At 28.9% G+C, this 56,580-nt stretch carries 59 protein-coding genes and 3 pseudogenes; 23 read left to right on the forward strand and 39 right to left on the reverse strand.

Going from position 1 to position 56,580, the window contains the following annotated elements:
- Positions 1 to 149 precede the first annotated feature (149 nt).
- Positions 150 to 1,007, reverse strand: a complete 858-nt coding sequence (locus ACYUEW_RS15575) for a hypothetical protein (RefSeq protein WP_460277200.1) — start codon at positions 1,005 to 1,007, stop codon at positions 150 to 152.
- A 261-nt stretch (positions 1,008 to 1,268) separates the two neighbouring features.
- Between ACYUEW_RS15575 and ACYUEW_RS15580 the strand changes: the two are divergent.
- A pseudogene (locus tag ACYUEW_RS15580) lies at positions 1,269 to 1,565 on the forward strand (GNAT family N-acetyltransferase); the annotation flags it as partial.
- A gap of 131 nt (positions 1,566 to 1,696) precedes the next feature.
- Here ACYUEW_RS15580 and ACYUEW_RS15585 read toward each other — a convergent pair.
- Positions 1,697 to 2,101 (reverse strand): hypothetical protein, encoded by a 405-nt coding sequence (locus ACYUEW_RS15585; protein ID WP_460277202.1) that lies wholly within the window; start codon positions 2,099 to 2,101, stop codon positions 1,697 to 1,699.
- A gap of 210 nt (positions 2,102 to 2,311) precedes the next feature.
- Between ACYUEW_RS15585 and ACYUEW_RS15590 the strand changes: the two genes are divergently transcribed.
- The 3 genes from ACYUEW_RS15590 (at position 2,312) to ACYUEW_RS15600 (ending at position 3,927) form a co-directional block, all read left to right on the forward strand.
- Positions 2,312 to 2,650 (forward strand): YmaF family protein, encoded by a 339-nt coding sequence (locus tag ACYUEW_RS15590; protein ID WP_265203118.1) that lies wholly within the window; start codon positions 2,312 to 2,314, stop codon positions 2,648 to 2,650.
- Positions 2,651 to 2,877: 227 nt separating this feature from the next.
- Positions 2,878 to 3,222 carry a hypothetical protein gene (locus ACYUEW_RS15595; protein ID WP_460277204.1) on the forward strand — a complete coding sequence of 115 codons (345 nt, stop codon included), beginning with the start codon at positions 2,878 to 2,880 and terminating at the stop codon, positions 3,220 to 3,222.
- 327 nt (positions 3,223 to 3,549) lie between these two features.
- Positions 3,550 to 3,927, forward strand: coding sequence for a L,D-transpeptidase (locus ACYUEW_RS15600; protein WP_460277206.1), 378 nt, complete (start codon positions 3,550 to 3,552; stop codon positions 3,925 to 3,927).
- Positions 3,928 to 4,007: 80 nt separating this feature from the next.
- On the opposite strand, the gene ACYUEW_RS15605 is transcribed toward ACYUEW_RS15600, so the two are convergent.
- Entirely contained in the window at positions 4,008 to 4,595 is a 588-nt protein-coding gene (locus tag ACYUEW_RS15605; protein ID WP_460277208.1) for a GrpB family protein, read from the reverse strand.
- Between the two features lie 246 nt (positions 4,596 to 4,841).
- Between ACYUEW_RS15605 and ACYUEW_RS15610 the strand changes: the two genes are divergently transcribed.
- Complete coding sequence (locus ACYUEW_RS15610) at positions 4,842 to 5,279, forward strand: spore coat protein (protein ID WP_460277210.1); 438 nt, start codon at positions 4,842 to 4,844, stop codon at positions 5,277 to 5,279.
- A 189-nt stretch (positions 5,280 to 5,468) separates the two neighbouring features.
- Here ACYUEW_RS15610 and ACYUEW_RS15615 read toward each other — a convergent pair whose 3' ends face one another.
- Positions 5,469 to 6,329, reverse strand: coding sequence for a MerR family transcriptional regulator (locus ACYUEW_RS15615; protein WP_460277212.1), 861 nt, complete (start codon positions 6,327 to 6,329; stop codon positions 5,469 to 5,471).
- Between the two features lie 47 nt (positions 6,330 to 6,376).
- On the opposite strand from ACYUEW_RS15615, the gene ACYUEW_RS15620 reads away from it, so the two are divergent.
- On the forward strand, positions 6,377 to 7,609 hold the full coding sequence (locus ACYUEW_RS15620; RefSeq protein ID WP_460277214.1) for an agmatine deiminase family protein: 1,233 nt from the start codon (positions 6,377 to 6,379) through the stop codon (positions 7,607 to 7,609).
- Between the two features lie 136 nt (positions 7,610 to 7,745).
- On the opposite strand, the gene ACYUEW_RS15625 is transcribed toward ACYUEW_RS15620, so the two are convergent.
- The 5 genes and pseudogenes from ACYUEW_RS15625 to ACYUEW_RS15645 form a co-directional block, all read right to left on the reverse strand.
- Positions 7,746 to 8,615: an AraC family transcriptional regulator gene (locus tag ACYUEW_RS15625; RefSeq protein WP_460277216.1), complete on the reverse strand. Its 870-nt coding sequence runs from the start codon at positions 8,613 to 8,615 to the stop codon at positions 7,746 to 7,748.
- Positions 8,616 to 8,686: 71 nt separating this feature from the next.
- Positions 8,687 to 9,799 (reverse strand): C45 family autoproteolytic acyltransferase/hydolase, encoded by a 1,113-nt coding sequence (locus tag ACYUEW_RS15630; RefSeq protein ID WP_460277218.1) that lies wholly within the window; start codon positions 9,797 to 9,799, stop codon positions 8,687 to 8,689.
- Between the two features lie 392 nt (positions 9,800 to 10,191).
- Complete coding sequence (gene pduB, locus ACYUEW_RS15635) at positions 10,192 to 10,890, reverse strand: propanediol utilization microcompartment protein PduB (RefSeq protein WP_265203127.1); 699 nt, start codon at positions 10,888 to 10,890, stop codon at positions 10,192 to 10,194.
- A gap of 778 nt (positions 10,891 to 11,668) precedes the next feature.
- Positions 11,669 to 11,848 (reverse strand): aspartyl-phosphate phosphatase Spo0E family protein, encoded by a 180-nt coding sequence (locus tag ACYUEW_RS15640; protein WP_030033929.1) that lies wholly within the window; start codon positions 11,846 to 11,848, stop codon positions 11,669 to 11,671.
- Between the two features lie 92 nt (positions 11,849 to 11,940).
- Positions 11,941 to 12,099, reverse strand: a pseudogene (locus ACYUEW_RS15645) (DUF1259 domain-containing protein); the annotation flags it as partial.
- Between the two features lie 218 nt (positions 12,100 to 12,317).
- Here ACYUEW_RS15645 and ACYUEW_RS15650 point away from each other — a divergent pair.
- On the forward strand, positions 12,318 to 13,490 hold the full coding sequence (locus ACYUEW_RS15650; RefSeq protein ID WP_265203128.1) for a MerR family transcriptional regulator: 1,173 nt from the start codon (positions 12,318 to 12,320) through the stop codon (positions 13,488 to 13,490).
- A gap of 111 nt (positions 13,491 to 13,601) precedes the next feature.
- Positions 13,602 to 14,057, forward strand: coding sequence for a hypothetical protein (locus tag ACYUEW_RS15655; RefSeq protein ID WP_042386317.1), 456 nt, complete (start codon positions 13,602 to 13,604; stop codon positions 14,055 to 14,057).
- Positions 14,058 to 14,305: 248 nt separating this feature from the next.
- Here the strand turns inward: ACYUEW_RS15655 and ACYUEW_RS15660 are convergent, their stop codons facing one another.
- From ACYUEW_RS15660 to ACYUEW_RS15670, 3 genes are all read right to left on the reverse strand, one after another.
- The gene (locus tag ACYUEW_RS15660; protein ID WP_265203129.1) at positions 14,306 to 15,397 is read right to left on the reverse strand and encodes a radical SAM protein; all 1,092 of its coding nucleotides are present in this window, start codon (positions 15,395 to 15,397) and stop codon (positions 14,306 to 14,308) included.
- A 23-nt stretch (positions 15,398 to 15,420) separates the two neighbouring features.
- Positions 15,421 to 15,984, reverse strand: a complete 564-nt coding sequence (locus ACYUEW_RS15665; protein ID WP_003489097.1) for a TetR/AcrR family transcriptional regulator — start codon at positions 15,982 to 15,984, stop codon at positions 15,421 to 15,423.
- A gap of 181 nt (positions 15,985 to 16,165) precedes the next feature.
- On the reverse strand, positions 16,166 to 17,026 hold the full coding sequence (locus tag ACYUEW_RS15670) for a helix-turn-helix domain-containing protein (RefSeq protein WP_003489094.1): 861 nt from the start codon (positions 17,024 to 17,026) through the stop codon (positions 16,166 to 16,168).
- A gap of 427 nt (positions 17,027 to 17,453) precedes the next feature.
- Between ACYUEW_RS15670 and mraY the strand changes: the two genes are divergently transcribed.
- Positions 17,454 to 18,407, forward strand: coding sequence for a phospho-N-acetylmuramoyl-pentapeptide-transferase (gene mraY / locus ACYUEW_RS15675; protein ID WP_460277223.1), 954 nt, complete (start codon positions 17,454 to 17,456; stop codon positions 18,405 to 18,407).
- 188 nt (positions 18,408 to 18,595) lie between these two features.
- Here mraY and ACYUEW_RS15680 read toward each other — a convergent pair whose 3' ends face one another.
- From ACYUEW_RS15680 to ACYUEW_RS15705, 6 genes are all read right to left on the reverse strand, one after another.
- Positions 18,596 to 18,802: a hypothetical protein gene (locus tag ACYUEW_RS15680; protein ID WP_003356234.1), complete on the reverse strand. Its 207-nt coding sequence runs from the start codon at positions 18,800 to 18,802 to the stop codon at positions 18,596 to 18,598.
- A gap of 127 nt (positions 18,803 to 18,929) precedes the next feature.
- Positions 18,930 to 20,351: a 6-phospho-beta-glucosidase gene (locus ACYUEW_RS15685; protein WP_265203132.1), complete on the reverse strand. Its 1,422-nt coding sequence runs from the start codon at positions 20,349 to 20,351 to the stop codon at positions 18,930 to 18,932.
- Positions 20,352 to 20,678: 327 nt separating this feature from the next.
- A complete protein-coding gene (locus tag ACYUEW_RS15690; protein WP_460277225.1) occupies positions 20,679 to 22,556 on the reverse strand; it encodes a beta-glucoside-specific PTS transporter subunit IIABC in 1,878 nt (625 codons plus the stop codon).
- Between the two features lie 124 nt (positions 22,557 to 22,680).
- Complete coding sequence (licT, locus tag ACYUEW_RS15695) at positions 22,681 to 23,514, reverse strand: BglG family transcription antiterminator LicT (protein ID WP_257411821.1); 834 nt, start codon at positions 23,512 to 23,514, stop codon at positions 22,681 to 22,683.
- A gap of 718 nt (positions 23,515 to 24,232) precedes the next feature.
- Positions 24,233 to 24,415 carry a hypothetical protein gene (locus ACYUEW_RS15700; RefSeq protein ID WP_265203214.1) on the reverse strand — a complete coding sequence of 61 codons (183 nt, stop codon included), beginning with the start codon at positions 24,413 to 24,415 and terminating at the stop codon, positions 24,233 to 24,235.
- Between the two features lie 79 nt (positions 24,416 to 24,494).
- Entirely contained in the window at positions 24,495 to 24,680 is a 186-nt protein-coding gene (locus tag ACYUEW_RS15705; RefSeq protein WP_265203134.1) for a hypothetical protein, read from the reverse strand.
- A 684-nt stretch (positions 24,681 to 25,364) separates the two neighbouring features.
- Here ACYUEW_RS15705 and ACYUEW_RS15710 point away from each other — a divergent pair.
- Complete coding sequence (locus tag ACYUEW_RS15710; RefSeq protein ID WP_003489085.1) at positions 25,365 to 25,883, forward strand: nitroreductase family protein; 519 nt, start codon at positions 25,365 to 25,367, stop codon at positions 25,881 to 25,883.
- Between the two features lie 303 nt (positions 25,884 to 26,186).
- Here the strand turns inward: ACYUEW_RS15710 and pdxR are convergent, their stop codons facing one another.
- Positions 26,187 to 27,623: a MocR-like pyridoxine biosynthesis transcription factor PdxR gene (pdxR, locus tag ACYUEW_RS15715; RefSeq protein WP_003489084.1), complete on the reverse strand. Its 1,437-nt coding sequence runs from the start codon at positions 27,621 to 27,623 to the stop codon at positions 26,187 to 26,189.
- A gap of 234 nt (positions 27,624 to 27,857) precedes the next feature.
- On the opposite strand from pdxR, the gene ACYUEW_RS15720 reads away from it, so the two are divergent.
- The gene (locus tag ACYUEW_RS15720) at positions 27,858 to 28,358 is read left to right on the forward strand and encodes a peptide deformylase (protein ID WP_043031669.1); all 501 of its coding nucleotides are present in this window, start codon (positions 27,858 to 27,860) and stop codon (positions 28,356 to 28,358) included.
- A gap of 353 nt (positions 28,359 to 28,711) precedes the next feature.
- Here the strand turns inward: ACYUEW_RS15720 and ACYUEW_RS15725 are convergent, their stop codons facing one another.
- Positions 28,712 to 29,875, reverse strand: a complete 1,164-nt coding sequence (locus ACYUEW_RS15725) for a MerR family transcriptional regulator (protein ID WP_460277230.1) — start codon at positions 29,873 to 29,875, stop codon at positions 28,712 to 28,714.
- A gap of 363 nt (positions 29,876 to 30,238) precedes the next feature.
- Between ACYUEW_RS15725 and ACYUEW_RS15730 the strand changes: the two genes are divergently transcribed.
- The gene (locus ACYUEW_RS15730) at positions 30,239 to 31,000 is read left to right on the forward strand and encodes a threonine/serine exporter family protein (protein WP_042386314.1); all 762 of its coding nucleotides are present in this window, start codon (positions 30,239 to 30,241) and stop codon (positions 30,998 to 31,000) included.
- Positions 31,000 to 31,470 carry a threonine/serine exporter family protein gene (locus ACYUEW_RS15735; RefSeq protein WP_003489076.1) on the forward strand — a complete coding sequence of 157 codons (471 nt, stop codon included), beginning with the start codon at positions 31,000 to 31,002 and terminating at the stop codon, positions 31,468 to 31,470. Before ACYUEW_RS15730 ends, ACYUEW_RS15735 begins: the two co-directional genes overlap by 1 nt.
- A 254-nt stretch (positions 31,471 to 31,724) precedes the next feature.
- Here the strand turns inward: ACYUEW_RS15735 and ACYUEW_RS15740 are convergent, their stop codons facing one another.
- Positions 31,725 to 32,657, reverse strand: a complete 933-nt coding sequence (locus ACYUEW_RS15740) for a helix-turn-helix transcriptional regulator (RefSeq protein WP_043031664.1) — start codon at positions 32,655 to 32,657, stop codon at positions 31,725 to 31,727.
- Positions 32,658 to 32,779: 122 nt separating this feature from the next.
- On the opposite strand from ACYUEW_RS15740, the gene ACYUEW_RS15745 reads away from it, so the two are divergent.
- Complete coding sequence (locus tag ACYUEW_RS15745; protein ID WP_460277233.1) at positions 32,780 to 33,202, forward strand: pyridoxamine 5'-phosphate oxidase family protein; 423 nt, start codon at positions 32,780 to 32,782, stop codon at positions 33,200 to 33,202.
- Positions 33,203 to 33,411: 209 nt separating this feature from the next.
- Here ACYUEW_RS15745 and ACYUEW_RS15750 read toward each other — a convergent pair whose 3' ends face one another.
- Both ACYUEW_RS15750 and ACYUEW_RS15755 read right to left on the reverse strand, forming a co-directional pair.
- Positions 33,412 to 33,858, reverse strand: a complete 447-nt coding sequence (locus ACYUEW_RS15750; protein ID WP_460277235.1) for a GNAT family N-acetyltransferase — start codon at positions 33,856 to 33,858, stop codon at positions 33,412 to 33,414.
- Between the two features lie 271 nt (positions 33,859 to 34,129).
- Complete coding sequence (locus ACYUEW_RS15755; protein WP_265203147.1) at positions 34,130 to 35,017, reverse strand: LysR family transcriptional regulator; 888 nt, start codon at positions 35,015 to 35,017, stop codon at positions 34,130 to 34,132.
- Between the two features lie 113 nt (positions 35,018 to 35,130).
- On the opposite strand from ACYUEW_RS15755, the gene ACYUEW_RS15760 reads away from it, so the two are divergent.
- Positions 35,131 to 35,586, forward strand: coding sequence for a DMT family transporter (locus ACYUEW_RS15760; protein WP_043031660.1), 456 nt, complete (start codon positions 35,131 to 35,133; stop codon positions 35,584 to 35,586).
- A gap of 57 nt (positions 35,587 to 35,643) precedes the next feature.
- Positions 35,644 to 36,222 carry an LOG family protein gene (locus ACYUEW_RS15765; protein ID WP_265203148.1) on the forward strand — a complete coding sequence of 193 codons (579 nt, stop codon included), beginning with the start codon at positions 35,644 to 35,646 and terminating at the stop codon, positions 36,220 to 36,222.
- Between the two features lie 176 nt (positions 36,223 to 36,398).
- Here the strand turns inward: ACYUEW_RS15765 and ACYUEW_RS15770 are convergent, their stop codons facing one another.
- Positions 36,399 to 37,841, reverse strand: coding sequence for an esterase/lipase family protein (locus ACYUEW_RS15770; RefSeq protein WP_460277239.1), 1,443 nt, complete (start codon positions 37,839 to 37,841; stop codon positions 36,399 to 36,401).
- Positions 37,842 to 38,463: 622 nt separating this feature from the next.
- Positions 38,464 to 39,093, reverse strand: coding sequence for a nitroreductase family protein (locus tag ACYUEW_RS15775; RefSeq protein ID WP_257411780.1), 630 nt, complete (start codon positions 39,091 to 39,093; stop codon positions 38,464 to 38,466).
- 127 nt (positions 39,094 to 39,220) lie between these two features.
- Here ACYUEW_RS15775 and ACYUEW_RS15780 point away from each other — a divergent pair, with 127 nt between their 5' ends.
- Entirely contained in the window at positions 39,221 to 39,529 is a 309-nt protein-coding gene (locus ACYUEW_RS15780) for a winged helix-turn-helix transcriptional regulator (protein ID WP_003489058.1), read from the forward strand.
- Between the two features lie 276 nt (positions 39,530 to 39,805).
- Positions 39,806 to 40,507 (forward strand): pirin family protein, encoded by a 702-nt coding sequence (locus ACYUEW_RS15785; protein ID WP_460277242.1) that lies wholly within the window; start codon positions 39,806 to 39,808, stop codon positions 40,505 to 40,507.
- 262 nt (positions 40,508 to 40,769) lie between these two features.
- On the opposite strand, the pseudogene ACYUEW_RS15790 reads toward ACYUEW_RS15785, so the two are convergent.
- The 4 genes and pseudogenes from ACYUEW_RS15790 to ACYUEW_RS15805 form a co-directional block, all read right to left on the reverse strand.
- Positions 40,770 to 40,892 (reverse strand): annotated as a pseudogene (locus ACYUEW_RS15790) (acetyltransferase); the annotation flags it as partial.
- 3 nt (positions 40,893 to 40,895) lie between these two features.
- Complete coding sequence (locus ACYUEW_RS15795; RefSeq protein WP_265203150.1) at positions 40,896 to 41,423, reverse strand: GNAT family N-acetyltransferase; 528 nt, start codon at positions 41,421 to 41,423, stop codon at positions 40,896 to 40,898.
- Between the two features lie 62 nt (positions 41,424 to 41,485).
- Complete coding sequence (locus tag ACYUEW_RS15800) at positions 41,486 to 42,001, reverse strand: GrpB family protein (RefSeq protein WP_460277244.1); 516 nt, start codon at positions 41,999 to 42,001, stop codon at positions 41,486 to 41,488.
- Positions 42,002 to 42,206: 205 nt separating this feature from the next.
- Positions 42,207 to 42,824, reverse strand: coding sequence for a GNAT family N-acetyltransferase (locus ACYUEW_RS15805; RefSeq protein ID WP_460277246.1), 618 nt, complete (start codon positions 42,822 to 42,824; stop codon positions 42,207 to 42,209).
- 111 nt (positions 42,825 to 42,935) lie between these two features.
- Between ACYUEW_RS15805 and ACYUEW_RS15810 the strand changes: the two genes are divergently transcribed.
- Positions 42,936 to 43,763: a MerR family DNA-binding transcriptional regulator gene (locus ACYUEW_RS15810; protein ID WP_265203153.1), complete on the forward strand. Its 828-nt coding sequence runs from the start codon at positions 42,936 to 42,938 to the stop codon at positions 43,761 to 43,763.
- A 124-nt stretch (positions 43,764 to 43,887) separates the two neighbouring features.
- Here ACYUEW_RS15810 and ACYUEW_RS15815 read toward each other — a convergent pair whose 3' ends face one another.
- The 7 genes from ACYUEW_RS15815 to ACYUEW_RS15845 all read right to left on the reverse strand — a co-directional run bounded on the left by ACYUEW_RS15815 (position 43,888) and on the right by ACYUEW_RS15845 (position 50,168).
- Positions 43,888 to 44,541: a pentapeptide repeat-containing protein gene (locus ACYUEW_RS15815; RefSeq protein ID WP_265203154.1), complete on the reverse strand. Its 654-nt coding sequence runs from the start codon at positions 44,539 to 44,541 to the stop codon at positions 43,888 to 43,890.
- Positions 44,542 to 44,582: 41 nt separating this feature from the next.
- Positions 44,583 to 45,158 carry a GNAT family N-acetyltransferase gene (locus tag ACYUEW_RS15820; RefSeq protein WP_460277249.1) on the reverse strand — a complete coding sequence of 192 codons (576 nt, stop codon included), beginning with the start codon at positions 45,156 to 45,158 and terminating at the stop codon, positions 44,583 to 44,585.
- A 480-nt stretch (positions 45,159 to 45,638) separates the two neighbouring features.
- Positions 45,639 to 46,721 (reverse strand): GerAB/ArcD/ProY family transporter, encoded by a 1,083-nt coding sequence (locus ACYUEW_RS15825; protein WP_265203155.1) that lies wholly within the window; start codon positions 46,719 to 46,721, stop codon positions 45,639 to 45,641.
- Between the two features lie 531 nt (positions 46,722 to 47,252).
- Entirely contained in the window at positions 47,253 to 47,861 is a 609-nt protein-coding gene (locus ACYUEW_RS15830; protein WP_460277251.1) for an HDOD domain-containing protein, read from the reverse strand.
- Positions 47,862 to 48,316: 455 nt separating this feature from the next.
- Entirely contained in the window at positions 48,317 to 48,724 is a 408-nt protein-coding gene (locus ACYUEW_RS15835; RefSeq protein ID WP_460277253.1) for a GNAT family N-acetyltransferase, read from the reverse strand.
- 512 nt (positions 48,725 to 49,236) lie between these two features.
- Positions 49,237 to 49,575, reverse strand: a complete 339-nt coding sequence (locus ACYUEW_RS15840; RefSeq protein ID WP_460277255.1) for a carboxymuconolactone decarboxylase family protein — start codon at positions 49,573 to 49,575, stop codon at positions 49,237 to 49,239.
- Between the two features lie 227 nt (positions 49,576 to 49,802).
- On the reverse strand, positions 49,803 to 50,168 hold the full coding sequence (locus ACYUEW_RS15845) for a hypothetical protein (RefSeq protein WP_265203160.1): 366 nt from the start codon (positions 50,166 to 50,168) through the stop codon (positions 49,803 to 49,805).
- 432 nt (positions 50,169 to 50,600) lie between these two features.
- Between ACYUEW_RS15845 and ACYUEW_RS15850 the strand changes: the two genes are divergently transcribed.
- Genes ACYUEW_RS15850 through ACYUEW_RS15860 form a run of 3 tightly spaced genes read left to right on the forward strand, consistent with a single transcriptional unit; the run spans position 50,601 to position 53,448 of the window.
- A complete protein-coding gene (locus ACYUEW_RS15850) occupies positions 50,601 to 51,758 on the forward strand; it encodes a helix-turn-helix domain-containing protein (protein WP_265203161.1) in 1,158 nt (385 codons plus the stop codon).
- Positions 51,718 to 52,635, forward strand: coding sequence for an ABC transporter ATP-binding protein (locus tag ACYUEW_RS15855; RefSeq protein WP_460277258.1), 918 nt, complete (start codon positions 51,718 to 51,720; stop codon positions 52,633 to 52,635). Before ACYUEW_RS15850 ends, ACYUEW_RS15855 begins: the two co-directional genes overlap by 41 nt.
- Positions 52,636 to 52,653: 18 nt before the next feature.
- Complete coding sequence (locus tag ACYUEW_RS15860; RefSeq protein WP_043031624.1) at positions 52,654 to 53,448, forward strand: ABC transporter permease subunit; 795 nt, start codon at positions 52,654 to 52,656, stop codon at positions 53,446 to 53,448.
- Positions 53,449 to 53,763: 315 nt separating this feature from the next.
- Here ACYUEW_RS15860 and ACYUEW_RS15865 read toward each other — a convergent pair whose 3' ends face one another.
- Both ACYUEW_RS15865 and ACYUEW_RS15870 read right to left on the reverse strand, forming a co-directional pair.
- Positions 53,764 to 54,294: a hypothetical protein gene (locus ACYUEW_RS15865; protein ID WP_265203162.1), complete on the reverse strand. Its 531-nt coding sequence runs from the start codon at positions 54,292 to 54,294 to the stop codon at positions 53,764 to 53,766.
- 529 nt (positions 54,295 to 54,823) lie between these two features.
- Positions 54,824 to 55,159 (reverse strand): SdpI family protein, encoded by a 336-nt coding sequence (locus ACYUEW_RS15870; RefSeq protein ID WP_061319489.1) that lies wholly within the window; start codon positions 55,157 to 55,159, stop codon positions 54,824 to 54,826.
- Positions 55,160 to 55,448: 289 nt separating this feature from the next.
- Here ACYUEW_RS15870 and ACYUEW_RS15875 point away from each other — a divergent pair, with 289 nt between their 5' ends.
- Positions 55,449 to 56,003, forward strand: a complete 555-nt coding sequence (locus tag ACYUEW_RS15875; RefSeq protein WP_265203163.1) for a flavin reductase family protein — start codon at positions 55,449 to 55,451, stop codon at positions 56,001 to 56,003.
- A 329-nt stretch (positions 56,004 to 56,332) separates the two neighbouring features.
- Here ACYUEW_RS15875 and ACYUEW_RS15880 read toward each other — a convergent pair.
- Positions 56,333 to 56,580 (reverse strand): GNAT family N-acetyltransferase (locus ACYUEW_RS15880; RefSeq protein ID WP_460277261.1); only part of this gene is annotated, 248 nt, incomplete at its 5' end.

Raw genomic sequence — 56,580 nt, forward strand, 5'->3', positions numbered from 1 at the left:
ACTTCTATTTGATTTTAATAGCAGGTCTGCATAATTTTTCATATAATTATTTAATCTCATTATTTCGCTCCTTTATTTGTAAATATTCCCCTTACTTATTGTTAAAAAGCTTAGTTATATTTTTTAATTACCTTAAACCTTTTTAATGCTTATTTAGGTAATACAGGATATATATATTTAAATGTAATTTCAGGTGTTAAACTATAATATTCAGTATACTTTGATACATTTCCTTCAAGTTTAAACATCCATTTATTCTTAAGAATTTTATTACTTATAACTGGAATATCTGCATAATAATTATACATTGCTGTAGAAGTCCAGTTACGATCGCTTTCTAACTTGATACTTCTATATTCACTAGTAGCTCTATTTTCCTTTCTTCCACTTATAGAAATATAGTGAACTATTGCTTCATTAGGTATAGAACTTATACTACTAAGATCATATGTTGCTTGTACTGATTTTTTATTTGGAGTTAAAGTACAAGAATTTTTAGCTTTGTAAGTATAATCTCCACGTTTGTAATTTGGACCACCTATAGAAAATCTATACTCTCCAGAGCGTAAAGGTGAAGTTACTTTAATATAATAATTGCCAGTCTTAGGAATTACAACTTTATATGCACTTTCTCCAAACACCATAACGTCTTGGTGATGATTTATACTCTTAATACGATTCATATTTTCATCATAAATATCAAATATACCAGTATCATTAAGTTGTGCACTATAAACTGTAAGTAAAATACTATTATTTTCAGTTAATAACACTTTATACCAATCTTCATCTGATTTATCTGAAATTTTTCCTGCTGCAACAAATTGTCCGGTATAATCTCCCTTAACAACGCCACTTGGATTAACATTATTCTTTTCCACCATCTGAGCTTGTTCCGGTGAATTATTTGGCTCTACTTCATCTAATACAGTACCTGCTGCTGCAACAGCAGTGCTAAAAAATAATATAAAACATAAACTCATAAAGAATGTATTTATTTTTTTCATTCTTAGTCCCCCTATTTCATCTTTTTATAATATAACTAAGCTTCTTGACATTATTTTCGTTATTTTTTTATACAACTTAATGAATTTAATACATATTATTCCTCATATTTAATATTACTCCATATGATTCTACTTTTTAGAAAGGTATTAAAATAAATTATGTTTATAACTTATTTACATGCCACAGGGACCTCTATACAATTAAGTTATTAAACATTATTAATATTTTTTAATCATGAGGAGGTTTTTATTAGAACTCTAAAATTAATTGGTATGATCGATATCCGTCATAAACTAAATGACTGTTTATTTCAATTTGGTGGACACATTAGATATAGTATAAGAAAATCTGAACGAAGAAAAGGATATGCAAAAGAAATGCTTAATTTAGCTTTAGAAAAATGCGAAGATATGAATATGAAAAAAGCACTAATTACTTGTAGCAAAGAAAATATTGCATCAGCAAAAACTATTATCTACAATGGCGATGTTCTTGAAAATGAAATTTCAAAAGGTGAAAGAATTACACAAAGATATTGGATTTCTCTATTTAAATAATAAAAACTAGCTTACTATATAAATATAATAAGTTAGTTTAACATAAAAGCACCATATTATTCAAACTTGAACTTTACAGTGTTTTATAAATTGTTTATTTTTTTCAGTTATTTCGAAAAAAATATGTGCTATTAATAACCATAATATTTATTTGAATTGATTGGACTACCTACATTCTTCATTATTTCTTGTTGATTCTTTCTATATGTGGCTTCCATGTTCATTTGCTGTTTGTACCCAAAGTCCGTATTAGTGTTTTTTGCTGAATTATAGATTAAGGATTTTTTGTTATTAGATTTATTTGAACTTAGTAATCCATTTTGTTCTTCTGCTTCCTCGACAGGAACTTTATTTATTAAAACTTTCTTTCCTTCCTCATCTACCATATAAGTACAATAATAATTTCCTTGTCTTTCTGATACAACTTGTTTCTTCTTTTGTGATTCCTCTGTATCTTTTTCCTTACTTTGATGTTTTGAAATTATAAAAGAATCATGAGGTTTTCTACTACAAGCATTGTTTATATTGCAACTCATTTTTACACCTCTCTAACATGATTATTTAGTATATAATTATCATCGATAAATAATTCAAAGAACTTAACCCATATAAGTAAAATAATACCACTCGCCTCTTCATTGTAATGAATTATTAATTTTAACTTAAATAATATGAAAATATAGTATCAATAATTAATCAATCTACATATTATATTATATACTACTCCAAGATAAGGAGGTGAGTATATGTCTTACTGTGAAGAAAGGCAATTCCACGTTCATGAATTCTTAGGTAGCACTCGATTAGCTGAGGTTGATGATCCAGAAGATGTTCACAATCATCGTTTTGCTGGTGTTAGTGGTGAAGCTATAAAAAGAGGTAACAGTCATGTGCACAATATAAAGACAAATACAGATTTCTTCGATCACTTTCACATGATAGATGTTACTACTGGTCCTGCAATACCTGTAGGCGAAGGTAGACACGTGCACTTTGTATCTGGTGTTACAACTCTTAATGACGGCCATAGGCATGAGTTTATTTTTGCAACACTAATTGAAGCTCCTATATTTGAAGAATGTTAATTTAGTATAATATATGGCAACTTTATATGATTTCATATGAAGTTGCCTTTATAATAATTATATCTATTTGTTTATATTTATATAACGCCCCTTTTTTAAAAAACACTTGGATTAAAACGCCAAGTATTTTTCTGTATTTCTGCTCTACTTAATCTCTTTTCAATTTTGTAACCTTTTTTTTATACATTCATATCATATTAATGTAATTAAAATTTATGGAGGTATATATGTATTACAGAAATGATAATCAAAGTATAAATAAGGATGATGTTGAGTCTTCTAATAAAAATTTTGATGAAAACTTTTATAATGAATCTTATAATTATCCATACATGGACTTTTCTCCAATGATGTATGATCCTTTAATGTGTACTCCTCAAGCTATGCCTACAAATGTAGAATATGATAATGATAATTATGATGATTATAATGAGGAATTTGACGATTATGAATTAGTGCGTTCTCCTCATGCTCACGATGATCACCGTCCTCATCGTCGTCACCACATGCACCATCACATCCATCATCATTTTTTCCATCCTTTCATGTGGCCATGGTGGATGAATAGGTAAACATATGCATATAAATAATGTTATGTGATTAAGAAAATAGATGCTGCTACAATTTTTATAAAATTATATTGTAACTGCATCTATTTTCTAGCTTCACTATTTTTTTGTATCTATAAAATATCTCTATAATCTATCCTCTGTATTTTGCATATAGTTTTTTATCCATTAAATATGCTTATCCTCTTCTTCATTGAATTGTTAGCATATAATCAATTAAAGCCTTTTCTATCTTTTTCAATTTGTAACTCCTATTTATTACGTAATTTTTTCACAAATAATGTAACTACGAATATCATATTTATATAGTTATATTAGGAGACATGATCAATGTTTTATTATCTATATCCATATACTCAATTTTACAGAGCGATCTATCGTATAGTGATAAATACGAAAGCTCACACTCTTACTTTATTTAGAGACAATAATGTTTACAAAACTTATAAAGTTGCCGTTGGAAAGCCCTCTACCCCAACACCTAAAGGGACTTTTAAAATAATTAATCGTGCCATAAACCCAGGTGGTCCTTTTGGTGCAAGATGGTTAGGCTTGAATATACCTTATGGGGACTATGGAGTCCATGGTACAAACAATCCTTCTTCAATTGGGAAAAGCGTTTCTAACGGATGTATAAGAATGTTTAATAATCAAGTTATTGAGTTAAGTAACCTTGTTCCTATAGGTACAACAGTTACAATAGTATAATCTTATGCATTTATAGGTACTAGACACTACCCTCAGTTAACACAAATTAATATAGTTAAATGAGGGTAAATATTTATTTTTTATTTTCTTGGGCTGTATTTATTCTTAAATTCTATTTTTGCAATAGTAGTATATTTTCTAATAAACTCCGTTTTTGCTTCAGTATATCCATCTCTATCATGTTCATATTTATCCTTAAGACTCATTTTTAATTTTCCATACTTTTGAGAAATATCTGTATGTGATTGCAAATAATCTCTAAAATATAATTCATTCCAATCATCTAAATACCTTACATGAAGATGAAATACCTTTTCAGCAAACCCCTTCTCTGTATAACCTTTCATAAACATCATATGTGGCACTGGTTTCTGTGGTTGCTTTTCAAAAATATATCCATTGTGCTCCAACACATTTACTAAAAACTTTAAATCACAGTCCTTTGTTATTTCAAGCAATATATCTATTGTTGGCTTTGCAATCAATCCATTAACAGAAGTACTTCCAATATGATTTATTCGTTCTATATTATCATTTCCAATGCTACCGATAATTAACTTATCTTCTTCTAAATACCACTCTTTCCACATAGGATTATGTTCTTCCAATATTATTGGGAATATAATCCATAATTCTTCAAGTGACATTTCTGATAAACTTTTCTCCATGACCAATTCTCCTTTTGTAAAATATGCTAATCTTTCCGTAAATTATAACATAGAGATACTATATTGCTCCATTTTCAAAATATTAATTTTCAAGCGTAAAAAACCATTAGTTCCAATTAACTTCTAAATATAGTAATTTATAAAAAAAATCTTATTTTTTGCATAAGAAGTAGTAACATTCTTTTTAATATAGAATATTATATATTAGAGATAGGGACATGCCCTCTATCTCTAATATAAAATTGGATGGTGAATATAGTGAATGCACCAGAATATCAAATAATTGATAATGATGAAAGCTGTCAAGAATATCAAAATATAACCGATAATCACAAAAAATGTCACGATGATCCTATTTCAATTGGAGCAGCATGCGTTGCTGAGTTAGCTCCTAATGTTTTTGTATTGCTTGTTGAAATAGAAGTAGAGGTACCTGGTGAAGATATAGAAGAAGTGCTTATAATAAGAATAACACCTGCTCAAGCAGCAGACTTAATAAGATCAGTTGGTCGTTGCGAAATAGTAGGTCCAGATGAAATTCCAACTCCAGCACCTGGAAGAGAAGTAAATCTTATTTGCGCATTTTTATTTGGCCGAAATGTATTTTTAGTATTTGACGTTGAAACTCGCACAACAGATGAACTCGTTTTAGTTAGAGTTCCTTTATGTCCAATTGTTGGATAGAAATAATAAACTGAATTGTATAAATAAACTATAATGCTTGGTAGTGCAAAAACTATAAAAAAGCAAGCATTTTATAGTATCAAATAAAATACCAGTACACTGAGGATAACTCTCAGTGTACTGGCTCTATTTTAATTTTTTCATTGATTAATCTTTATTTTCTTTAGTATTTAGCGTAATAGTAATATTTTATTTTTTTACTGCAACACTAATTTTTGTTACAAAATCCCTACTATTTTGTGTCGCTAATATATTAAGTAAATATTCTTCATAGGCATCACCACATATGGTAAGCCCTTGTTCTTTAATTTTTCTCATAAATCCCTTATAAAAATCTACTATTGATTCATAAGAACCCCTATAATAAGTTACTGCATATAACCCTGCTGGTTTTATGGTAGCATCTGGTTTATCCATGCGAACAAATAACCTGTCAATTCTGCCAAACCTACCTGAAAGCAGATCATTTCTATCAATAACAGAGCCAATAAATGCAGGTCCCTTTAGTTCTGTTTTCTTAAAAAATTCTTCATAATAATCAGACCATTCTTCATTGCTCGTATCACTTTTCAAAGGATTTTTATCGCTGTATAATATAGGTTCTTCTTCAATATCCATAAGTATAATTTTATCTAGAGGGGCATTTAAAGCTTCCTCTGATTGACGGACAATCCTATTAAGAATGGAACGAATTTGTATTAATTTTTCAATTTCCTCATCTACTTTATTAAGCTGATTCTTTGATAATTCAATTAAATCCTGCGGTGATGGTGCCTTGAGATAATTGTCTAATGATTTTAAGGGAAAATTAAGATCTCTTAAAGACTGAATTACCCAAAAAATATCGAACTGTGGTATTGTATAGTAACGGTATCCATTATCATTTATTCCTGCTGGTTTAAATAAACCTATTTTATCATAGTAGAATAGTGTATCTTTTTTAACTCCAAATCTCTTTGCAAATTCACCAGTTGTAAAAGTTCTAAAATTTTTTCTATCTATATAGACCCCCTCCTTGACTATTGAGTAACTCCATACTTTATAATGCATCTTAATTATATAAATTGCAATAATAAAATTACAAAGGAGATGTTGATATGGAAATATATAGAACTGTAGGAGAATTTGAAAAACAAGAATCTGTAATGCTTATATGGCCCCAAAGTGCTTATGCAACTAGCAAGCTAAATAATGATATTGTAAGTGTTCAAATAGTTCAGGCTCTCATTGAAGAAATAAAAGTAATTATTTGTTGCTTTGATATGGATGTACAAAATCGTGCACAAAAAGTACTAACTAATGAAGGCATTGACATAACCTTAATCAAATTTGTAATATTTCCTTCAAGCATCGTATATCCTCGTGATTTTGGTGCTGAAATAATGATAAGTAACAAGGGAAACCGTGCTAGAGTTGATTTTCATTTTGACATGTATGGATATTATTCTGAAGAAGATGAGCTTTCTAAGCTTTTATATGGCTTTAGTAAATTCCACGCAGAAAGTGTTGGAATAAAAAATACAAGATACTCTAATCTAATTAGTGAAGGTGGAGATCATGAGTTTAATGGTCGTGGCGTTATGATGGCTATACAAGAAACTGAGGTGGATAAACGTAATCCTAATAAAACTATTGCTGAAGTAGAAAAAGAGCTAAAAAAAGTATTTAATTTAGACCAAATTATCTGGCTTCCGCAATGCTCCTATGATGATGAATACTCATATTGTGGACCAATCCCATCTTCTGATAATACATTTAATTCTTTTCGTTCAGCCTCTGCTAACGGACACATTGATGAAATTTGTAGGTTTGTTAGCCAGGATACAATTTTAATGGCATATGTTTCTGATGAAGAAGCTTTAAATAGTAAACTTCATGCATTAAACAAAGAACGATTAGACAAAGACTTTGAAGCTGTGAAAGCTGCCAAAAACTCTGATGGAAAGCCTTTCAAAATCCTTAAAATGCCTGTTCCTGAACCAATATATGTTGATCTATATCCAAAGGATGATGCCTATAACCATTGGAGTGAAGCAAAAGAAGATATGAATGGGATATTGCTAAATGGAACACCCTTTCCAGATGATTCTATAAACGTATTACCAGCACTAAGTTATTGCAATTTCTTAATTGCAAATAATGTAGTAATAGCTCAAAAGTATTACGAAGAAGGAATGTCAGAGTTAATCAAAGAAAAAGATGAAAAAGCACTAAATGTTTTAAAAACTGCTTTCCCAAATCATCGCATTGTACAAGTTAATACATTAGCACTTAATCTATATGGTGGAGGAATTCATTGCCATACAAGAAATATTCCAGCAACAAAATAAATAATATAAAAAGGGATGTTTTATTAAACCATCCCCCTTTTTCTTATATCTACATTATTAAAGAGTTATACCTAAAAACATCAAATTTTTTAACCTAATTGCAATCCTTAAAAACTTTGCTCTCAAGTATCATGCTCTATTTTATAGGAATATAAATATCAATCTCTGATAAATGATTATCTGCTCCTTTAAACCTTTCATCATATAATTCAAAATCCTCTCTCATATCAAGCTCTACCTTAGAAAAAGGAATCCAGGTTCCCCAAATATACTCATAAGTTTCCTGTAATTTATCTATACTTCCATTATGAGTAAACACTACATATTTCCCCTGTGGAATAACTTTAGCTATCATTCCTTCTGGTATATATTCAAAAGAGGTACCTTCTATGCCAACAATTTCACTGTATGCTACATTTTCACCGAATTGATTATTAGGCCTATCATTTTCACAAATTCCATAATATTTAAGTGGTTTAGTCTTATTTATTATTTTTGAACTACTCTTATTGAAGGCATTCCATAAATCAGGCAATAGATTATTTTTCAGTGAAGTCTTTCCTTTTATCCCTATAACTTTAACTTCAGGTACATCTTTAATTACTGGCTGAATGGTAATATTATTTAAAATATGCTTTAATCTCTCATTATCTATATATTTCTTATTACCCTTAAGTACATCAATTCTATTTTTTCTATATTCAGTGGGGCTAATATCATATATTTTTTTAAATGCTCTTGCAAATGCTTCTGGTGATTTAAATTGAAAATCTAATGCTATATCTATAATTTTTTTATCTGTATATATTAAATCTTGCGCTGCTTTTGTAATTCTTCTTTTTCGTATATAATTTCCAATAGTTTCACCTAACAATCCTTCAAATAAACGAGTGAAATGATAGTAAGAATAACCAATAGACTTTGCTACATCCTCCGTTTTTAAATCTTCATCCAAATTTTTCTCAATGTACATAATTGCTTTTTCTAATGATTTAATATAATCCATGATACATCACAAAATCCTTTCTTGATTATATACTTCACATCACTGGCTAGCTTAGCCCCCTTTTTAACTTCTTATATTAATTCATAAAAATCTTTTGGTGCTCTATACTTTATAATTTTTGCTGGATACTCTAAATATTTTTTCCCATTGTCTATTTTAAAGGTATGCCAATCATTTAAAGCTGTTGATCCAAAACATACATCTGCAGTTCCATCATTTAAATCAAATACCATCCCCCTTAGTGTGCCAAAAAAATCTTCATAATAATGGCAACACAATCCTTCTGGATACATGGTAGATAACAATGATTTAAGATTGTCCTGTGTAACTATTTCTTTACTATTTAAATATTTATTAATTAAATTATATCGTACTACTGAGTTTTTCATACTCTTAGGGTCATATTTCTTCAATTCCTCAAAATGAATATGATTTGTAGAGCATAGAAATTGTTCTTTTGTATTAGCTGAAATACGTTTAATTGCTTTTTTGCCATCTAAACTTTCAATTAGAGCTGCATTTCCCATTTTATCAGCAACCATAAGATTTATATTATATGCTATTGGTACACTCTGAACATATTTTATAGCTTCATTAACATCCTTACAATTTTCTAATACTGATCTTATAACTGCCCAAAATTGTAATCCCACAATTGCAGGTTTCCTAGCCCCTTCAATATTATTAGCTACTGGTATACCTGTCGATGTTTGACTAACTCCAAGCCCACATTCATTCATCCCATCTCCTCTACCAAATTGAACCATAGATGTACCTATATGAGCATATTTTCCTTTAATTTTAGTAGTACATAAAATAAGTTCTTCCATTTCATCGTTAAATTCATAATTTCTAGCTAATAATACATGATTGTTTTTAGTCTTTTGAGGCAATATAGCCATTTGACTACAGCCTGGTTTAAGAAATGACATTGCATAATATAATGCTTGAAATTTATCAAGTCCCAATACATCTGTAAAACCTTGAATTTCTTCATTAATTCCTGGGCAATATTCATCAAACATTTTTATAATTTGTATTTGTTCCTCTTTTGAGAAAGGATACTTTTGGATTTCTTGCATCTCTAGACACTGTGGCGTAGCTTTCATTTTTTCTCCTAATAATTTACCTACTTCATAATTTGTACCTTCTAATTCATAATAACAAGCTTTTAAGTTTTTCATAAATACTTTTCTCCTTAACTTTATTTTGTAATATAAAGTTATCATTTCTAAAAAATTTATGCCTGATATTTTCTGCTATTTATAGGGTATTTTTTCTATGACGTAAAAGCACCGTAAAATTCAGATTTGAATAATACGGTGCTCAAATAAATTATTGGCTTTTTATCCGATGACTACCCGCTCTAATACTCCCATCTTCTTCAAAGTGGGAGTAAAGAGCAGTTACGTCCCTGGATAACGATTTCCCCTAAAGGATAACGACTTCTAAGGAGTAAAACTCCTAAGAATTCTGTTAATAAGCTTCAGTGGGAGTAAAAACTCCCTCTGAAGCCAAGAACTCTGTTTATAGTTAGATCATTTAATAAGAAAAAAACAGATTAATAAATCATCTGCTAAATATATGGTTTAGTAGCAGATTGAGCCTCTTGCCCCATTGCTTTCAATAAAGACAAACCAATTTTTCTTGCAGCTATTACTGATTCTCTAACAGCATCTGAATCTCCAGTAACTGTTATAATTACTTCGTTTGTGTGTGCTGTTCCTGCATCTGGACTTGCATATGTTACCATCTCAATATTTGCAGTTTTCATTGCTGTATCTGCCATTACTAAACCGATACCAGCTGGAGCACCAGCAATTATCGCAAAAGCTTTTCCAAGTGGAGCACCAAATGCTTTTTCTGATGCCAAGCTTGCTCTTGCAGTATATGAAAGCTCCAAGTGCCCTGAATCACATGTATAAACATCCCCAAAAGTTCTATCTAATTCCTTAAGAACAACTTCTACTGCTCTTCTTGCATCTGTTACGTCTTCTGCTGCCAGAATGATTAAGCAACCATGCCCTGCCCCACCCTTTGTATCTCTTGGCATTTCAATCTTTACTACTTCTGTATTAGTAGCTTTTACAGCCTCATCTGCTGCCATAATATGTGGTCCTGCACCTGTTCTTCCACTAATTATTCCTAGAGACCGATATTTTTTATCTAATCCCATTTTTTCATGAAGAAAACAATCAACATTAGCTATGACTAAGCCAATGGTATCTCCAATTGCCGTTCCTACAAATTCTGTTATTGATGATGATGTATTCATTGCTAGTACCTCTCTTTTCTACTACATTCTTATTTTTACTTACTTGAACAACTTCCTTACTAAGTGTTTTTTCTACTACTGCTTATATAATTTTGTTCAAAATATATAGTTTGGTGGGCATTACTTCTTGGATATATTTTATTTGAATTACTACTTTTACTTTACTAGAGGTAATTATATCATAATTTTTATTAGTAAAGATAATTGCCTTTCTAAATAAATGTGAAGTAATTCTACTTTTTCACACCCTATTATTCAATTCTCAAAGAACATTGTTTGCACCTCTTATTTAAGTACTTATGTCATCTAGTAATCAAATTACGTATTCTTAAGTTCTGTTCTTAGCCACATTAGCAATGATTTAAGAGTTTCAATTTCTAATCTTAAGTTATCTATAGCATCTACCAAGACAATACACCAATATATAGAAAACTCCATATAAAAAGAACCCTATTTATTAGGGTTCTTTTCTTTAAGTAAGGCTATCTATGTTTAACTTATTGGGAAGCCACTATATTAATATTGTGAAAATGTTAAAAAATTCCTTTAAGTATCTAATAATAAAAAAGCCATAACGTGTAAACTTGCAAGAGGTATTGTAATCCAATAAAAACTACTATAAAAATTTTCTTCAGTATGTTTGTTCCTAAAATATCTAATCCAACAAATTTCATAGAATAACATCAGCAGAAATGATACTACAAGCCATAAATTCCATATGGAAAGTTCATGTATATTGAAATCACTAAAAATCAACACACTGAGTCCTATTAATGGCTTATTTCTCTTTTAACTTTTCATCAATAAGCTTATTATACTGATTTAATGCTGCATTTAATATCTTACTCGAAGTTACTACTTCAGGATCAACTAAGTTCCCTTGCTTTTCATTTATTAAACGCTCTAATTGCGTTCTTAATATCTCTATATCTTTTAATAAATCCTCTAACTCAGACATGCTAACACCTCCACAATTAGTATTAACTATGGAATTGTTTTTAATCATTCTAATTATCAATACGTTAATTCTTTTTTATAAAAGGCACCTGGAATTAACCTTGGTTCATCAAATAGCCAATGATTATGAAGTGCAGTAACTAATATTCCCTTTTTTCTTAAAATAGATATAAATCTATTTATTTCTTCTTGAAGAATAACTGTCTCTCCTAAATTAAGAGTTCTACCTTCATTATCAGGATCCTCAGTTGAATAAAAACTATGCGTACCAAATATCAATAATAGCTATAAATAAATATTTAAGCAATATTAAAGATTTTTAGGATTAAATTTTTTTGAAAAAGTGTTGACTCTAACGCCACGTCGTAGTGCAATATATACGTAGAGCTTACCTATATTAGCAAAAACTCGCAGCCGGCTCAGTATTAGATAATATTGATAGCTCTAAAATCAAACTTTGAGGTATAGAAATGAGAACAGTAAAACAAGTTTCGGATTTGGCAGGAATAAGTGTGCGCGCACTACATTACTATGATGAAATAGGATTATTAAAACCAAGTGAAATTACAGAAGCAGGATATAGACTTTATGATGATGGAGCCCTTAAAACCTTGCAGCAAATTTTATTTTTTAAAGAACTTGACATACCTTTAAAAGATGTTAAAGAGATAATGTCGAGTCCATACTTTGATAAAATGCAAGCACTAAAAAATCAAAAAAAGATGCTTATGTTAAAACGCAAAAGATTAGACGGCTTAATAGAGCTTATAAATAAAACCTTAAAAGGAGCAAATACAATGAGTTTTAAAGAATTTGATATGGCTGAATATTATAATGTATTGGAAGAATTCAAGAAAGAAAATAAGGATAGAGTAATTAAGAATTGGGGAAGTATAGATAAATTTGATGAAATGATTGAAAAGATGAAAGCTAATGAAACTAAAATTGCTAAAAACATTATAAAGCAGTATGGAAGTATAAAGAAATGTGCTGAAGCTGTTAGGAACGAGTTAAACAATGATACGTTAATAACTAGAAAAGAAAAATATGATGAGTTTAAAAATGATTTTCTTTACGATAAGCATCCTAAATTAAAAGAGCTATATAAAAAACTTACAGCCGACTTAAGTAAAGATACTTCTTCAAAGGAGATTCAAGAAATTGCTAAAGAGATAACGGATATAGCTAAAAAAGACTATGAAATTTTTAAAACGGATAGAGGAGATAACACCTGGTACTATATGATGACCAATTCCCTAGAGCCTAAGTGGATAGAAGAGGTTGATAAAAAATACGGAAGAGGTGCGGCTAAATTTATTGGAGAAACCTTTAAAATTTATTTGCAAGATAAGCAGCCTAAATTAGAAATATTATATAAAAAGCTTACAGATGATTTAAGTAAAGATCCTACTTCAAAGGAAATTCAGCAAATTGTTTCTGAAATAGCAGCTACAACTAAAAGGAATTATGAATTTTATAAAGGAAATACGGGATTGGACTATAAGGGATTTTTCTCTGTTATGGCGGATATTTATTTATCAAATACCAATAAAGGGATGAATGCTGTAGATAAAAGATATGGGAAGGATGCATCTAAATTTATTGGAGAAGCTTTGAAATTTTATTCTGAACATAGTAAATAATAAATTGGAAACTATCAAAAGAGTATGTTAAGCAGAAAATAATACAGAAGTGCCAAATAGTCTATGTCCTTCATATAGTGTATAGAATAATAAAATATTGGAGGACAGACGATGCCTTGTATATTACACCACTATGATCGAATTTCAACATATACTTTGGAATTATTACAAAACTTTAGTAAACGAATAATGATTATAGAAAACATTATAAATGAATTGTTAAAAGATGATTCCTTAAATAAAAGCAATGATTTCTCAAATTTTATTTCATACTTTAGCAACGGTAGATTTTATCATTTTAGATGTCATGGATTTATGGAATGCCTTGTTGTAACTAAAAGTTATTCCCCTGAAAGTATCTGTTATTGGACAATGAATCTCCTTACCCCAGCGTCTAATAATTTTATGAAAGCTTTATCATTCATTGAGATACTAAAAAATACCCATACTTTTGAGACTAATAGCCAATTTAAAAATCTCACAATGGAAATGGATAAGTTCAAAAAGGCTGCTATGGAAATAATGAATGCTGCAAAGTTATATAACATAAATTGTCAGAATTTATAAGGAGGGTGTGGGAAACCATATCCTCCTTAACTTTTAATCTTTTATGTTACATTCTCTATTTCTCTAGTTACAAAACTTAATATATCTATTTTCTTCTTTTTTGGTATCCATTAAATGAGCCGAGTTGCTGCAACAGGTAATTCCTATCTTTTAATTTGCATGGAAAATTATATCATAGTATATATATTTTTTCATCACCCCTCAGAAAACATAGGTATTTTTAACACCATTTGCTCACTCTCACTTTATTACAATCCTAACAACTCTTTAACATGGTCTTCTTTTTCAAATAATAAACATCCACCATCATGTTCTCCAAGTAACATTTCATTATCTTTAAGCTTTTTAAATAATGGTGATTTTAAGGCTTCTCTTAAACTACACTCTTTTAAATTAATATCTGAATATGGTGAAAATGGACATGGCTCTGCTCCACCATTAGCATTTATATGAAAAAAACCTCTTCCAGCAGCTAAACATCCACCTGAATATTTTTCATCACCAGGGAATGATAAAAACACCATGTTTTCGAATACTTTTCTCAATTCTTCTATCTTTTCTTCTAATATTAAACGTTCTTTATCCGTAGGTGCAAGATTTCTAGTAGAGTTATTTACTGGAACGTACTCTACAAATATTAATACTCTTGTCCCTTTATTATAAAGCTCCTGTACAAATTCTTTACTTGTAACAGTTATTATATTTTCAGTTGTTACGGTTACAGAACCTCCAAATAAAATCCCCTTTTTATTCAAGCTATTCATTGCAGTCATTATTGAATTATAAGTTCCTTCTCCTCTTCTTTCATCTGTTTGATCCTTATCACCTTCAATACTTATCATTGGCACAAGATTTCTATTTTTATCAAATAAATTTATATAACTTTCATCTAGCATAGTTCCATTTGTGAAAATTGGAAAAACTATTTCTTTAACAGAAGAAGCTTTTTCAATAACCCCTCTTCTCATCAACGGTTCTCCCCCTAATAATAATAAAAATGAGATTCCAACTTCCTTTGCTTCATTAAAGATTTCTCCCCATCTTCTTTCTGACATCTCACTAGCTTTTAAGTTATCTCCACATGATTTATTAGCTCTTGCATAACAGCCCTTACAATGCAAATTACAATTAGTAGCGATACTTACCATTAAAAATGGTGAGATATGCTCTCCGTTACTTTCTAACATATCCCTTTTATTTTTTGCATCCTTTACTGCTAACATATACTTTATTACAAATGCAGCTTCCTTTGGATTTTTTATAGATGATTTTAAAACGTTCTTTACTATATTTTCAATACCTTCACTCATATATTCAGATAAATTAAATTCTTTACTCATTATTTATCCCCCCCCAAAACTCTTTATTTAAAAAATAAATCTAATTGAATATCAATAAGCTTATCTCTTTCTTCTTTAATATTAATATCAATATTACTAAAGAATTTAAATTCATCTGCTCTGTAAAATACTAATTGCATAAATGAAATTAATTGATATGAAATAATTTTACACTCCTCATCACTTTTACTTCCTTGAAAGCATTCTTTAACTAAAGGAAGTATTTCAATAGTTTCAGTAAATTCTCCCTTTAATAAAATATATGGCATCATTTCCTTTGTATATTTTTTATAATGAACAACTATATCACTAATACGAGTTAAAAAATATCTAAGTTTATCTTTTGGTGCCTTTACATCATTTTTCATATCTTCAAAATAAGCATTGGCAAAATCTCGTATTAATTTATTTGCTGCAATATTTATTAATTCATCTTTGGATGCAAAATAATAATTTATTGTTGATAAATTTACTTTTGCTCTTTCTGTTATCTTTCTTGATGTTATTTCTGAAACATCGTCACACTCTTGCAATAATTTCATTACTGATTCTATTAATTGATTTTTGGTATTGTTAGATTTATCCAACTCATCGCCTCATTTTCAAACATGTTTTATACACGTTTGATTATAAACTATTTGTTATAATATAGCAATATTTAAAATTGTATTTAATAAATTTTATAATTTCATATAATAAAATAACTCTCACCTAAAGCATTAATCTTAGGAAGAGAGTAAAATATCATGTTAAAATCCTATTGATGGATTAAATCAACTTTCTAATAAAATTATAAGCATCCTCATCTTCAACTGAAGATAATTTTATATGTTCAAAAGTTGTTTCTTGACAAGAAAAGCTTAAAAGTTTTTTTAATCTTTCGTAATGCAATTCCCTATCTACCCTTATTTTACTGAAGAGAATTTTTTGAGCACAAGGTTTACTATTTGCATCTGAAGGTAACATAAGCAAAGCTATACCTCCCACATATTTATTTTTATTTACATTAGGTTTGACCATATTTATATATGTAATGCCGTCATTAGTACTTTGTAAATTGAAGAATATAAGCTTATCAAAAGTATTGTAGTCTCCTTTAAATAACTTAACAACTTCGCCATTTGAAAGAATTTTAAATACTACATTATCATTGAAAAATTCAACAATACCTTCATGTATAGCTCCTTCTCTAGCTATATTAGTAACTAAAAAATAAACATAATATTTATCTTCAAATATATCTGTATTAATATCCATATTATTTTCTAAGTTTTCCATATCAGCTGCTGTTAGTGGAATAGAAGTAAGTTTATCTATGCTTATATTATATACTTCACAAATATATATTAAGGTTTCTATAGATGGAAAAGCTTCTGCTGATTTGTATTTAGAAAGTAAATCTTCTGAAACACCTATTTTCTTAGCAAGATTTTTTTGTGTTATTTCTAACTGAATGAGCTTTTTTAAGTTATATATAAATATTTTAGATGTTTTTTCATATATATTATTTTTTAAAGCTTTTATTGTATTAATATCACATATCATACTATCATTATTAGATTTTATATACTCTAACCTATCTTTTACCTTTTCATCTATTTCTCTAATTTTACATAACTCATTCTTCAAAATTATCCCTCCAAATTATATTCATAATCAAGTTACTTGAATAATATTCAATTTAATATTCTATACTTTTCAATTTATTTTGATACTAATATATATCTATTGTTACAACTCAATCACTATATTACCATAATTATGAAGCTAAAATAACTTTTTCTCCTTTTCTTATAAAAAATCAACGTTAGCTAAAACAAATCCAATTTTTGAAATTCCATATTGATAGGAGGATTATTGACGAAAATAAAATCAAAGCAATATTTATTGATGATTATATTAAAAACTGTGCTGCAGCAATGAAACTTGGAATTAATTTCTTAGTATTATACAAGGACTAGAAGCTATATATTTATAACAAATTACACTATAGAAATTACAACATTATTAAGAACTTAATAGACGTTAAGAAATATTAAGTTAGAAAGGATTTACTATGAGTACTATTATATATGCTGTATTATTCAGTTTTTTATTATCTACAATTACTAGTTTGTTTCTTATCCCATTATTTAAAAAATTAAATCTAGGACAAAGCATTAAAAATGGAATTCCAATAAGCCATAAAAAAAAGGCTGGAACTCCTACATTTGGTGGTATTATTTTTATTTTTTCATCAATAATAACAATGTTATTTATGATAAAAAATTATAATAAAGAACTCTTGCTTGTAATATCTTCACTTATTGCTTTTGGACTGATAGGTTTCATTGATGATACTTTAAAGAAAATACATAAAAAAAATGAAGGATTAACTTCAAAAGGAAAAATGATTTTATTACTTTTTGTATCAAGTATTTTTGCCATTTACTCATACTATAATCCTTCAATTGGTTCAATAATTATGTTTCCATTTACTAAAAAACTATTTGACTTAAGAATTTTATACATACCCTTTATTATTTTTTATTACGTATCAACAACTAATGCATTAAACTTAACAGACGGTTTAGATGGACTTGCTACTTCTATAACACTACTTGTAGTAACATTTTTTATTTTTCTATCTTTTGGAATGGGTCATTATACATTATCAATTAGTTGCGGTTGTATAGCAGGAGCTTTATTAGGATTCTTGCGATATAATTGCTATCCCGCTAAAATAATTATGGGGGATACTGGCTCTTTAGCCCTCGGTGGTGCTATTGCAACAATAGCTATGATACTCAAAAACCCATTTATTGTTATTATTGTCGGAGGAATTTATGTTATTGAAGCATTATCATCATTAATTCAAATAGTATTTTATAAACTATTTGGTAAACGTATTTTTAAAATGGCTCCTATTCATCACTCATTTGAGTTACATGGCTGGCATGAAACCAAAATAGTTTCAGTATTTTCTATAATAACAACAATTTTATGTCTTATTGGATTTTTATCTATGTAATTAGCAGTATTACTTTTGAACCCAGCAAGCTTACTCCACTGATTAAAGCCTGAAAGTTGTAGATACTATCACAATAATAAATTATACTTACTATAGAAAAAATCTCAAAAAAAATAGTAGCCCCTGCTACTATTTTTTATTATATTAAATTATAGTTATACCTTTTACCTAAATTACTCCTTCAGCTTCTAATTTTGTAGCTGCTTATTGAGAAGAAATACATTTTCTATTTCATTTCCCTCATCATCATAATATTTTACATCTGCTCCTGCTATATATCCTAATGTATCTCTTTCAAGTACACTCCCTTGAATATTTAATAATGATTCTTCATTCATAGGTAGCTCTACTTCTTTTGTTTCATAATCTCTTTGGCATACTATCTTTACTTTCATGGCTATCATTCTCCTTTATAATATTAGTATGCCTCAGTAAATCTTAAAATATTTTACATTACTAATCTTCCCTTATTTTTGACCTATTGCTATTACAAATTTATATATTATATATTTTTTCAATTATTTATAGTCCATTATTTTTAATAACATTTTTGTACCAATAGAAAGATTTTTTCTTGTATCTCTTTAAAGTTCCATGACCATCATTATCCTTATCTACATATATAAAACCATATCGCTTTTTCATTTCCCCTGTTGATGCACTAACTAAATCAATGCATCCCCAAGTTGTATATCCTAATAGTTCAACACCATCTAATTCAACTGCATCAATCATATTTTTTATATGAGTTTCAAGATAAGCAATTCTATAATCATCATCTACAGTCCCATCCTCATTTAAAATATCAACAGCACCTAAGCCATTTTCCACAATGAATAGCGGTTTTTGATAACGATCATAAAGTGAATTCATTGTAATTCTAAGGCCTATTGGATCTATTTGCCATCCCCATTTACTAGATTTTAAATGTGGATTTTTTAATGATGTTATTACATTACCATCTGATTTTTCTCCTGCATTGGGGTCACTACTTGCAAGTCTTGAAGTATAGTAACTAAATGCAATAAAATCAACAGTATTCTCTCTTAAAATCTTCTCATCTTCTGGCTGCATTTCTATTTTTATATTGTTTCTCTTTAAGAATTTTTTAGCATAGCCTGGGTATTCTCCCCTAGATTGTACATCTATGAAGAAATAATTATTTTTATCTTTCTCCATAGCCTCTAGAACATCCTCTGGCTTACAAGTATATGGATAAAATTGCCCTGCTGCTAACATGCATCCTATTTTATTATCTTTATTAATTTCCTTTGCTAATTTTGTAGCTAAAGCTGATGCCACTAATTCATTATGAGCTGCTTGATATTTTACTTCTAACTCATTTTCCCCTTCCTTAAACATTATTCCAGCTCCCATAAAGGGTAAATGCATAAGCATATTTATTTCATTAAAAGTTATCCAATACTTTACTTTTCCATTAAATCTTTTAAATATTGCTTCACAATATCTAAGATATGCATCTATTAATTTTTTACTTCTCCATGAACCATATTCCTGCTCCAATACAAGAGGTACATCAAAGTGACATATAGTAACTACTGGTTCAATATTATATTTTAATAGTTCATCAATAAATTTTTCATAAAATGCTAAACCTTCTTCATTTGGTTCTTGTTCCTTTCCTGTTGGGAAAATCCTTGACCATGAAAATGAGAAACGATAACATTTAAAGCCCATTTCTGCAAATAATGCTATATCTTCCTTGTAGTTATGATACATATCTATTGCTTCATGTGATGGGAAATAAGAATCCTCTTGTAAATTATTATAATGCATCTTTCCTTGCATAACAGCTCTGCGATTCACTCCTGCTGGAATAACATCCACAGTTCCTAATCCTCTATTACCTTCTAAATAGCCACCTTCGCATTGGTTAGCAGCTGTAGCTCCACCCCATAAAAAATCCTTTGCTAATCCACTCATATTTTACCTTCCTTTCATTAAAGAAGGTGATGCCTCAAAATAGCTTTAATTTTAATATAGTAAATATAAAAAATATATGTAATAAGCATATGAATAAGCTTTAGTAGTTCTTAATTTGACGGAATTGGGAATTTTCGTAATTCCTCACAGGACGTGGGGAGCCAGTAGTGAAGCCATGGATGGCGCCTCTACTGGGTAGAAAATTTTCAATGGAGTCAAATTTAGAACTTCTTAGCAAAATGAAGTGCTTATAAATGTATTATTTATATTTACGGTTTTAAAATTAAAACTAATCTTATTTTGAGACACTCCCTCCTAAATCATTTACTATTTAACTATTTTAATAATATCCTCACCTTGAGTTACTATTTTATCATCAATAGAAAGTATTTCGCCAAACTCATTTCCATTAGTTATAACAAATGGTGTTATACAATCATAGCCTTCTTCCTTAATCTTCTCCATATTAAAATCAACTAATAACGTACCAACACTTACTTTATCGCCTTTTTTAACATGTGTATTAAAATACTTTCCACCTAATTTTACAGTATCTAATCCTATGTGGATTATCATTTCAACTCCATTCTCATCTTTAAGAGCAACTGCATGCTTTGTATCAAAAACCATCTCTACTGTTCCTTCAACTGGTGAAACAACTTTTCCTTCTGTTGGTATTATAGCTATACCTTTACCCATAATCTCATCTGCAAATACAGGATCATTTACATTCTTCAAAGATACTGCTTCACCTGTTAATGGTGATTTTACTGTTATCATATTTCCTGCTGATACACTTTTATTCTCTATTTTATTTTCTACTTCATTATCACTTTTTTCAACTTGATCCTTATAAAGTATTAAACAAACTACAAATGATACAACTACACTTATTACAGCTCCAATTACTGCATATATAAAGTTAATCATTGTGTTTCCACCAATATAGCTTGGTAATGTTAAAAATCCTGGTGACCCTCCTGAATAGTTACATACACGGAAAATTCCTAAAAATAATCCACCTACAGCTCCTCCAATCATAGATGAATAAAGTGCCTTTCTAAATCTTAAGTTAATACCATATAATGCTGGTTCAGTAATACCACAAACTGCTGTTATACCCGCTGATGAAGCTAATTGCTTTATTTCTGCATTTTTACTCTTAAATGCAACAGCTAAAGCTGCTCCCCCTTGAGCTACGTTAGAAGCTAACATACCTGGATAAATAACTGTATCATATCCCATTGTCATACGATTATTTATTCCTATTGGAATAAGTCCATAGTGTGTTCCAGTCATAACTAATAATGGAGTTAATCCTCCAAGGATTGTTGGTACTAACCAACTACAATATAATTCAAGAGTTTTAATTCCTAATCCTATCTTATCACTAACAATATATCCTATTGGTCCAATAACTACTAATGTAACAATACCAGTAATAAGTGCTGTAATTAAAGGTTTTGAGAAAAACTTTATAGCCTTTGGTGAAATCTTATCTGCTACTGGTTCAACATAAGACATAAACCAAACTGCTAATATAATTGGTAATACACTTGAGCTATAGCTATTTAAACTTATAGGTAATCCAAATATACTAATTGCTCCTCCTTTTTCCTTTGCTGTAGTTACCATGCTTACAAATGTTGGATGAAGTAAAATTCCTCCAATCAACATTGCCATATAAGGGTTACATTTAAACTTTTTAGCTGCAGAATTAGCTAGTAGTATAGGTAAAAAATAGAATGCTGAATCTGCCATAAAGTTAATTACTTGATATGATTGAGAATTCTTGGATATCACATTAAAAGTCATTAATATTGCTAGTACAGCCTTCATCATACCTGCAGCTGTAATAGCTGGTAGTATTGGTGTAAAGATTCCTGATATTGTATCTATTACCTTTGCTAATGGTTTTCTATCATCCTTTTCATTTTCATTTGGAGCATTATTATTTTCTAAACTTGTAAGCTCCATTACTTCTTTATATACATTCCCTACGTCACTTCCAATTATAACTTGATATTGACCTCCGCTACTTACTACCCCCATTACGCCTTTTGTAGCTTTTAATGTATTTGTATCTGCTTTCTTTTCATCCTTTAAATTAAATCTTAATCTTGTTGCACAGTGTGTTAATGATATTATATTCTCTTCTCCGCCAACATGCTTAAGAATAGTTTCTGCTAAATTCTTATAATTCATTTTGACTTTTCCTCCTTTTATTAATCTTCTAAAATAGGCAATAAAAAATACCCAAATAAAAATTCATTAGTCTAGAACTAGTAAATTTTTATTTAGGTATAGCCTATTTAAAGTAACAACCCTTTTAAATACTTGTAATTCTTTTTATGTGAATGGTCAGATAAATCATTTCATCTTCTGTCAATTCACATCCATATTCATTTTTAATAAAATCTCTTACCTTTAGTGTACATCCATATTCTTTCTTATATTGTTTTTTTAAAACTTCTATAAATTGTGTATCTCCATCAGAAATAATTGTTTCAGTAAATAATCTTTGAGCAAAAAACTTAAGATGAGTTATGAATCTTTCATAATGAATTGAATATTCATCTAATTCTAAGTTAAAATAATACTTAATTATGCTAATTATTTTTTCAATCATCTTAGTCATTTTAGTAGCCTTTTCTATAGATATATCATCCATCAAAGCATTTACTATATGTAATGCAATGAATCCTGCTTCATCTTCTGATAGAGTAACACCAAGCTTGTTTTTTATTATGCTTAATGCCTCTTTTCCTACTAAAAACTCATGATTATAAAACTTCTTTATTTCCCATAGCAAAGCATTTTTTATAGCCACGCCATCTTTTTGTCTCTCTATTGCAAAGTTAATATGATCTGCTAGGGTTATATAAACATTCTCATTTAATTTTTTACCTAACGATGCTTTTGCAAAACTTACTATCTGATTAGTTACTTGAATATGTTCTAAAGGTATTTTCTTTAGTAATTTTGTCAGTTGATTAGAATCTTTTCTATCATTACAAGTGTAAATTCTCTCAATTAATTTTTCATCAACCTCATGCCCAGGAGCCTTTTTATAACCTAATCCACATCCCATGACTAATATTTCATTATTATTATCATCGAAGGATTTAATCAAATTATTATTAATTACTTTAACAACTTTCATTATTTGTAAATATCCTCCATCTTTATTAATCCAAAAAGGCTATACCTCTTTGTGATTTGAACGCAATTACAGAATTCACACACAAGATGGTATAGCCCGAATACTCAGTAACAATCCAACTTAAATATATTTTTATTATAATATATCGAAATTTGTATGTCAATATTTTTGTATATGTTTTCAAATATTATTTATCTATTAATTTACTTCTCTAATTATTATAAATATTTCTATTTTCTTTAATAATATAAATCAAATTAAAAAACTATTTATAAATCCAATTATTGCCCCCATCAGGCAAATCTCCATCATCATTTACTACTGAAATTAATTTATCCTTGCTTTCTCCATCATCAATGTATTAGCCGTTAGTGAAATAATCACTATGGTACATATGCTTACAATGATTGTCCACTTTTTTTCTTTTTCATAGAAAACCTTGATTATAAGTTAGAAAAATTAACTATACATGTCACATTCAAATTTCTGTTATATTCCATAGTTTCCAAATAATATATGTTTTTAAAATGAAGATAAAATTAGGAAAAATTTTTTCACGTCAAAAGAAGAATGATAAAATATCGCTCTTCTTTTTATTTACTATTATATCCAATTATTATTCTTAATTTTCTATATTGTAAAAAACTCTAGAAATAATCTGAGGTAGTTCTAATTAAGAACTACCTCAGAGTAATTAATTTAAAATATAACTAGATTACTATTTGTGTCTATGGCAATTTATAGTTAAATATACATTCTTAGTAAATATATTAACCTCACCACAGTGTGAATGTTCATCGTGTTTATCCCACTTCTTATCATTATCCTTGTCGTATTTCTCCATATCTACTAATTCTTTCATCTTCATTAATTCTTCCATATCTATCTTATTTATTTCCATCAATTGTTCACCTCTTTTTTATTCTTAAGTTAAAGTTTATGAGTAAGAATTCAAATATAATTTTTAAAATATAATTAGATTACCATTTGTGTCCATGGCAATCTATGGATAAATAAACATTCTTAGTATATATATTAACCTTACCACAGTGTGAATGTTTATCGTGTTTATCCCATTTTTTCTCGTTATCTTCAGAAGATTCTTCCATGTTCATTAATTCTTTCATCTTCATTAATTCTTCCATATCTATATTATTTGTTTCCATTAATTGTTCACCTCTTTTTTATTCTTAAGTTAAAGTTTAAGAGTGAGAATTCAAATATAAATTTTGAGCATATAAATTAACTCTAGTACACTCCTTATTATCTTTATCCATACAATCTATTGTGAATTTATAATTATATGGTTTTATATTGGTGCATATTGATATAAATATTAATTTTATAAATATTAATGTTAATAATATTGATGCTAATAATATTATTATAAATGCCTTGCAAGCCCACATAAATAACACCTTTCTATATTTTTTACTGGCTATACTTCTATATTATGTTCATATTCCTTAATATGTTCGCATCTTAATCTAATTATATAATTAGATTAAGATACAAATTTTCATTTAAATCGACATATCTTGGATATAATAAAAACATATTTAATAATGGATTTTTCTTGCTATTAGACAGGATGGTAAAATATACTCTATACTATTAACCTTCTATAAAAATATTCCTTCATATTCTTTATTGTTCCTGCCAATTTATACAACGGATGTTTTTTTGGGTTTGTCACAGGTTAACCTTATCAGTAGTAAATACTAATAAATTTAATTACACTCTCCTAATGGTAAGTATGCTACTAAAAAGTGCATACTTCTTTTTCTGCTTTGTAATTATTATAATAAAAGAAGACAGGAAAATAAATATTATAGAATGGAGATGTTTATATGGATTTTATAGACTTAGCTAAAGAAAGATATTCTGTAAGAAATTTTGATACCAAAAAGATTGAACAAGAAAAACTAGATTTAATTTTAAAAGCAGGACAATTAGCTCCAACTGCTGTAAATTATCAACCTCAAAGAATTTTAGTAATTGAAAATACTGAAGCTCTTGAAAAACTAAAAACTTGTACAATTTATCACTTCAATGCACCTATGGCTTTACTTATATGCGCGGATAAAAATGAAGCTTGGAAACGCAGTTATGATGGGAAAAGCCATACTGATATTGATGGGAGTATTGTTGCTACACATATGATGTTACAAGCTGCTGAACTTGGCTTGGGTACAACATGGGTTGGTCATTTTGACCCAAATACTATTCGTAATGCTTTTAGTATACCAACAAATCTTGAACCAATATGCCTTTTGCCACTAGGTTATCCAAGTAAGGATGCAAAACCAAATCCTAATCACCAAAAAAGAAAAGATATTTCCCAAACTGTTTTTTATAATCATTTTTAAAATTAAAGTTTATTAGATACTTACTAGTATAAAATATATTTAATTTTAAAACCGCAAATATAAAAAATACACCTATAAACTATTCAGTTCGCTAAGAAGTTCTAAATCTAGCTCCATTAAAAATTTTCTACCCAGTGGAGGCACCATCCTTGGTTTCACCACTGGCTCCTCACGTCCTGTGAGGAATTACGAAAATTTTTAATTGCGCCAGATTAAGAACTACTAAAGCTTATTCATATGTTTATCATGTGTATTTTTTTATATTTGCTATATTAAAATTAAATATATTTTGAGGCAGCTTCCTTATAACCATGCTTCTCCCAAGAGTGTAATCCCATGTTCAATTTCTTTAAGTTTCATGTGCCCATAACCAAGGAAGATATCATTACGTTTATTTGTACTTTTCTGATTTGAATGATAGAAGGAAATTGGATATACAATAACACCAACTTCTTTAGCTCTTTGGATAAGGTCACTTTCAGAGTGAGGTCTATTAACTCGAAGAGTTAAATTTACACCAGCATGATCTCCAATGATATGAGCATGACTGCCAAAAACCTTATTTATGGAATCAACAATTTTCTTATGTTTTTTTCCATATAAAGTTCTCATTTTTCTTATATGTTGTTCAAAATATCCACTTTTCATAAATTCAGCTATGGTAAGCTGATGGATTTTTGATGCGGTTTGATTATAGTAGCACCCTATTTCCACAAATTCTTCTGCGAGATTCTTGGGTAAAACAATATAACCAATGTGCATAGCGGGAAATAATGTTTTAGAAAATGTACCTAGGTATATCACTTTATCAAATTGATCGAGACTAAACATTGTTGGAACAGGATGGATGTTATATCGGAATTCACTATCATAATCATCTTCAATAATATAAGTATCTTTGTTCTTAGACCAGTTTAATAGACTCAATCTCTCAGAAACATTTAGGAGGCCACCCATAGGATGTTGATTTGAAGGTGTTAGATATATAGCAGAAGGATAATCTAATTTACTTTTAAGCATTGAGATATCGAATACATTGTTATTTAAACTAATTGGTATGATATCACATCCATTCCATTCAAATGCTTTTCTAACAGCTGTAAATCCAGGATCTTCTAAAGCTACTTTTAAAGGCTTGTTTTTACCTAGTATGAAACAAAGTAAACTGATAAGAGTTTGAGTCCCTGCACCTATAATAATTTGATCTGGATGGCAATTAACTCCTCGTGAGCGCTTAAGGTATTTAGATATCTCCATACGAAGTAATAATTCTCCCCTTGGATCTGAGTATGTTAAAATCTCTTGATTCTCTAAGCTCATTATATTTTGAGCAACTCTATTCCATGTTTTGAATGGAAATTGATTATGCTCAACTGACCCTGGCTTAAAATCGTACTTTGCATGAGCTCTGTTTAAATGCAAACTTTCTATTGGAGGTATACTAATTTCTTTGGAACTAGATTGATCATTAGAATAATCTAATGACTCATAATTATCCAAATCAGATACAAAATAGCCGCTCCCACTTTTACTATAAATAAATCCTTCTGATAAAAGTTGTAAGTACGCCATCTCAATTGTATTACGACTTACACAAAGGGATCCTTTTAGTTGCATTATTGAAGCAAGTTTTGAATTCGGCTCTAAATGACTACTAAGTATTGCACCTCGATATGCTTCATATATTTGAATGTATAATGGAACACTAATATTTCTTTTTAATGTAATCTGTATTTCCACAAAACCAACCCCATAAAATATTCAGTAACCATCCCTTTTTATAGGGATAATACTGCTATATAATTATAGCAAATCAACTGATAATCATCAATGCAGTCCACAGCGTATCTTGAACATGAAAGAAATATCTGACAAATCAGGAGCCGTCGGTGTGGGGTTGCTTAACTTAATGACAAAATCTCAGTTGTTTAGTATCTATTTATAATAATTTAATCCAAAACGGGAGGTTATATTATGCCAACAAAATCAATCCTATTATTAGGTGATGAAATACTTTACAGAATTTCTGAGGAAATACAGAAATCAAATTTAGATAAAGCTAAGCAAGTAATCAATGACTTACATGACACGATTGTTTCTTTTAAAAATCAATATGGATTTGGTAGAGCCATTGCGGCACCACAGATTGGTGAATCTGTAAGAATAATCTACATGCATTTAGGCTATAAAACTCATTATTTCATTAATCCAGTTCTTGAATTTATTGGAGACGATACCTTTCAACTATGGGATGATTGCATGAGTTTTCCAGGTCTTGAAGTATATGTAGAAAGACATAAGAAGTGCAAAGTAACTTATAAAAATTTAAACTGGGAAGATTGTGAAATGTATCTTGAAGGTGATCTATCAGAACTATTTCAACACGAGTATGATCATTTAGACGGAATTTTGGCTGTACAACGTGCAAAGGATTTAAAATCATTTCGAATAAACAAGAATAAGAGTGGCTGTTGAGTTTCAATAAACTTACTAGTAAGATTTGCTCTTTTACTCGCTTTGTATTATTTTAAATCCAATACAAGCGATTCGGTTTAGCCCTACCACTATTCTACGACCGTTATAGAATAATCTATCACGGTCCATCTCTTTTGATAAATTCTTACCGTTATTTGTGGTACGCTTCACCGTGTAAGTAGCAAATAATAACAGTTTTAGTACCGTTAGTAGTATTACGAAAAATCGCATAATTTCCTTTCTTGAATTACGCGATTTTTAACTTCTAATTATTTAATTTAAGTTCCTTTTGAATATCTAAGCTAATACTTGTAACTTTCGTTCTGCATGTCAAATCCTTCATAGTTTTTAATTCACGACTTACTATTTTCAGAATAAAATTTTAAAGCTTCTCCAATAAATTTAGATGCACCACTGCCATGTTTCTTATCAATTACTTTTATAAAAGTAGAATTTGATAAATAAAGTTCTGCCATATAACCCCAATAATTCTCCCCCTCATCTACTTTGTAAAATTCCTGATTTTTTTTACTTTCATCTGATATTTCTTCAATGATTTGTTGAATCTCCTGTGAAGAAGGATCTTTACCTAAGTCAGATACTAGCTTTTCATATAGTTCTTCTACTTTAGGCTGCTTAGTTCCCGAACAATTTTTTAGAGCTTCTCCGATAAATTTAGATGCACCATGGCCATATTTCTTATCAACTGCTTCTATCCATTCAGGATATACCAAATAAATTTGTACCATATAGTACCAATGATCATCTCCATTATCCATCTTGAAAGCCTCATAATCTTTTTTAGCTATATTGATTATTTCTTCAGCAATTTGTTGAATTTCCTTTGAAGAAGTATCTTTACTTAAGTCAGATGTAAGCTTTCTATATAATTCTTTTAATTTAGGATGCTTATCTTCTAAACAATCTTTTTTAAACTTATCATATTGTTCTGATAAAGTTATCATATCACTATTAAAATTTTTCTTTACAGCTTTAGCATATTTTTCAATACTTCCATACTGCTTTATAGCCATTTTAGCAATCTTATCTTCATTAGATTTACATTTTTCAATAAGTTCATTATATTTATCTACACTACCATAAGCCTTAATTATCATATCTTCATGTTCTGTTTTAAATTCTTCCAATACATTATAATATTCACTCATATCAAATTCTTTAAAATTCATTGTACTTTCTCCTTTTAATGTTTTATTTATAAGCTCTATTAAGCCATTCAACCTTTTGCGTTTTAACAAAAGTAACTTTTTCTGATTTTTTAATGCTTGCATTTTATCAAAGTATGGACTTGACATTATCTCTTTAACATCTTTTAAATGTATATCAAGTTCCTTAAAAAATAAAATCTGCTGCAAGGTTTTAAGAGCCTTATCATCATAAAGTCTATATCCTGCCTCTGTAATTTCACTTGGTTTTAATAATCCTATTTCATCATAGTAATGTAGTGCACGCACACTTATTCCTGTCAAATCCGAAACTTGTTTTACTGTTCTCATTGCTACACCTCAAAGTTTGATTTTACAGCTATCAATGTTATCTAATACTCGGCCGGCTAGAAATTTTTGTAATATATTCAAGCTGTATTTTTATATTACACTATGACGTGATGTTAGGGTCAACACTTTACAAAATAATTATAATAAAACTTAGTAGAAAGCACTTTGCATGATGCTTGGCTATTGTATAAATTCGTAGTTTTTTATATCACACTTCAAACATAAAAAATAAGGAAAAATGTAGTATAAAATAAAAAATAATTATATAATTATATATGTCTGAATTTGTTTGGCAGTAAATATTTATTTATATTAAGAAATATGTGGGTGAAAAAACAATTTTTAATGGAGAGGTTATTTATTATGCAGGCAAAATATGATAAATTTCAGGAGTATGTGTTGGAAATTGGGCGACGCATGGTAATGTGTGGCTCTGAGGTCCGTCGTGTAGAAGATACGATTATACGTATCTGTAATGCATATGATATTAAAGTCTGTAATGTATACGCCATTACAACTTTGATTGTTATGACAATGAAAGATAGTGAAGGAAGACATTATACACAGTCAGTTAGAATTAATTCTACAGCAACGGATTTAGGCCAGTTAGAAGCATTAAATGCTATGGCTAGAGAAATATGCAGTAAAGTTCCCCCCATTTCTGAAATAGGTTCTGCATTGGATAATAATAAGTTGCGTAAAGAAAGTAATATTAAAAAGTGTATAGGATATATGCTAGCTGCCGCTGGATTTGCTGTATTTTTTGGTGGTACATTCTTAGATGGCCTTGTATCTTCAATTATTGGAATTGTAATATTTGGCATGGATCATTTTTTTCAAATTCGCAAATTAAATCGTGTAATATATACAGTAATTGCCTGTTTTTTATCAGGCTGCCTTGCTCAATTATGTGGCCATTTTGGACTTTGTATGAATGTGGATAAAGTTATGATTGGAGATATAATGATATTTATACCAGCATTAATTTTAATAAATGGTGTAAAAGAAATATTCTATCAAGATATAATGCCTGGATTATATAGACTAATTGAAGCATTTATGATTGCTCTTTCAATTGCAATAGGATTTGTAGGTTCAATGATGTTATTAGGAGGTATACTTTAATGTGGAAAAATATAATACAAGTGCTAATGGCTGGAGTTGGCACCCTGGGATTTACACTATTTTTTTCTGTAAACAAAAAACATGTGGCCGCAGCAACTTTTGGAGGACTTCTTTCTTGGACAATTTATCTTGTTATCTACCACATTACAGAAAGTATATTTTTAGGTAATATGATTGCATCAATGATAGTATGCCTTTGGTCTGAATTAATGGCAAGAAAATTAAAAGCACCAACAAATATTTTTATGATACCAGGAATTATTCCACTTCTTCCTGGGGGAACACTTTATTATACTATGGAGGCAATGCTTCAAAAAAACAAGAAAATATTTATACAAAAAGGACTAGAAACAGTAATGATAACTGTAGGAATTGTAGCTGGTATTGTTGCAGTATCTGTTATTTTAGTTTATTTTTTTACATTATTAAAAAAACATCGAGAAAATTCAAATTCAAAATTAACATGTTAATGTTATCAATTTATGCAGCCTTTTCAGACTGTAAAATGTATTGTTTGTAAAAGTATCCTTTAATAGGATTAGATCTACGTGAATATCTTAGACACAAAAATCTAGAGATTTATCCAATTAACCTGGCTAAATCTCAACATTTTTGTGGTGAGATCCACTTTACCACCATATCTTCATCCAAATTTAGTAAAATCTCACTTACTTATTGTACGGTTCTCCGTATCAGTTGCAAGTGAGGTTTTTCTAAGTAAATATTAATTTTCATAAATGTATAATAATTTTTTAATACGTTTAATAAGTTCTACACGTACATTCTCTGGAGATAAACATTCACATTTATCTCCAAATCCCATTAATATATTATATCCTAAATCATCATCTACAAAAGGAAACTCAACTATAAATTTATCCTCTCCATAAGCCTTTACATTCTCTTCTCCACATCTTTCAACCATTTGTTCTCTTAAAGACCAATCAACTAGAAGCTTAATTGTAATAAGCCTTTTATCTATCCACCCACTTCCATCTAATGGTTTTGATTTAAACTCCCTTGGTACAAATATTGATTCTAATATTTCAAGGTTTGAAATTCGAGATAATTTAAATACTCTAAAATCTTCTCTTAAAGTACAATATCCTTGTAAATACCAGTTATTTTCTTTCAATATTAATTTATATGGTTCTATACAGCGTTTATCTTTTTTTCTATTACCACCATAATATTCAAATGATAAATACTTACTATCATTTAAAGCGCTTTTTACTTTCTCAAGATTTGGTTGAAAACTCTTATTCCCCATCCACGTAGTAAGGTCAATAGTTATTTGATTTGACTTTAATTCAATATCTCTAAATTGGTCTTTCGGAAGTAAACTCTTTACCTTTTCTAAAGTGCCTATAACTTCTTTATTGGATAATGTTGTTGAAACACTAGAAAGCCCCATCAAAAGTGTTGATATATCTGAAGCAGTAAAAAACTTTTTATCAACTTTATATTCAGGCATTATACTAACACCGCCATTTACCCCAGTATGAGTAATTATTGGTATCCCTGCTAAAGATATTGTATCTATATCCCTATAAATGGTTCTAGGTGTAACTTCAAACATCTTAGCTAATTTTATTGCACTTATTCTTTCATTATTTAGTAACACCATAATAATGGATATCAATCTATCTATTTTCAATAATATCTCTCCTTGAAATCATGTATACATTTATTTTATAACCTTGACATAATGGGGTCAGATTTACTGTGATATATTTAATCTGTTAGAAATAATATACCTAATATATAGGAGGATTACAAATGAATTTTTCACAAGAATTTAATAGGATTATGCTATCTCAAAAGGAGTTAGCTTTAGCAACAAGTGTAGATAATATTCCAAATGTTCGAATTGTTAATTTTTACTACGATGTTTCAAAGAAAGGAGTAGTATACTTTTCAACATTCTCAGATAATCCAAAAATTGAAGAATTTTCTAAAAACAACATAGTGGCATTTACCACTATCCCATCTAATGGAAATGAACATGTTAGAGTTAATAAGGCACTAATTCAAAAAAGCAATTTAACAATATTTGATTTAAAAAATGATTTTATCAAGAAAATTCCTAATTATGAAATCACAATAAATGAGGTCGGAAATCAACTATCTCTTTATGAAATTCACTTTAAAGAAGCTACTGTTACATTAGATTATACTGAAAGCGCTGCTATAGCTTTATAGTATACTGAATAAGCCAATGATATTTAAATATCGTTGGCTTATTTTTAATATTACTTATAAAAACTCTATTTCTAGCTTCACTTATGATACTGTTCACTATTCATTATCCTAAACTTTACTACATATTTAAATACTTTTCTATGTTCATTCAAATTCTAGTTATAGATATAACTTATCTAAATTTATAAATGATATATAAAAATTACTAATTATAAAAATTTCATATGAAGAATAGGAAATGGATTACCGTAGTCATCAAATTCTGATCTTTTGAATGTATCAAACCCCATATGTTTATAAAATCCTACCCCTTGTGTATTTTGTTCATTTACATCTACAAACTTTGCATTTAGAACATTTATTGCGTAATTAATAAGTTTTTTACCTATACCATTACCTCTACTGTTTGAATCTACAAATAACATTTCAATTTTACTTTGATGTACACCCATAAATGCCTGTATAGCACCTTTTTCATCTCTTACACATAGAAGTTTACTAACATAATCAACACCTTCTTTAACTTGAGGTTTTATTGATATTATATCTTCTTCTTTTAAAAATGTATGAGTTGCTCTTACTGATGACTCCCATACATTTAGTATATTATCCATATCATCTCTATTAATATTATTTAGATTTTCTATCTTTATCATTTAATAATTCCTCCTAAGTATATTTTATACTTAATATTATAGGTTAAATGGCGTTTCTGAAGTTTATCAATTATTTTTTTATCGCCCTTGCAAAGCTATGCCTTGATATTATTACAGTTTTTGCTTAGAGCTAAATCAATTAATCTAATTTTACAAAACATGGTAACGCCTACCTTAAATAATTTAATAGCAATGCTAAATTTTAATCTTGGTTATATCAATATAAAGAACTAGCTTATCATATCTTAAATGTAAAGTTAAAATAAATAATCTAATCTTCAATAAGATCAATAAATCTTTCAGCTGCTGTAGACATAGGAATATCTTTTTTAGTTGCTATGCCCATAATTCTCTCTGGGATTTTTTCTTTAATAGATATATCATATAATTGTTCCTGCTCTAACTCCTTTTTGATATAATCTTTTATAACACAGGAAACTCCTAAGCCTCTTTTTGCAAATTCTATCATTAGTTCTACATTACTTAACTCTATTTGCGGTACTACATCCAATCCATGTGAACTAAAATAATTATCTATATAACCCCTTGTATTGCCACCTTTCTCTAGTAAAATAATAGGATATCTATCCACTAAATCCTTCAATGTTATCTGTTTTTCACAAATTTCCTTGTACTTCTCTCCTACCACAAAACAATCTTGTATTTTAAATGTTTTAATGACATTTAAAGAATTGCTTGTGTCTATATTCATATTCAAAATTCCTATATCTATCTCACCTGAATCTAATGCTTTTGCTATTTGATGGCTTGACTTATCCTTAACATAAATTTTTATATTTGGATAATTTAAATTATAAATTTCTATGTATTTCATTAGATAGTATTTGCATACTGCACTACATACAGCTATTCTTACCTGACCTGAATTAAGATTTTTTAATTCTGAAAATTTTCTTTCTGCTGTCATCATAAGACCATAGCCTTGTTCTATATATTTGAATAATACCTCACCTTCTAAAGTAAGTGAAACTCCTCTTGGAGTTCTATGAAATAATTCCCCACCTAATTTTCCCTCTAATAATTTTATAGATTGACTAACTGCTGGCTGTGATGTAAAAAGCTCTTTTGCTGCTTTAGATATACTGCCTAATTTGGCAGTAATATAAAAAATTCTATAAAGTTCAAGATTAATATACATATAAAAATTTAGTATACCTCCTATACTAGATATTAATTTTACTTATATCAGTATATTAATTATAATTGCTTTATAAAAGTTATTCAACAATTAAAAGCATTGGAGGTTATAGTGTGGTATTTATTTATTACTTACTATCATTAATATCTGGATTTGCCTTAACCTTACAGGTTGGTATAAACGCTGTACTTCGTTCTAAAATAGGAAATCCTATTCTTTCATCCCTTATTAGCTTTGGTGTAGGAACTTTAGGACTTGCATTAGTATTCTTCTTTACTGTATTAAATGGTTCTAGTACATTACCAACTGCTACTCATATTAAAAATACAAGTTGGTGGATGTTTCTAGGGGGATTATTGGGAGCATTTTATATATTTACAACTATATTTGCATCTCCTAAGATTGGATTTGCAAGTATGTTTAGCCTTGTAGTATGTGGTCAAATACTCTTTGCTGTTATATTTGACCATTTTGGATTATTAGGCAACCAAATTCATTTATTAACTCCACTAAGAACGCTAGGTATTATTTTCTTAGTCTTAGGGGTTTATATTATTCAAACTCATTAATTAGAGATTTATATTTAAATCTTAATCAATAAAACATCATTATAGGAGGTAATTTTTATGAAAAGAATCTGTGTTTATTCTGGCTCTAATCTAGGTTTACGCTCTGAATATAAAGAAAGTGCTAAACTACTAGGTAAAATATTGGCTGAAAATAAAATTGAATTAGTATATGGTGGTTCAAGAATAGGTCTTATGGGGGAGATATCAAATGAAGTTTTAAGAAATAACGGAAAAGTTATTGGGGTTATGCCTAAAGGGCTCTTCTCAGGTGAAATGGTTCATGAAAATTTGACTAAACTTATTGAAGTTGAAAACATGCATGAAAGGAAGCAAACTATGGTTGAGCTTTCTGATGGATTTATAGCACTTCCTGGTGGACTGGGTACTTTTGAAGAACTGTTTGAAGTACTTAGTTGGGCTCAGCTTGGTATTCATAAAAAGCCTATTGGCATATTAAATATATCAAACTTCTTTGACCCTCTTTTACATATGATTAAAAACACTTGTACTGAAGGTTTCATGAATGAATCAAATATTAAGCTTATTTCAGTTTCAGACAATCCTTCAGAATTAATCAAACAAATGAAAAACTATGTGCCACCTCTAATGGAAAATAAATGGCGTGAATTAGTATAAGTAAATTTCATTATAAAAAGAAGATGTCTCAAAATAGCCTTAATTTTAATATAGTCAAATTTAGAACTACTCAACAAAATGAATTGCTTTATGAATGTATTATTTATATTTATGGTTTTAAAATTAAGGCTATTTTTATTTTGAGACACCCTCTTTATCTTAATTATTTCATGTATTTATCTTTGCAATTTACTTAAAAAGTTTCCATAATCAATATACCAATCTTTAACGTTACCAAATGTACCTACTATGTCCATATGATCTGTATTTACAATTCTAGGCATTACATTCCATTGTCCCATTTTAGCTCCGCCAGTATATTGCTCAATAACATCATCAGAACCCAATTTAGGACCATCTTGACTAATACAATTTACAACACCATCATTAGGGAACCATTTCTTGTCAATGATAGGAAGATCTTTTTTATTACGTGAATATTTACCCATTAAGTTTGCTGTTGGATAAAATATAGGATTCATTGGACCAATTTGTGCTACAGAATGACCTGTAAGTATAGATTCTTTAGTTGCTTGGGTTGTCCAAGAAAAATAATACACATCTGGTTGAGCCTTTACCCATGTATTGAGTTCTTGTGCACCTTCTGTGGATAAATCATAAGTTGATATATCCTTTGTACTATTCCAAATATTGCTTTCTAAAACCCTTTCAATATAATCACGTTGAGATTCTCCACTTTGCTTTTTTAATCCCCATTGATCTAATTTTAAATCATATATTGAGCTAAATAACTTGTTTTTACCAGTTATTGTTCCTAATACACCAAATGTATAACTTATTAAATCTTTTGCTGGCATTAAATCTGATAAAGTTGTACCATCATTAGGTGTAGAGATAGTACTAACACTATGAATCCAATGCTTTCCTCCTTCAAATAATGGTGAAATATTTTCTTGTCCGCAATTTATTTCCTCTTCACTGCCTTTACTTAAAAGATGTGTAAGTGTACGTATAGTTTGTCCACCCATACTATGTCCTATTAAATGTATTTTATTTTCATTGCTTATATTTTTATATATCCCTGGATATGTCCTTCCATATCTATTATGTTTAGATTTTTTTGCATGAGCTTCTCCATAATCTACTGTTCCACCTACTATGTAAGCGTAAAGTTCACAAGCTCTATCCCAATTACTAGATACTGGTCCTACTGTTGCTGTATAAGTCTCATGCCCTGAGGCATTTAACTTTTCTTGAAGATCAACTACTCCACCCCAATATTTATATCCTAATAATTCATCTCTTCCAAACCCCATAAAACCATGAACTAAAATAATGGGATAATTATTTTCTCCTATAATGCTCCTAGTATTAATTTCTGGAAATTCTATCGGAAATTTCAATGGAGGCATTTTATTTATGTCTTCTTCACTTTTAACTTCTTCTGCCGAATCTATTAAATTGTCTATATCTTCTAATGTAGGTATTTTTATTGTCTCCTCTGCATCTTTTACTTCTTCATTAACATTAGATGCTTCCACCTTCTGTGTTCCTTGTGCCTTTGCGTCATCTGCTCTTACAATCATTGAAAAATTTGTTAGTGTTATAGACAATACTAATAAAATAACAGTTGTTATTTTGGTTAAATTTTTTTTCATTTTACATACCCCCTAATTTAATTTTTTTAAGTAACTATTATGACTGAATGAATCATTTGATTTCACCTTCTTCCATTTAATTTGAATAATTGATAAATATATACAATTATACATGCATTTTAAATATTTTTCAATATTTTCATAATTTTCATTTTATTATTACAAATAAAAACTTTTAAAGAATTTATTTCCAATAATGAAATATAGAAAATAAAAAAACAATTAAACTATAATGAATGCTCGCTGCCTCCTAAAAAAATATGGGTGAATTAGATAAGAATCAATGAAATGAAATAATTATTTTGTTTTTATACTAGGTTGATACCTATAAATATATTTTAGTGACATGAATATTATAGATAACATTATTCATATATTAAAATACCATGAATTAACTTTATAAAAATTATTCAATAATTTATAAGTATTCGAACCTAGTTATTTGTATTACAACGTAAAAACACCGTAAAATTCAGATTTGATATGCGCCCCTTAAAGTAGACAGATTAAAAAATAAAAATCTGTTTCTGAAAATGGGAATATATCATTTTTGAACAATACGGTATTTTAAAAATTTATTGATTTTTAATATTTAATAAATATTTATATCCTTCTGAGATCCCTATTCAAAGCTATTAAAGCTTACAAACTCTCCTACAGGTTTCCTATACCCCCTCATTCTTGTCTTAGAACTATCTTCTTTTCCCATAGTTATCATAAGAGCTATTTCGTAGTTTTCAGGAATATTGAAGATTTGTCTAACTTCCTCTTGATTAAAGCCAATCATTGGACAAGTATCCCATCCTTTATCTTTAGCAATTAACATAAACATCATAGCTGATAGAGAAGTATTTCTTATTGCTTCACTACGCTGAAAATCTTCCCCCCTACCCTCATAGAGATTATTTATATCACGAACAATATTATCATAATCTAATTTACTCATAATCCCTAAATTAAGCATTCCTGAATAAATATTTTCTGCATTTTTATATGCTAATCTATCTCCCAATACTAATATAACTGCAGAAGCAGTATGTACTTTATATTGATTAAAGGCTGCTTTTCTTAGTTGTTCCTTTTTCTCTTCATCTGTTACAACTAAATAATTTGAATGTTGAATATTAAAGCATGAAGGAGCAAGTTTTAAGAGCTCAAATATTTCAGTAAAATCTTTATCTGGAATTTTTACCCCCTCTATAAAGTTATTAGCAGAGCGTCTTTCTTCAATAATTTTTTTTAATTCTGACATAGCCATTCCCCCCATTTGTGAATTTTTATAAATAAAACGACAACAAATCCTTATATTGGTATAATATAGTAAGTAACTTACTTTTGTCAAGTAAACATGATATACTAGTAATAGGTGGTGATTGAATATGGAAAAATATCATATGTGTCCAAAATTTGAAAACGCTTTTGAACTATTAGGAAAGAAATGGACTGGATTAATTATAAGAACATTATTAAGTGGGCAAAAGCGTTTTTCTGATATATCAGAAGCAATTCCCAATATGAGTGCTCGTATTCTTACGGAAAGATTTAAGGAATTAGAGCTGGAAGGAATTATTATTAGAAAAGTTTATCCAGAAACTCCTGTACGTATAGAGTATGAACTTACAGAGAAAGGGTCAGACTTACAAGCTGTTATGGATGAAGTTCAAAAATGGGCAGAAAAATGGAACTAAATAAGATTACATAAAGAGCTTCCTATTGATTTAGGGAGTTTTTTATTTTTTGTTCATAAAACATAAATCTAGAGTAACTTTAAATAATTATTAAAAATTTTCTTTACTAATTATAATTTATGTGCAATAATTAATTTAAAGATACTTACTAAATGTAACTAACTAAATTAAATATCGTTAATATATATATTAAAGTTAGCAAAGCCACTTTTATAGAAAATTTTATTTATAGTTTAAATTAAGATGGTAAAAGATAATTAAAAGGAGAGATGTAGAATGTTAAGAAAAATAGAAAGTAAAGATATGGGTAGTAGTAATCTTGGATGGTTAAGAAGTAAATTCCACTTTTCCTTTGCTGAATATTACAATCCAGATAATATAAACTTTGGAGTTTTAAGAGTAATAAATGATGATTTAGTTGAAACTGGTACTGGATTCGATACTCATCCTCATAAAGATATGGAGATAATATCCTATGTAGTTAATGGTGATCTTACACATGAAGATAGTATGGGAAACAAGAATACTATAACTCGTGGTCATGTTCAATTCATGAGTGCAGGGTCAGGAGTATATCATAGTGAGCATAACTTCGGAAAAGAAATGTTAAGGCTTCTACAGATATGGATTTTCCCCGATAAACAAGGGTATAAACCTAGCTATGGAGATTATAGATTTAATTGGGATGATAGACACAATAAATGGCTTCATATGGTTTCAAGCAAAAACGGAAATGCACCAATAAAAATAAATCAGGATATGAATATTTATTCCTTAGAACTTGAAAAAGGAGAAGAAATTGGTTTTCCAGTAAAGGAAGGAAGACAGGCATATTTAGTTCAGATAGAAGGAAATTCAATAATAAACAATATTGAGTTAGCCAACAGAGATGCTATGGAAATAGTTGAGGACGATATTTTAATAAAATCAAAAGAAACTTCTCACATTTTAATCTTAGAAATGAATAAACAAGATTAATAGTATTCAAATTCATATTAAATAGATATATATTAAATTTTATTACTTAATATACTTGTGCTACGATGTAAAAACACTGCATTATTCAAATTTGAATAATGCAGTTTCATTTTTTCAGTTGTTATGTTAAATAAGAATATTCCATCTTAAATACTAACTCATTCAATTATTATTGTTTAGAAAACTTTTGCCTTAATAAAATTTCTTATTCTTTCCAGTTTTCAAAATGTAAATACGATATTAAACCTATAATACTAAAAAACATAATTATAGCATCATATCCTATCCACACATCATTTCCGATTACAATATCACCTTTGTTATCCTAAGCATCTTTTGGCTTTAATGCTTCATCCCATTCTTCTTTTAAAATTTTAAAAGCATATATTTATTGTAATTGTAAAACCATATGTATATCATATGGTTCTAATTTATATAAATCTTTATTTATCTCATTTGTTAATTTTGCACCGATGGCAAAATAAAATTCCACTGTATTTTTAAAGGGTGTAGCAGATATATACATACTTTTGGCATTTAATTCTTTTGCTTTTTTAGATAGCAAATTCACTAGATTTTTACCTATACCCTTTTTACGATAATTATTACTTATATATAACATATCAAGTTTAAGTTGGTCATTATTTCTGCCAATAAATTTACTTTCTAAAGCCCCTAAACCTACAATTGTTTTATTGTCAAAGGCTCCATATATAGTTCCATTTCTATCATATATGTCTTGTAATCTATCGATATATTCATGGAGCTCTTTCAAGTCCCATCCCTCAATATTATAAAATTCATTTACTATTTCAAGTTTATTATCTCTAAAATAATAAACTTCATTTACAATTTCTTTTCTATCAATTTCACCTAATAGTGCAAGTTCTGACCTTTCAAGTAGTCTATAGTTCAAAATAATCAACTCACTTTCAAATAAAATTAAACCTTGATTTTAATACATACTATACCAAGTTATTAGCGTGATGAATTCCATTCTAATGCTTTTCTTTCTAATTCCTTAACAAAGTGATCTTTACCATCACAATAAGCCTCTATATCATCAGGAAACATGGTAGCTAATCTGCTCTTTAGTTCTCCATACTCAAATGCCTCCTCTGGATGTGTTCTTAAATAATCACGAACAGCTAAATGTCTTTCAATATCATTGAAGTTGCTTTTTTCAAACACATGAATTTGATGGGTTCTATTTTCCAATCCTTTTCTAAAATATCTTCTGCCGGCTATACCAAATTCACCTTTTGACTCGTATCCCAGATCTTCAAACTCTTTATTATACTTATCAACTTTTGTAATGTCCTTTACTACAGGCATAATATCTATAATTGGCTTGGCATTTAAATTCACCACTGATGTGCTTCCAATGTGGTAAATATCAACTAACTCGTTTCCAAGTATATTTTTAATCTTTTCAGCTTCTTCCAGATATAAATTGGGCCATTGGCTGCTATACTCTACAACTTGAACCTTCATATAAACAATCTCCTTTCTAATAAAACTATAATTTCTCTAGTTATTCTCAAATTATAGTTATCGTAAACTAATATAGCTTGATATGAACTCTGCATTTTCATTATTTTTCATTGCTTGATGTATAAATATATAGCTTTTTATATTTGGGTAAGGCCATTCATTTAAGGCGGCTTGATTTATAAAAATCAAAACACCGATATTACCGCTACTTATAATTATAAGCCTTCTGCATTATAGTCCATCGAGATTCTCCAACAAAGTATCCCTTTAAGGGACTTTTTATCTTTTTTATATCCTCAAAACCAAATCGGCAATAAAGGTGTTTTGCAGGGTTTCCTCCAGCAACTGCTAATGTATAAGATGTATACCCTCTATCTAATAATGCCTGTTCTCCATGCTGAAGAAGTAACATGCCAATTCCTTTTCCACGACAGGTTCCATCGACCGCAATATGCTCTATATAGCACTCTCCTTCATTTAGTTTGTAATCTTCTAACATTACCATTTTGGTGTACATCATTATAACATTGTAGACACCATATCGTCTACATAGCGATATAATAGGAATGTCTTCATTAGTATTTTCTGTTTTGCTGCAACGCATTAGAATTACGCCAACTACCTTTTTGTCTTGCTTAGCTACAAAATGAAGATATGCGGGATCATCAGCTTTGAGATGCCAAGAAGCGTACAAAATATTTTCTATATCATTATCACTTAGCTTTTGGTGTTGGCAAAACTTGCTTTTAAAAGATTGTACTAATAAAGCAATTACATCTCTAAAATCGGTATTTTGATACTTCTCAATATAAATATTGTCCATCAGCATATTGTCCCCTTTACAAATTAATTTTTTTCAAGTACTATAATTAAAATAAACCATTGAGCTACTCAAGAGTCAATTGGTGTTGTTAAATTTTTTAAGGAGGATAAAATGCAGGGATTACTACGTATTGGACAAGTAAGTAAATTATATGGCATATCACTTGATACTTTACGTCACTACGACCGAAAAGGATTGTTAAGGCCAATTATTGATCCTCAAAATGATTATCGTTACTACTCCTTAGAACATCTGGATATCCTAGAAATGATTTTAGTTGGAAAATATATAAAAATTCCCCTAGATCAAATGAAAGAAAGAATAGATTCGGAAAGTATCGATGGATATTTATCAATGGTAAAAGAACAAAAGGAACGTATAAACGAAGAAAAAAGATTATTAAATCAACTTGATCAATATGCTGAGGATATGCTAGAGTTACTTACGACTATTTCTAAGTTTAAAAATGATTACACATTTTCTACTGCTTCAGTTTATAAAGAAATTGATATTACCATCTATAGAATAGATTTAGAAACATTACTGCACGAAGATACTAAATCACAGCAAACAGAAGGGATAGAATCTTTGGAGCAGTGGGCTTTCTATCATAGCGAGCCGAATGGAACAATAGTAGAGAATGACGAGATAATTGGTTTTTCATTTGCTGACAGTACAATAAATACAACTATACTTCAAAAGCAATTTATATTTGCAGCTGAACATAACATTGTGGCACAGCATCGTGTAACAGGATATTATTCCAATATTATGTTCTGGGGTGTAAAAAAGGATTTAATGGAGTATCTATATAAATTATGCCGTCATTTTGACTTATACAATTCTACCCTATTAGTAAAATACAACTTTGCGCTACTTCATAAAAGTATGGAACACGAATATTTTGTAGAAATATACTTTCCCCAAAATCCAATTTGAAGACCAATACATTCTATTTGAACAATCAATATGAAAATGAGCAATCTAAAAAAGCTACCTATTTTTAAGCCGCACTTTCATATTCAATTGGAGTGCGGCTATCTAATTTGAAAATTATATCTACTTACTGCTCAACAATGATTCCCCAAAGACCAATTAAGTCAGCCGCCTGAACCATACTGATTTTAGCTCCTTGAAATTCAATGGGTGATGAAGATACCGTTGGAGCAACAAGCTCATTTTTTGTAAAATCAACACCTGCCAACATTGTCTTAAAGAAGTTGTTTTTAATAAAGTTGGAGTTTTTTGCTTTGAACCTCTTCAATTTAGCTTCACTTATAGATACCTCAGTGAAATCTATATCCTGAAAAGCAACATCTGTCATTTTAGCTTTATCAAAATAGGAATACTGAAAATTTGATCCTTGCATAGATGTCTGCTTGAAAATAGTATCGCTCATATTTACTCCTACACATTTGCAGGTAATAAACTGACACCTTTCGAAATATGCGTCTGCAAAATTACTGTTTGATAGATTACAATTTTGGAATACAACATCAACAAAGCTTGCTCCTTCAAAACTGCAATCAAGGAATGTACAGTTTTCGAAAATGCTTGTATTGATTTCGCTTTTGTAAAAATCAAAATGTTCAATATGTTCTTCGTAAATCTTTGTCTGCGTTATTGGTATCTCCTCATATAAATATGGCTGTGCATATGATAAAAAATCTTCTATCCTTATCAGATCTGCTGGAATTCGTGGATTAATAATACTCATAGCTTTATTAACTTCCTTTCAATAGAAATTATATACTCACCTCACATTTTATCCATTGTTGCTTTTTGGTTAGCCCATTCCTCTTTTAAAATTGCATATACTACATCGTCTGCCCATTCATTATTAAACCAAAAGCTTTTTTTAAAATGTGCCTCTTTTCTCATTTGAATTCTTTCAAGCAATGCTATAGATTTTATATTTCTGGGGTCAACTGAAGCAATTATTCTATGTTTTTTTAAATTATTAAATAAGTAATTTATTACGCTAATAACAGCTTCAGTAGCATATCCTTTGCATTGATGCTCTAAAGATAAGGTAAATCCTATTTCTACCTGTAAGTTATCTGAGTCTATAAAATGAATTCCTACATCCCCTATTAATTCATCAGTTTCCTTAATCAAAATTACAAGTTGATACCATGTATCTGGTATATTCGGAATTTTAGCAGTTTTTTCACAAATAAATTCTTTTACTTCTTCGAGCGTTTGTGGTTTCCAACTCTGAAATTTATATATTTGTGGATTTGAGCGGTATTTAAATATCGACTCTGCATCAGAAATTTTAATACCTCTTAATGTTAATCTTTCTGTTGAAATATTCATTTCATTGAAGTTCATTATTTTCACCTCCGCATGTATAATTTAGTTACTCAAGATAAGCCAAATTTAAAGCATCTATACCTTCATGATCAGGATGTATATATATCGTTGCATATAATTTTACTATTTCAGCTTAGATAATGGTAATTATATCACATTTACATGCTAATGGAGGATTGCTTTTGCAATAAATGTAAAACAGCTTTATCTAGTATTTTACAATAAGTTTGACTTGTACTAAGTTCTGACGAAAAGGATATAATTTTATTGCTTTATATATTTGAAGTGTAACGTAAAAGCACCGTAGAATTCAAATGAATAATACGGTGTTTTTTATAAATTGTTCGTTTTTTCAGTTGTATTAGTATAATCGGAATTTGTGGAATAACACTGAATTTACAACATTTTATAAAAAGTTGTAAACTCCTTTTATTCTCTTGGTATATTGACAAATACTCACAAAGAAACCCAAATTTATTCGAGAGTTAGTTAATTTTTTCATCTGCTTTTTATAATTTTTATAATAGTTATACTGGTTATAAAAATTAAATTAAATGTTAAATAAAATATATTAATATATCTATTGATCTTTGTAAGAGTTATGAAACTATCTAATCTATTAACAATTATAGCAGCGAAGATAAATACTATACTATATAAGATATTAGGATTTATTTTTTTTGAAATGTTGGACAGTGAATAATAGAAAAAATAATTCTGATTAGCAATAGTTTGAAATATTATACTGTTCCATAAAAACATAAACACAAGTTTAAAATTACTTATACCAGGTACATAAATTGTTTCTGCAAGAGATAACGTAGGCCAATACAAATTTTTTGCTACATCTGGACCTAAATGATATATGGATATAAAACTTAGCCATATATACACAACAACTACAATTGATGTACTTTTTAAAAAGGAACTTTTTATCTTAGTTTTATCTTCCATTAAAGGAACTATTAAAAAAATAAATTCTATACCTAAAAAAGAATATACAGTCTCTATACTAGCCTTTAAAATAGAGGAAAATGGAGCTCCTAATATAGGTTGAATATTGAGAATATTCCCTTGCTTTATTGCTAAAAAAGTTATTAAAATTAATGGGATAGCTGCATAAAAAATAATTTCATTTATTATACCTAAGGCTTTTATGCCTTTAGATGCAGCATATACTGAAATTAATAGTATTGGAATAGCTAATTTATATTGCTCTAAAAATAAAACTAAATGAACTCTTAATAAATTACTTATACTAGCAGTGGTAATAACTATATAAATAAAAAATTGGAAAGCAAATACAAAAGAAAATACACTACCTAAAATTTTCCCAAAATAGTTCTTGCTTATTTTTACTATATTGGTGTTGTGGTAAGAATTATCTTTAAATATTAATATAGAACAAAGTACTATATAAAAAGGATATAAGCTTCCTATAACTACTCCAATCCACCCATCATTTTCAGCTATTTTAGTTAAATCAGCTGGAAGAGATAATATTCCTATTCCTATCATAGACCCTACTATTATGGCTATAGTTTGGTTTGTAGTTAACACATTATTACTTTTATTTTCCATTATGGTTCTCTCCTAAACTTTCACATAAATCACCATAACTTATATAATATGGTATATATGTGGTCTATATATCTAATGATACAAGTTTACTCATACTATCAAGGTTGTTCCACCCCCCTAGTCAGTGTACCTTTTATTACATTCCATTTAAGATTATTTAAAATTTTCCCATCACTCATTATGGCAAATTCTTCTAATCCAACATCTATACTTAGACTATATCTCTCATTTTTATATAATTGGTGTGTATTTATCATATATTATGTGCAAATTTCTTAAATTTAATTATATTATCCATAAGAATGTGAGTGTAAAAACTTTCGACTTTAGTTGAGAAGGGAACCCCTACATATTTCTTTGTAAAAATATTTAAATTGCAAATCTAATGCATAAAAAAGTTTTTATAAAATATAGCTTTTGTTCTTCATTTCTTTGTATTGCCACGCAAAAACACCACAAAATTCAATTTTCAATAATGCGGTGCCCATACAAATTGTTCTTTTTTTCGGTTGTTGCATTAAAATAAGAATATTATGCAAAAGTAGTTTCTTTAACATTAGGAAGTACATCGTAAATTGAACACTTAATTTTTTTCTCAAAATAACCTTTTATTTCCATTGTCTTCTTCCACCTTGCAACAGTATACTCATTTATACCATACCTACAAGCAACATCAACAAACCTTTTTTCAAGTAAGCAAAATCCTGTGGTTAACGCTAACGCATCACTTAATTGTACTAATAGATCATAATCATCATAAACAGCAGAATTTATAATATTTTCAGTAAGCTCATATTCTTCTTTTGTAACGTCCCATTTTCCTATTGCTGAATGAATATCTTGTATTATAAATGAATGTGTAATACAAATTTTAGCAACTTCCTCCCAGCCTTGTTCCATGCAATATTGATATCCAGCAACCATATGTCGTTCTGAAACTACTCCTACTCGTCTACCTATATCATGTAACAATCCTAGAACATATGCTTTATCACTATCCATATCTGTACAATGTTCTGCAATATTTTTACAAGCTAAAGCCACAAATTCGGAATGTTGTTTCCAAGGTCCTGGATTTAACTTTTCTGCCTGCTCAAGAACTTTTATTGCTGTATTTTTATCAGGATACTTCTTACACATAGCATCACTCCTCTTAGCACAAGTATAATTAGCCTTCATCATTATTGACTATCTAAATTAACTTTTGGTAATTATCTCATATAATTCATTACAATCAATATAAAGAATAGAATCATATTTGCTATTTACCAACACATTATTCACTTTTCAAAGACCATCATCCATATTATCGTCTTCAGTAGTTATACCACATTTACTTTTATAGGATTATATATAATTTTTAGAGATGCAAAATCTATAATAAATTTTTTAAGTACAGTTGCAATAGCTTATAGTATAGTTGTATTGTTATTTCAATAGTATTAATTAGTCTTTATATAATAGTTAGGCTTTATATTTGTATTGTAACGCAAAAACGCCGTAAAATTCAGCTTTGAATAATACGGTGTTCAGATAAATTGTTCGTTTTTTAGTTATGACGTTAAATAAAAAAAGTATGAATTAATAATTTATAATTATATACTTTTGGTAAAAATTATTTCTAAAGGTTCATCATCTAATAGTAAACTACCGGCATCTTTATATCCCAATTTTCTATAAAAATGCTGTGCTTGTTCATTAGATAAGGTAGATATCATAACCAATTCATAACCTTTACTTTTCATTTCGGTTTCCCAAAATTCAACTAATTTTTTCCCTATTCCCTTATTCCTATAGTTTTCATTTAGATAAAGCATATTCATGAATGGAGTGTTATCCCAAAAATAACTATATCTTAACCAACCAATAATTTTGTTATCTTGGTCTTTTGCTATCATAATTTCTTTTTCTTTGAGCTTATTTTTTATTAATTGTTTTGATACATGTCTATCATTATCAAGTATAAATTGAAAGTCCAATTCACTTGCATATTCAATTTTCATTATTAACACTCTCTCTTTCTATATTTAAGCTTATAAACTCAACAGTACTTCGTCATATATAACTACTGTGACTTAACTAATAGAGATTATATCATATTTATACACTAATAAATGGTTATTTTAGTAATAAATATAAAATATTTTTACTTCCTAACACCGTATTATTTAATTTTCAAAGAACATTATTCGTATCTGCATTTTCAAAAGTTACGTCACATTTATTTAATGTTACGAACTTAATATCTTTTTAATTTTCTCTCTTACTTCTATAGGTAAATTACCCTTTAATGCTCTTTCTAATAAAAAGGGGTTCTTAATTCCATTCAATAGCAGATAACTTTCTATTACCTTTACTTTCGCTTCTCTATTAGGGATTAATTGATAAATTACATACCAATCCTCCAATGATGTGAAAGGGATTTATATCTCACCTCTTATTTACTATACCTTATTGTTGTGATTCAAAATCTTACCAAACTGACTTACTTTTAAAATCCTATGAATTAAATATTTTATTCTTCCGATGTAAATTCTTCTAATACCTTCAAAGCAAATCTTGCATTAGGATAAGTAATAGAACCGCCACCAATAACACCAATCTTAATTGCTTCCATAATTTCATCTACACTTGCTCCAGCATTTATACACTCCTCCATGTGATAACAAATGCACTCGTTGCAACGACTAACTACTGAAATCGCTAATCCCATAAGTTCTTTGTGTTTTTTATCAATGGCACCAGCAAAATATGTTTTATCATCCAATTCTCCAAATTCCTTAAAGAATTCATCAGCCTGAATGAGTTTAATATTGTACTCTTTTCTATACTCTTTCATTTTTTTAATGTCCATCTTTATTCCTCCTGTTATATAAAATGATATTTACTTTATCTAAATTTACTATTTTGAGTTAAACAATTTTATGAAATAAAAAATATATAATTTTACTACTTGATATCTTTGTATTGCACTGTAAAAAATATCGCAAATTCATCTCTGAATAATGCGATTTTCTAATATGTTATTTATCTTTTTAACTTAATAGTCTACGAACTAATAAGCTCATCAACAAACTGTAATTAACCTCTTTTACTAATTTCATCTGTTATTAATGATTTTGAAATATACATCGCTTTTATTATGTTCTTAAAGCGCTTGTGATTAGAGGTACCCTCCTCAAATTTTAACTGTGCTTTTTCACATTTGCTGATAACTGAAGATACTGGGCGTAGTGCTTCTATCAATTCTTCTTTTGTATATTTGTCCATAACATTTTCATCTGTTATTAATGATTTTGAAACATACATCGCTTTTATCCTGTTCTCAAGGAGTGTGTGCTGAGAAGTACCCTCCTCAAATTTGGGCTGTATTTTTTCACATTTACTGATAGTTGAGGATACAACTCGTAGTGCTTCTATCAATTCTTCTTTTGTATATTTGTCCATAGCATTTCACCTCAAATTCATAATTTATCTAGCTTGTATTATATTGTATTATAATAAAATTGTTCTTAACCGAAACTAGCTCACTGACAAATTCTAATTTATTTGTATACTTTAAGTAAATTATAACATATAAAAGCTCTATGACGTTCATAGAACCTCTATGCGGGTAGTCATCGGATAAAATAAATAGAGCTATAAAGATTAGAATCCCTACATATATCTAATTTAGATTGGCAATAATCATTATATAGAGTTATGATCCTTAGAAATTGTGAATTAAAAATTATTTACATTAGCCTTTCTTAATAAAAAAAGCAGGGCTTTAATTATAAAAACAAGTTTCCTGCTAGTTAACTTTTTCCACTAAGATCAACTACAAATCTATTTACAGGGAATAGGTCAACACATAAAATATTATTAGAGGTGATAAATTTGAGAGAGTTAAATATAGGTAAATGCATTATTCATAAGAGAAAAGAAAAGGGAATAACTCAGGAACAGTTGGCAAATTACATTGGAGTTTCTAAAGCATCTGTTTCCAAATGGGAATCTGGATTAAGTTATCCCGATATTTTGTTTCTTCCTGAGCTTGCAACTTATTTTAATATTTCAGTGGATGAATTATTGGGATATTCTCCACAACTTACAAAGGAAGATATTAAAAAAATTTATAGTAAACTCTCTCATGAATTTGCTGTAAAGCCATTTGATGAAGTAATGGAACAGTGTAATAAATTAATAAAAAAATACTATTCTTGTTTTCCTTTTTTGCTTTCTATTATTCAATTATTATTAAACTATTCCAATCTGATAAAAAATGATGCAATAAAAAAAGAAATTTTTCAGCAATGTATATTGCTAAGTAGGAGAATAAAAGAGGAATCAGAAAACATTTCTTACATAAAAAATGCAAATACTATGGAAGCATTGGCAGAGATAGCATTGGGAAATAGCGAAGAAGTTATTCGCTTATTGGATAATAAATTAGATCCATATAGAGGAGATGATGTCATACTGATTAATGCGTATCAGATGCAGGGGAAAACTGCCGAGGCAAATAAAGTGAATCAAATACTACTTTACAATAATGTAATAAACACATTAACACTTCTAAACAATTATCTTTCCTTAAACATGATGGACCCAGTTTTGTTTGAAAAGATTTATTCTCAAGGCATTCAGATTATTGATTCTTTTCAGTTAAAAGAGATTTTGACAAATGACGTTTTTGCAATTCATATCGTTGCTGCACAAGGGTATTTGATAGAGCAAGAGAAAGAAAAGGCAATAGATGCATTAGAGCGATATATGAACACTGTTTGCAGTATCCAATTTCCATTGAGTTTTAAAGAAAATGAATATTTTACTCATGTAGGTAAGTGGCTTGAAGATAATAATTTTATTGGAACAACCACTCCCGTCGATGAGATAACAATTAAGAAAAGTTTTGTTGATACAGTTGATCTAAATCCTGCATTTGAACCCTTAAGAGAAGATGAACGATATAATTTACTTGTTAAAAAATTGAAAGAAAAGTTAGGTGAAAAAAGTGAATGCAATAAATATAGAGAATCTAAAAAAATCTTATGATGGGCAAACTAATGCGCTAAGAAATATAAGTCTAAGTATACCAAAGGGTGAGATATTTGGCTTTCTTGGCCCTAATGGTTCAGGAAAAACCACTACAGTTAGAATCCTTAATGGAGTTCTTTCAGCAACATTAGGACATGCTGAAATTTTAGGGATACCTGTGGGGAAAAATGATCTTGAGATCCATAGATTATGTGGAGTTATGACCGAAAGTTCCTCCTGTTATGAAAATCTTACTGCAGAAGAAAATTTAATATTCTTTGGAAAAATGCATGGAATTGGTGAAAAATTACTTAATGAACGTACTAATTTTATATTGAAAAGGTTAGAGTTACTAGATGTAAAGAATAAAAAGGTAAAATCTTTCAGCACAGGAATGAGAAAGAGAATTTCTTTAGGCTTGGCATTAATTCACGATCCTCAGATTTTATTTCTTGATGAACCTACTTCTGGCTTAGACCCAGAAAATGCACTGAATGTTACAAGACTTATAAAAGAACTTGCAGAGGAAAATCAGGTTACAATCTTTCTTTGTACCCATCAATTAAAATATGCTGAAGATATTTGTACACTATATGGCTTTATAAATAACGGCAATATCCTTGGTCTAGGTACATTTGATGAACTTGCTTCAAGGAAAAATGCAGCCCTTCGATTAAAAATTAGAGGGAAAAATATTTCTAAAGAATTTGGATTTATCCATGAAGGTAATGATATATATAACAAATCTATTTCAGGAGACAAGGAGGTAAATACTCTAATACAAAACATACTGACAAGTGGTGGAGAAATTTATGAGGCTGTACAGCAGAAATGGTCTTTGGAACAATTGTACTTTAAATATATAAAGGGTACATCTAATGATGTGAAATTATAGTTAAGGAGTAGTTAGAATATGAATAGAAATGAAAAAGCATTGATATATAAAGATATAAATGAAATAACAAGTTCAAAACGGGTTATTATTCCTATGACTATTGTACCGATTGTTTTGATTGTAATCATCCCCCTAGCAATATTGATAAGTGCTAACTATATTGGAAATGATTCAAGTATGTTTACAAAGATAGCTCCTCTTATAAAAAAATTACCTTCTGAATATAAAACATATACTCCAGCCCAACTTTTAATAAAAGTAACGCTAAACTTTATGTTTCCATCATACTTTCTTATAATTCCAATAATGTGTTCAGGAGTTATTGGAGCCAGTAGTTTTGTGGGAGAAAAGGAACATAAAACCCTAGAGTCTCTGCTTTACACACCAATATCCATGGAACAACTGCTTAGAGCCAAGATTTTAGGTGTTTTTGTGCCCTCTTACATGGTGACTTTGATTTCATTTATAGTATTTGGCATCATATTTAATGTAGGTGGTTTTATCTATTTTGGAGAACTTATTTTTCCAGATGTAAAATGGCTTATAATCATACTTTGGATTTCCCCTGCGATCAATTTATTATCGTTAATATTTACTGTGATGGTATCGTCAAAATCAGAAACCTTCCAAGAAGCACAGCAAGTAAGCGGCCTTCTTGTCATTCCAGTGATTCTTATATTAGTGGCTCAAATGACAGGTGTGCTTTTGCTTAGCAAAGTTGTAATGCTTATAGGTGGCGGTGTTCTCTTGATACTTGATTATATATTGATAAAAAGGATTTCCTCTAAGTTTATTCCTGAGAAACTAATTTAGATATGTACTATTAACCTTTTAATTTTGTTCCTCACATAATTAATTTTTATGTTTTTGACGAAAGAGTACTAGTAAATATATTGAAAAAATATTATTTTAAAAAAACACACGGAGAAGACAGCTATCTTAGGTGCTGATTTGAATTATATGATTAGCATATAAGGAAGACTTGACTGTTCACGACTAAACTTAGTTCAGAATATTTTCGGATTATGACAGAAAAACACCGCAAAATTCAAATTTGAATAATGCGGTGTTTGAGTAAATTATTCAGTTTTTAATTTATTACGTTAGATAAGGAGATTCTGAAACTAATCACCTAATAATAAAATCGTTTATCCTCATTGCTATAATGTTCCCTTCTTTAATGCCATTTACAATCCCAAATTTAAACTTTTTTTCTTGATGTATTAAACAACAATAATATTTTTCATATCTACCATCTTCCGATTCCGCTATTATTTTTGAAATATTACAATAATCAAAAACTCTTATTTTTCCAAAACCAAGTACTAATTGTTGATACTTTAAGCTTTTATCTTTATTATTAAGTATTAAAATTTCTTTTCCAAAATTATATCTTATCCATTGGTAAAGGGACATACACCCTATATAAACGGCAAGACCAGCTACAAATAACATTAGAAGTATATCTTTCAAAGGCCATTGAAAAAGTTTTAAACTCAGTGCCTCCAGCAGCATATCCAAAATTATAAACAGTCCCACTGGTAGCATAAAAATTGAAAACAAAAGATATCCACTAGTTCCTAAGAAGCCTTTTTTAATATTTATTATCACCTTAAGAATATTATCCTTATCATATAAATATTCTACTTTTTTTTTCATTCTCAACTTCACCTCAAAGAAATTTATACTTTAATAAGGAATAGTTATATATTACAATTTTAATTTAATCAATACTAAAATTGTATCATGTTATATCCTTTCTATTATTACTTACTTAGCATCTAATATAATTCCAATCATAACTTAACTACTACAGAAATTATAACATATAATTACAGTCCCTGGAATTCATTATATTTCTGATAAACTTTTCCCCACAACCTACTCCTCCTTTTATAAAATAAAAAAATATATAATTTTACTACTTAATATCTTTGAATTGTGACTTAAATTTTATTAAATAATGCTTCAATCGGCTTTTGAATTTTATTCATAACCCCCACCTCAAGTTAGTATTTTTTCAAACACTTCTTAAAGTTGTAGCGAGAATTAATCAGTTTGCCTGTATTGCGATTTAACTTAAAATAAAAAATACCACCTATTCTAATGAATAATGCGGTATTTTAATCTATTATTTATTTTTATTAATTCATGATACTGACTATATTTTAATATAGCATTGGAATTTTTATTTATACGGCAGCTTTCTACTGCCATCATTATTAAAAACTTTTTTCAAGTGCACTTCGTTAAGAATAATCATAATAACAAAACATACTAAAAGTACTATTTTTTCATAACCATAACTAATATTTAATTCACTTAAAACAAATTGTAAAGGAACAAAAACAAAACCCAAAACAATAAAAGCATTGGCTGAATATTTATGTGCCTCATTCCATGTATCTTGATTTTTCATTGATAATATAGTTCTATAACCCCATATAGAATTGATCTTTTTGGGAGGAAAAGCCTTAAATATAAAACCAATTGTTATACATATTATTCCTAAAATAATTATCATATTTACCCCCTAAATTATGTCATATAAGCTAATTATAACATATTCTATAAACACCGCATTATTAAATTCTCAAAGAGCATTATTCGTACTCTAAATTACATTAATTACGTCGCCTTTATTTCATATTATGAACTATGCACATTAAAAGCAAGACAATAAACATATTGACTTGAGGGCATACTATTACAGTAGCATAACTCATTGAAAAGAAAAATCTATACTTTTTTGTGAATTACCATTATAATATTAATGCTGTTTACCATGGGAATTAAGAAATGGAGGTGTCAAATTGAAAAAGATTAAATTACAAAACAGACCTTTTGGCCCGTTTCCTACTATACTTGTAGGAGGAGATGTGAATGGGAAGCCTAATTATGTCACTGTAGGTGCATGCGGAGTAGTAAGCCTTAAGCCAGTGCTATATGTATCGCTTAAGGATAGTCACTACACAACTTTAGGTATTAAGGAAAATGGTTACTTCAGTGTCAACATACCTTCTGCGGACTTGGTTCAAAAGACCGATTATTGTGGTATAGTATCAGGGCATAAAACAGACAAGTCTAATTTATTTACATCATTTTATAATGAAATTGGAAAAGCACCAATGGCTGAAGAATGCACGATGAATTTTCTATGTAAAGTTATCCAAACCATTCCTGTCTTTGATTTTCAAATGTTTTTAGGAGAAATAGAAGCTGTATACGTTAATGAGGAATGTATGACAGATGGCAAACCTGACCCATTAAAAATTAACCCACTAATGATGATGGGCTCAAATTATTATGATTTAGGCAAAGACGTAGGTACTTTATTTAAAACAGGTCTAGAAATACTACCTAAATAGTTAAATAGGGGCTATCCTAATAAGGTAGTCCTTTTGACTTTTATATTTGTTGCCATATATGTGGATAATAATGTCACGTTAAGAAAGTAGCAATATTCTTTAACAGAACCGTAATAAAACAATAACTTTATAGCATCATCTGTTGTGATGCATAATCTTTGTATTGCAACGTAAAAACACCGTAGAATTCAATTATGAATAATACGGTATTCAAAATAATTATTCGTTTTTTATTGTTTGACATTAAATAAGAACGATACGATATAACTAAAGCTAAAATCATGTTATTTCAACTCTATAAATTGGAATTTGTCTGTTCTCACAATTTTTTATTTGCCCAAAACAATCAGATTTCCTAAGACTTGAAAGCCATTTTTTTCATAGAACTTACAAGACGGATAATCTCTTTCTGTATTTAGTATCATTCCCTCTACTTTTTCATCATATAATAACTTTTCTATATCTTTCAAAAATAGGCTACCAATACCTTTTCCTTGAAAACCATCCCCTATGCAAAATTCATCTATGTAATACTCCATACCACAAATCCAAGGCTTTTTCATTCCTACACTTAATG

This window comes from Clostridium sp. CTA-1 (genome assembly GCF_054768215.1).

Coding starts and splice junctions, on each gene's coding strand:
- ACYUEW_RS15805 (WP_460277246.1), bottom strand. CDS start 42,824: ATGGACAATATTTATATTGAGAAGTATCAAAATACCGATTTTAGAGAT.
- ACYUEW_RS15710 (WP_003489085.1), top strand. CDS start 25,365: ATGGATTTTATAGACTTAGCTAAAGAAAGATATTCTGTAAGAAATTTT.
- ACYUEW_RS15610 (WP_460277210.1), top strand. CDS start 4,842: ATGGTGAATATAGTGAATGCACCAGAATATCAAATAATTGATAATGAT.
- ACYUEW_RS15870 (WP_061319489.1), bottom strand. CDS start 55,159: ATGATAATTATTTTAGGAATAATATGTATAACAATTGGTTTTATATTT.
- ACYUEW_RS15840 (WP_460277255.1), bottom strand. CDS start 49,575: ATGGACATTAAAAAAATGAAAGAGTATAGAAAAGAGTACAATATTAAA.
- ACYUEW_RS15770 (WP_460277239.1), bottom strand. CDS start 37,841: ATGAAAAAAAATTTAACCAAAATAACAACTGTTATTTTATTAGTATTG.
- mraY (WP_460277223.1), top strand. CDS start 17,454: ATGAGTACTATTATATATGCTGTATTATTCAGTTTTTTATTATCTACA.
- ACYUEW_RS15730 (WP_042386314.1), top strand. CDS start 30,239: ATGCAGGCAAAATATGATAAATTTCAGGAGTATGTGTTGGAAATTGGG.
- ACYUEW_RS15640 (WP_030033929.1), bottom strand. CDS start 11,848: ATGTCTGAGTTAGAGGATTTATTAAAAGATATAGAGATATTAAGAACG.
- pduB (WP_265203127.1), bottom strand. CDS start 10,890: ATGAATACATCATCATCAATAACAGAATTTGTAGGAACGGCAATTGGA.
- ACYUEW_RS15625 (WP_460277216.1), bottom strand. CDS start 8,615: ATGGATTATATTAAATCATTAGAAAAAGCAATTATGTACATTGAGAAA.
- ACYUEW_RS15685 (WP_265203132.1), bottom strand. CDS start 20,351: ATGAGTGGATTAGCAAAGGATTTTTTATGGGGTGGAGCTACAGCTGCT.
- ACYUEW_RS15775 (WP_257411780.1), bottom strand. CDS start 39,093: ATGTCAGAATTAAAAAAAATTATTGAAGAAAGACGCTCTGCTAATAAC.
- ACYUEW_RS15835 (WP_460277253.1), bottom strand. CDS start 48,724: ATGAAAATTGAATATGCAAGTGAATTGGACTTTCAATTTATACTTGAT.
- ACYUEW_RS15690 (WP_460277225.1), bottom strand. CDS start 22,556: ATGAATTATAAGAATTTAGCAGAAACTATTCTTAAGCATGTTGGCGGA.
- ACYUEW_RS15600 (WP_460277206.1), top strand. CDS start 3,550: ATGTTTTATTATCTATATCCATATACTCAATTTTACAGAGCGATCTAT.
- ACYUEW_RS15705 (WP_265203134.1), bottom strand. CDS start 24,680: ATGGAAACAAATAATATAGATATGGAAGAATTAATGAAGATGAAAGAA.
- ACYUEW_RS15655 (WP_042386317.1), top strand. CDS start 13,602: ATGCCTTGTATATTACACCACTATGATCGAATTTCAACATATACTTTG.
- ACYUEW_RS15750 (WP_460277235.1), bottom strand. CDS start 33,858: ATGATAAAGATAGAAAATCTAAATAATATTAATAGAGATGATATGGAT.
- ACYUEW_RS15780 (WP_003489058.1), top strand. CDS start 39,221: ATGGAAAAATATCATATGTGTCCAAAATTTGAAAACGCTTTTGAACTA.
- ACYUEW_RS15615 (WP_460277212.1), bottom strand. CDS start 6,329: ATGCATTATAAAGTATGGAGTTACTCAATAGTCAAGGAGGGGGTCTAT.
- ACYUEW_RS15700 (WP_265203214.1), bottom strand. CDS start 24,415: ATGGAAATAAATAAGATAGATATGGAAGAATTAATGAAGATGAAAGAA.
- ACYUEW_RS15825 (WP_265203155.1), bottom strand. CDS start 46,721: ATGGAAAATAAAAGTAATAATGTGTTAACTACAAACCAAACTATAGCC.
- ACYUEW_RS15605 (WP_460277208.1), bottom strand. CDS start 4,595: ATGGAGAAAAGTTTATCAGAAATGTCACTTGAAGAATTATGGATTATA.
- ACYUEW_RS15735 (WP_003489076.1), top strand. CDS start 31,000: ATGTGGAAAAATATAATACAAGTGCTAATGGCTGGAGTTGGCACCCTG.
- ACYUEW_RS15800 (WP_460277244.1), bottom strand. CDS start 42,001: ATGAAGGTTCAAGTTGTAGAGTATAGCAGCCAATGGCCCAATTTATAT.
- ACYUEW_RS15845 (WP_265203160.1), bottom strand. CDS start 50,168: ATGGACAAATATACAAAAGAAGAATTGATAGAAGCACTACGAGTTGTA.
- ACYUEW_RS15765 (WP_265203148.1), top strand. CDS start 35,644: ATGAAAAGAATCTGTGTTTATTCTGGCTCTAATCTAGGTTTACGCTCT.
- ACYUEW_RS15830 (WP_460277251.1), bottom strand. CDS start 47,861: ATGTGTAAGAAGTATCCTGATAAAAATACAGCAATAAAAGTTCTTGAG.
- ACYUEW_RS15815 (WP_265203154.1), bottom strand. CDS start 44,541: ATGAGTATTATTAATCCACGAATTCCAGCAGATCTGATAAGGATAGAA.
- ACYUEW_RS15865 (WP_265203162.1), bottom strand. CDS start 54,294: ATGAAAAAAAAAGTAGAATATTTATATGATAAGGATAATATTCTTAAG.
- ACYUEW_RS15575 (WP_460277200.1), bottom strand. CDS start 1,007: ATGAAAAAAATAAATACATTCTTTATGAGTTTATGTTTTATATTATTT.
- ACYUEW_RS15860 (WP_043031624.1), top strand. CDS start 52,654: ATGAATAGAAATGAAAAAGCATTGATATATAAAGATATAAATGAAATA.
- ACYUEW_RS15595 (WP_460277204.1), top strand. CDS start 2,878: ATGTATTACAGAAATGATAATCAAAGTATAAATAAGGATGATGTTGAG.
- ACYUEW_RS15745 (WP_460277233.1), top strand. CDS start 32,780: ATGAATTTTTCACAAGAATTTAATAGGATTATGCTATCTCAAAAGGAG.
- ACYUEW_RS15820 (WP_460277249.1), bottom strand. CDS start 45,158: ATGAACTTCAATGAAATGAATATTTCAACAGAAAGATTAACATTAAGA.
- licT (WP_257411821.1), bottom strand. CDS start 23,514: ATGAAAGTTGTTAAAGTAATTAATAATAATTTGATTAAATCCTTCGAT.
- ACYUEW_RS15630 (WP_460277218.1), bottom strand. CDS start 9,799: ATGAAAAACTTAAAAGCTTGTTATTATGAATTAGAAGGTACAAATTAT.
- ACYUEW_RS15620 (WP_460277214.1), top strand. CDS start 6,377: ATGGAAATATATAGAACTGTAGGAGAATTTGAAAAACAAGAATCTGTA.
- ACYUEW_RS15725 (WP_460277230.1), bottom strand. CDS start 29,875: ATGAGAACAGTAAAACAAGTTTCGGATTTGACAGGAATAAGTGTGCGT.
- ACYUEW_RS15585 (WP_460277202.1), bottom strand. CDS start 2,101: ATGAGTTGCAATATAAACAATGCTTGTAGTAGAAAACCTCATGATTCT.
- ACYUEW_RS15660 (WP_265203129.1), bottom strand. CDS start 15,397: ATGAGTAAAGAATTTAATTTATCTGAATATATGAGTGAAGGTATTGAA.
- ACYUEW_RS15650 (WP_265203128.1), top strand. CDS start 12,318: ATGAGAACAGTAAAACAAGTTTCGGATTTGGCAGGAATAAGTGTGCGC.
- ACYUEW_RS15785 (WP_460277242.1), top strand. CDS start 39,806: ATGTTAAGAAAAATAGAAAGTAAAGATATGGGTAGTAGTAATCTTGGA.
- ACYUEW_RS15755 (WP_265203147.1), bottom strand. CDS start 35,017: ATGTATATTAATCTTGAACTTTATAGAATTTTTTATATTACTGCCAAA.
- ACYUEW_RS15590 (WP_265203118.1), top strand. CDS start 2,312: ATGTCTTACTGTGAAGAAAGGCAATTCCACGTTCATGAATTCTTAGGT.
- ACYUEW_RS15720 (WP_043031669.1), top strand. CDS start 27,858: ATGCCAACAAAATCAATCCTATTATTAGGTGATGAAATACTTTACAGA.
- ACYUEW_RS15680 (WP_003356234.1), bottom strand. CDS start 18,802: ATGAAAGTAAAGATAGTATGCCAAAGAGATTATGAAACAAAAGAAGTA.
- ACYUEW_RS15810 (WP_265203153.1), top strand. CDS start 42,936: ATGCAGGGATTACTACGTATTGGACAAGTAAGTAAATTATATGGCATA.